Source organism: Bordetella sp. (assembly GCF_051960075.1).
In the GTDB taxonomy this organism is placed as follows: Bacteria; Pseudomonadota; Gammaproteobacteria; order Burkholderiales; family Burkholderiaceae_B; genus Bordetella.
The window spans coordinates 1-57,073 of record NZ_JBQCER010000055.1 but is presented as its reverse complement, the minus strand read 5'-3'; the positions used below and the strand labels follow the sequence as shown (position 1 = coordinate 57,073).

Here is a 57,073-nt window from a genome sequence, read left to right as displayed (position 1 = left end):
CCGTATGTCGGTGGGAATGCGCTGCGCGGCGCCTCAAACCTGGACCACCTTTGTTCAAGCCACAGTAAGCATTGCCGGGCAGTACTATGTGGCAGCCCATCAGTTGGGCATGGGGCAGATTCTGCGAGCGGACGATCTTGTCGCCCATAAGGCCGACCTGGCCGCCCTGCCCGCCAATGCCGTGCTCGATCCAAACCAGGCCATCGGCATGAAACTGGCCTCGGCCATGATGGCTGGGCAGATGCTGCGCACTGACAATTTGCGCAGCGCGATGTACGTGCAGCGCGGCCAATCTGTTCAGCTGGTCGTCAATGGGCGGGGGTTTCAGGTCAGCACCGAAGGCAAAGCTATGACCAGTGCCGGTCCGGGCGAAAGAATCCAGGTGCGTACCGCCAACGGACAGATCATCAGCGGCGTCGTCGGCCACTCGGGCGAGGTGGACGTTCCCCTCTGATATCGTTAAACCGCCCAATTGTAACAAATTGTCGAATTCAAGGGGAGTTGCATAGCGGGGTTGTATGGCGATCGGCTCCGCAGCCTAAAGTTGCCCGAACCGTCGCCGTTACAATAGGCATGAACGGATGGCGGCTGACATTCGCCGCCAGCGCAGTACCCCACCGCGCAGTCCCGGAGAACACCTTGAAAATCACCAACACGACCGTAACCACTCCCGCCGGGGTTGTTGTCCGCACCGACGTTACCCGCACCTATGGCAGCGGTAGCTCGGGCTCGGCCGTGTCCGCGACCAGCAGTTCCCAGGTTGACCTGAGCTCTGCTTCGCAGCAGCTGCTGGCCCTGCAGAACGACCACAACGACATCGACGCCAACCGCGTGCAGGCGATTCGCGATGCCATCGCGTCTGGTCAATACACAGTAGATCCCAGCCGCATCACAGACGGCCTGATCGCCAGCATTCAGGAATTGCTGAAGTAGTCCGCTTGGCCTAGACTGGCGTCATCTCTCTTTTCGCGTCAAACGCCATGATCACATCGCTGCAACAATGCCTCGAGCGCGAAGCCGAACTCATCGAGGCATTCATCGCCGCCCTTGCAGACGAAACCCTGGCCTTGCTCGACCGCAAAGCCAACGAAGCGCTTATCAAGGCTGCTCAGACCAAGGAAGCGCTGGCAAACGATCTCATCGAGCTGAATACGCAAAGAGACGAAATTCTGGCTCAGATGGGGTTGCCTGATGGGCACGCCGGTACCGAGCAGGCTGTCGGCATGTTCCCCGAACTTGGCGGTATCTGGGAAAGACTCTTGCGCTTGACCAGAGTGGCCCGCGACAAGAACGAGCACAATGGCATCCTGGTACGCAGCAGCCTGCAGTACACCGAGAAATCGCTCGATGCCTTGCACAACATTACGCTGAAAGTCAGCCCCTCCCAGACCTACACGGCGCAAGGCCGCAGTGGCCAGCCGGGATACGGCGTGCGAAGCATTGTCGCCCGTTGACACGACACGGCATCAACCACGTCAAGAGATCGACTACGCCCGGATCCGGGCGATGATCTATTCCGCTATCTCCAGCATCGCATAGCACTTCAGCAGCGTCGCAGGAAGCAGCGCCCCAGAAGGTTTGCGTCCACCGCTAACCGCCTGCAGAAGATGTCGGACGCTAGCGGCCTGCGGCGTACTCAGCAGTTGCCAGCAAGCGGCGCCTAACTGGCACGCAAAGAGCGCCTGACGCGATAGAGACTGCGCACCGGCTGGCATCGACAAGGCTGTCCAGGCGTGAACCATATGACGGAATGCGGGCTTGGCCTGCTCGGCCTGCAACAGCCAGCGCGCGATCGTGCCCGCATCGGCCTGAGATGCTTTCACATTGGTCAAACCGTATAGATGCTGCGCAACCTTGCCTGTGCCGGGGTCGACCAATTTGGCACTCACCATGCGCAGCAGCAGCGCATCCTGCCCGCGCGCCGGCAGCTCAACTTCGGTGCCGCCCGCCCAAAGATCGAAAATTGTCTCCCGTGTCTCGGATTGACGCACACTTACCCGATTACATGGGATATACCCCAGGCTCTTGGCTGCCGCTGACAACGTGGTCGATGTGTAATCCTGCATCACGTTCGACGTCGCAGCGCCACGAGCGACCCACGCGGCCCCCTGCTCTGACAGGGTGTGGCAAAGACCCGCTGCGATCGCATCGATCATGTGCACCTGCGGTACGCCTGCCAATTCGTCGCTCAGCGTCTTGACACGCGCCGCCAGAGCCTCGGCCGCATTGTCGGGGATGGATTCTTCTTGCGCGTAGGCCGCGTGCGTGCCGTGCGCCAGCATCAATTGCGGCACAGGCGCAGCCAGCGCCATACCGCGATCGCTCATGAGCAACGTGGTGTGCAGTGTGCCCGTGGGTACGCCGTCACCCTTCATGGCAGCCTTGCCATGCACGGACAACACATAGCGATCGCAGCTGCGCGAATAAACTCCTCGCACCAGTTCCATACCAGCATTGGCGATCGCTTCGGGCGAGAGCAATGCATCCCCGGACTCGGTCTGACGCCAATTGGCGCGCGCCTGCGCGCAGGCCGGGTCGGCATCCAGCCACTCCATGGCCTTTTCTAATTCGACTTCGGCGCCGGCCTGCTGCGGCAGCAAAGCGCTAGCCAGCATTTGCCGGCGACGCGAGGCATCGGCATTGCGGGTCTTGCCGCTGGCGCGCAGCAGCGAAGCCATATCGCCTTCGCTGGGAGCATACAAGGCCGATGATTGACTGGGTGTGGCCAGAGCGCGGTCGACGAGCAGTTGCGCATCGGCGACCTCCATGTCCTCCGGCACTTTCTGCCCGATTGAAACGTAATGAATCGGCAAACGATGACGTATTGCCGTATCCAGCGACGAACCGATGCGCGTAGCCTCATCAAGCTTGGTGATGATGCAGCCAGCCACATCGTCGCCGGCGCCGTTGCGATAAGAGTGCGCTACTTCGTCGAGCGTGTCGCCCTGGCTGGCGGCGTTGAGCACTAGCAGGCGGCGCACAGGCCGGTCGGCCGAGGTCAGAAGCGCGGCCTGCAACGCCACATTGCGATGACGCTGGCTGATGCCCGTCGTGTCGATCAGAATGAACTTGCGGTTGCCCAACTGGCCCAGCGCCTGCTTGAGCTCGTCGGCATCGCTCACCGAATGTGCCGGCACGCCCAGCAGACGGCCGTAAATCTGCAGTTGCTCGACTGCGCCGATACGGAACATATCCGTGGTCAGCATGGCCACCTGATCGCGCCCTGCTCGCGCCACACAACGCGCCGCAAGCTTGGCCAGGGTCGTGGTTTTGCCCACGCCCGTTGGCCCGACCAATGCATAAACGCCGCCATCGCGCAGGAATTCGTCCTCGCTGCGCAGCACCGGCAAATGCGTTACTAATTCATTTCGCGCCCAGACCATCGCCGACTGGCGATCGCAATCGGCCGGCATGCGTTCGATCAAGGTCCGGACGATGGGCATGCTGAACCCCCCTTCGAGCAGGACGCGGAACAGCATGGCATTGACCGGTTCGGCGCCTGGGCCGTTGGCCCCGCCCCACAACAGCCCGTCCATGCGCGACTCGATAGAACCACGCAGAGCGTTGATTGCTGCCTGTACCTGTATGCCCGCCTGATAGCTCGCGTCCAAGGGTGGTGGCGGTAGATTCGCAGCGCCCGGCATCGGGGCGTCGGGCATGCGGGCCATGTCCGAGGCCGGCGCCGTCGTGCTTTTCTTGGTCGCCGGCCGAGGCTTGGCTTTCTTGGGCTCGAGCTTGGGCGCAACGCCCTGCTCGGGCTCCAACGGGCGCATGTGCGGCAGGTCGACTCCCGAGGCAGCTCCCTCAGTTCGACTCCGTTTCGACTTGATTTCTTTAGCGGAATCCAGCGCGGGCAACGTCGTCCGATCGCCGTCTCGCTGCGCAGCGGGTTGCTTCAATTTTTTCTCGGCCGAGCCCCGATCAGCGGCGGGCTGCACAGGCTTCGCGGCCCGCTCCAGCCCGTCGGTGGACTCGTCCTGTGCGGTTAGTTGCTGCTTTGCTGCGGCTGCGGCTGCGGCATAGGCTGCTGCCATGGCCGGCCGCATCATGAGACGCGGTGGCGGTGCAGAAGCAGGCGGCGCCGGTAGCGAGGAGGCACGGTAATCCGGCGTGACAGCGGGTTGAGAGGTTGAAGGCGCAGGTTCTGCCGCTGGCTCGCGGGTAATTTCGTCGCCGTGCAAGCTGCTCGGGGTATCCAGTGTCGCTACGATCTCCACGCTGCCATCGACGATGCGATTGGAGACAATGAGAGCATCTTCTCCTAGCGCATCGCGCACCTGGCGCAATGCGTCTCGCGTCGTAGCGCCTAAAAATCGGCTCAGTTTCATTCGCCCGAACCTCCAATCAGGGCCGTGACGCGAACGACACGCTCATCGGGAATTTCGGCATTGGACAAGACTCCCAGTTGCGGTAAATGATGCCGCAGAAAGCGGGACAACGCCGCGCGCAGCGGCGGGGGCACCAATAGCACCGGCGCGTTGCCTTGCGCTTCCTGGCGCGCCACACAGGCCTCGGTTTCGCGCAGCAAAGTATCGGCCAGACCGGGTTCGAGCCCGCCGCTGGTCGTCATCGCCTGCATCAGCACACGCTCGAGCTTCACGTCCAAGCCGATCACGCGCAAATCGCCGTCGCCCGGGAACCACTGCTGCGTGATGGCACGCCCAAGCGCGCGGCGCGACAACGCGATCAGCTCGCCCACATCGGGTTGCCCGCCTGTATTGGCGGCCAACGCCGTCAGGCGTGGAGCATGCTCGTTAATGGTATCGATAATGGTGCGCATGTCGCGGATGGGCACTTCCTCGGACAGCAGACCCTGCAGCACCTTCTGGAAAGTCGTAAGAGAGATCGTCTTGGGAACGAAGTCCTCAACCAGCTTGGGAGACTCGCGGCCCAGACGTTCAAGCAACTGTTGCACCTCCTGGCGGCCCAGCAGGTTGGCGCCATGGCGATGCATGAGATGGTTCAGATGCGTGGCCACCACCGTGCTGGCGTCGACCACGGTATAGCCGGCCACCTGAGCTTGATCGCGCAAGGCCACGTCGATCCACAATGCCGGCAGACCGAAGGCTGGATCAGTGGTCGGTGTGCCCTTGATCTGCTGGCTTACGCCGCCCGGATCGATGGCGAGCCATTGATTGGGTATCGACATGCCCCGGCCAACCTCCACCCCGGACAGCAAGATACGGTAATCATTGGGCTTTAGCTCAAGATTGTCGCGGATGTGCACCACCGGAGGCAGAAATCCCACGTCTTGCGCGAACTTCTTGCGCAGACTGCGGATGCGATGCAGCAGTTCGCCATTCTGCGCGTGATCGACCAGCGGGATCATGCGATAGCCCACTTCGAGGCCCAGCTGATCGACCATGGACACATCATCCCAGCTGGCTTCGGCGGCGGCTGCCTGAGCCTTGGCTTCCGCCTCCTGCGGCGCCTGGCTCATGGCTGCCTCTTTGGCCAGATCGCGTTTGCGTATCTGCCACCCCAGGCCGCCCAGGATTACCGCCAGCGTCAGGAACGCGATATGCGGCATATTGGGAATCAAACCCATAATGCCGATAATGCCTGCAGTCAGAAACAGTACGCTGGGATTGGAGAACAGTTGACCCAGCAGCTGCTCGCCCACGTCCTCGCCGGTCGACACCCGCGATACCACCACGCCGGCCGCCGTCGATATCACCAATGCAGGAATTTGCGCCACCAGGCCATCACCGATGGTCAGCAGCGTATAGGTCTTGCCCGCCTCGCCGATCGGCATGCCATGCTGGGCCATGCCGACGATCAGGCCGCCCAGGATGTTGATCACCATAATAAGCACGCCGGCAATCGCATCGCCCCGCACGAACTTGCTCGCGCCATCCATGGAGCCGAAAAAATCGGCTTCCTGGGCGATCTCCATACGGCGACGCCGGGCATCGTCCTCGCCGATCATGCCGGCGTTCAAGTCGGCGTCGATGGCCATTTGCTTGCCAGGCATGGCATCCAGAGTGAAGCGCGCGCCAACTTCGGCGATACGCCCCGCGCCTTTGGTGATGACGATGAAGTTGATGATGGTAAGGATGACGAAGACGACGATGCCGACCGCGAAATTGCAGCCCACCAGAAAATGACCGAAGGCCCCGATCACCTTGCCTGCCGCATCCGGACCGGCGTGGCCGTGCAGTAGCACCACGCGGGTCGAGGCCACGTTCAGCGACAGCCGCAACAGCGTGGCAAACAGCAGCACGGTCGGGAAAGCCGCGAAATCCAATGGATTGAGCGTGAACATCGCAACCAGCTGGATCATCACCGACAAAGAGATGTTGAAGGTGAAAAGCAAATCGAGCAGGAAGGTGGGCAGAGGCAGCACCATCATGCCCAACACCAGCAGGATCAGCGCAGGACCGGCCAGGAACCGCAAGTTCGCGGCGCCGCTGGCTCGCAATGCGGCGAGCAATGCGCTCATTCTTACTACACTCCTTCAGGCGCGGCCGCCGAGGCCTGCGCAGTATTCTGCGGATCGAGTTCGGTAGGCACCGCCAGCGATACTGGCGGTTTGGGCTCCAGGCCCATCCCGACGCGCCAACTGCGCAACTGGAAGACCCAGGCCAAAACCTCCGCGACGGCGGAGTATAAGGCGATCGGGATCTCCCGCCCCAAATCGACGTGCTGATACAGGGCGCGCGCCAGGGGCGGCGCCTCCAGGATGGGAATGCGATGCTCGGCGGCCAGCTCGCGGATACGCGCCGCGAGCTGATCGGTGCCCTTGGCAACCACTCGCGGGGCGCCCTCCTGGCCTTCGGAATAACTCAAAGCCACAGCGTAACGCGTCGGGTTGGTCACCACCACGTTCGCCTTAGGCACGGCCGCCATCATGCGTCGACGCGCCACGGCGCGTTGCTGCTGACGTATGCGGCCCTTGATCTGCGGGTCGCCCTCAGCGTCCTTGTTCTCCTGCTTGACCTCATCCTTGGTCATACGCAGCTTCTTGATGTAGCTCCATATTTGCCAAGGCACATCCATTGCCACGATCAATATCAGCGACGCCACCACCAGCACGATGCACAATGCCACGAGCGACATGCTCCTGGTGATCGCCGACGCCGGCGACGCATTGACGAGAACCAGGATGTTGTTCAAATGCAACCACAGAACCCAGGCGCCCACGCCGCCGATCAAGATGGCCTTGAACGAGGCTTTGACCAACTCCACCACGGTCTGCAGGGAGAACATGCGACCGAAACCGCTCGCAATGTTGAAATGCTTGAAATCGAATTCAAGGGGCTTGGTCGTCAGCACCAAGCCGCCAAGGGCGGTCGCGCCCAGAATAGCCGCGACGACCAAAGCGCCAAAAATCGGCAGCATTAGCAATAAAATCTGGTAAATATTGCCCGCCGCCCCGGCAATCATGACGGCCGGATCATGCGCAATCAGAGGGTCGAAGCCCAGGCTATGCCGCAAAATACTCGTCAGGTCGCGGTACAGATCGCCGCCGCTCAGCCAGAGTCCGGCAAGCCCTGTCGCCAGAAGCAGAAACGTCCCCAATTCGCGGGAACGCATAATTTGCCCCTCATCCCGCGCCTGTTGCAGGCGCTTTCCCGAGGGGGCTTCTGTTTTTTCGAGATCGCTATCGTCGGCCATGCTCGCGCTGAGGTCCGCGGCCAGACAAAAAAGTGGCCGTTAGCCGCAATTCTAGGTCTGTGCGCGGGCCGACGATCAGCCAAGAAGGGGGCGGAAAGCGGGGCTATTTACCCGCCGCATTACATCAGGATATCGTCAAAAAGACTTCAAAACCCGAGGCTTGCCAACAGATCGTCGACCTGATCTTGGCTGGTGACCACGTCTGTCTTGCCTTCAGGGCTGACTTGCGGTCCGTTGAGCAGCGAATTGACCTCCTCACGGCGCTCGCTCGAAATGTCGGCGTTGTCCAGCAGCACCTGCAGCAGCTCACGCTCTATGGCGCCCACCACATCCATCATGCGCATGATCACCTGACCCGTCAGGTCCTGAAAATCTTGCGCCATGACGATTTCCATCAAATGCGACTGGGTAGCCTGCGCCTGTGCGGGCACGTCGGCCAAAAAGCTGCGCGTGTCTTTTACGAGCTGCCGCGCGGCATCCATTTCGATAGGCTGGGCGAACCAGGCCCCCCAACGCTCATCCAGACCGCGCGCCGCACGCGTCAGGCCATCTTGGATGGGTCCGGCAGCGTCTGTTGCGTTGAGCACACGATTGGCGGCTTTTTCCGTCATTTGAGCGACGTAGCGCAGACGATCACGCGCATCGGGAATTGCTTCGGCAGCGTTCTTGATCGCTTGATCCAAGCCCAATTCGCGCATGTTTTCCCGCAGCGTGCGCGTGAGCGAGGCGATGCGGTGAATCAGGTCCAGGGCCCCAGCCGATTCGGCGGGCGCCGCCGCGGCAGGTGTCTTTCCAGCTTCGGGCATGCTTTCGGCGCTCATCGATAACCTCAACCGGCCATTTTTTCAAAGATCTTATTCAGCTTTTCTTCCAGCGTAGCAGAAGTAAAAGGCTTGACCACATAGCCGTTGGCGCCGGCCTGGGCCGCTGCGACGATGTTTTCTTTCTTGGCCTCGGCAGTGACCATCAGCACAGGCAGGCTTTTCAAAGCCGGGTCCAGGCGTATCTGCTTGAGCATTTCAAGCCCATCGAGATTGGGCATATTCCAATCAGAGACCACGAACTGGAAACCGCCGGTACGCAGTTTTTCCAGACCCTGCGCGCCGTCTTCTGCTTCGTCCACGTTCTCGAAACCCAGCTCTTTGAGCAGGTTGCGGACAATGCGGCGCATGGTGGGAAAGTCGTCCACCACCAGAATCTTCAAACTCTTGTCTACCATCATGGCTCCAAAAAATAATAAAACGAGGCCCTGTCCGCATGCAGGAACCTCGTGAATCTCAAACCCGGTGACCCCGGTCTTCAAGGCGTTCCAGAAGTCGATCGCTGATGCGCGACAGCGCGATCACTTCGGACGCCCCCCCCAAGGCGATCGCCTCGCGAGGCATGCCGAATACTACGCAGCTGGCCTCGTCCTGGGCGATGGTATAGGCCCCTGCCTTATGCATGGCCAACAGCCCCGCAGCGCCATCCTTGCCCATGCCCGTGAGAATGACCCCGATGGCATTGCGGCCGGCGGCTTCCGCGGCGGAGTTGAATAGTACGTCAACTGACGGACGATGCCGATTGACCGGCTCGCTCGCCAAAAGCTCGATCACGTAGTTGGCACCGCTGCGGCCCAGTTTCATGTGCGTTTCGCCGCCCGGTGCCAGATAGACATGACCAGGCAGGACACGTTCGCCGTGCACGCCTTCGCGCACCGTGACCGAACACATGCCGTCCAGGCGCTGAGCGAAAGACTTGGTGAACCCCGCCGGCATATGCTGCGTAATGAGGATGGCCGGGCTGTCCGGCGGCATCGGCACGAGCACGTCCTTGATGGCCTCGGTACCGCCGGTGGATGCCCCGATGATGACCAGTTTTTCCGAACTTGCCAGTGGACCACGAAGACGCGGCGCCGATACCGTCGCCGGAGCCCTGGCAGCCGAGGGTGGACGCAGCTTGCTGCGGAAGGCCACGCGGATTTTCTCAGCGATCGTCTCGCTGTATTCCATCAATCCGTCACGGATACCCAGCTTGGGCTTGGTCACGAAGTCAATCGCTCCCAGCTCCAGCGCCCGCAGGGTAATTTCGCCGCCGCGCTCGGTCAGCGACGAAACCATAATCACGGGCATGGGGCGCAAACGCATGAGGCGCTCGAGGAAATCCAGGCCATCCATACGGGGCATTTCCACATCCAGCGTCAGCACATCGGGATTGTGCTGCTTGATCAGGTCGCGCGCGACCAAGGGATCGGGAGCCGTCGCCACGACCTCCATATCAGGGTGGCTATTGATGATCTCCGTCATCAGGCCGCGCACCAGAGCCGAGTCGTCCACGCACAGAACTTTGATTTTATTCATAACACGTCTTCTGCCCGCGCACCCTTACGACTGGGACACGCACTCGTATACCGTCTGCCCGCGGAGACGGAAATTTTTGCTGATGTAGGTGAAATTCTCGGAATGGCCCGCAAACAAAAGCCCGCCCGGCTTGAGCAGCGGCACAAAGCGCTGCAGTATCTTCGCCTGAGTAGGCTTGTCGAAGTAGATCATGACATTGCGGCAGAATATGGCGTCGAAGGCACCTTGTATCGCCCACTTGTCGGCAAGCAGGTTCAACGTTTCGAAACTGATCATGTCCTGCAGCACGGGCCTGACCTTTACTTGTCCTTCGTTGTCACCTTTGCCGCGCAAAAAATATTTCTTCAGTTGCTCCTCGGGTAACTTTGACACGCGTTCGAACGGATACATGCCCGTGCGTGCGCGGTTCAGGCAGTTCGTGTCGATGTCAGTGGCCAGGATCTCGCACCCCGTAGCCTTGCCGCCTTTGGCTTCCGCCAATGTGATGGCGATCGAATACGGCTCTTCGCCCGTCGAGGCCGCGCAGCACCAGACCGATACCGGCCCCTGCTTCTTGCGCGCCAGATCGGCCAGAATGGGGAAATGGTGAGCCTCGCGAAAAAACGAGGTCAGGTTCGTGGTCAGCGCGTTGGTGAAATGTTCCCACTCGGGCGAGCCATGTTCGCCCTCGAGCGAATCCAGGTAGCTGGAAAAATCCTGGACGCTCAACGCGCGCAGCCGCCGGGCCAGCCGGCTATAGACCATTTCGCGCTTGTGCTCACCCAGCGATATGCCCGCGCGCGAATAGATCATCTTGCGTACGCGCGCGAAATCACTCTCCCGGAAGTCGAACTGACGTTCCGGAGAAGAACCCACGGCCTGCGAAGATGCCATCGAACCCTCGCCGCAGAATCAAGCCGCTACTTTTTCCACCAGCGCCATTTCGTCGCTGGTCATCATTTTTTCGATGTCGACCAGAATCAACATGCGCTCGTCGATCGTGCCCAGGCCGGTCAGGTATTCGGTCGACAAGGTCTGACCGAATTCCGGGGCGGGACGGATCTGGGCGGTGTTGAGCATGAGCACGTCGGACACGCCATCGACCACGATGCCCACCACCCGATTGCTCAAGTTGAGAATGATCACCACCGTCTGTTCGGTGTACTCGACCTTGCCCAGGTTGAATTTGATGCGCAGGTCGACGATGGGCACGATGATGCCGCGCAGATTGGTCACGCCCTTGATGAAGGGCGGCACGTTGGCGATGCGGGTCACCACGTCGGCGTCGTAGCCGCGGATTTCCTGCACCTTCAGGATGTCGATGCCGTACTCTTCCTCGCCCAGCGCAAAGACCAGAAATTCGTGTCCCGTGTCTTCGGCGCGCGCGGTATCGGTTCGGGGGGAGGCTGCCATGTTGCTGGACTCCTGTCAGTTCAAGACGGTTTCGGCCGCGGACGACCATTTTTCACGGTTGGCCCGAGCCAACGCAAAGACATCGACAATCAGCGCCACGCTGCCGTCGCCCATGATGGTTGCCGCCGAAATGCCCGGCACCTTGCGGTAGTTGGCCTCCAGGTTCTTGACCACGACCTGGTGCTGACCCACGAGATGATCCACCAGCAAAGCAAAGCGCTTGTCCTCGGCCTGCATGATGACGGCAATGGCCTGGGTGGGATCTTGCTGCGCGTCGCCGACGGCGAAGGCCCGATGCATTTCAACCAGAGGCAGGTATTCGCCGCGCACATGCAGCACGCGCTCATCGCCCGCCACCGTGTAGATCTGGTCTTGGGTGGGCTGCATGGATTCGGTGACGTGATTCAGAGGCAGGATGAACGTCTCGGCGCCCACGCGCACCGACATTCCGTCGAGAATGGCCAGTGTCAGCGGCAGCACGATGCGGGTGGTCGTACCCTGCCCCGCGCGGCTGGAAAGTTGCACATGACCGCCCATATCTTGAATGTTACGGCGCACCACATCCATACCCACGCCACGGCCGGATACGTCGGTGATTTTCTCGGCGGTGGAAAAACCCGGCGCGAAGATCAGCTGCCAGACTTCTTCGTCAGGCATGTTCTCGCTGATTTGAATACCCTGCTCCATGGCCTTCTTCAGGATGCGTTCGCGGTTCAGGCCCGCGCCGTCGTCGGTCACCTGAATGACGATATTGCCGCCATGATGCTGGGCCGACAGCGTCAGCTTGCCCACCGGATCCTTGTCGGCGGCAATACGCTTCTCGGGCGTCTCGATGCCATGGTCCAGACTGTTGCGCACCAAATGCGTGAGCGGATCGATGATGCGCTCGATCAGGCTCTTGTCCAGTTCGGTAGCGCGGCCATGCGTCTCAAGCTCGATCTGCTTGCCCATCTTGCCGGCCAGATCGCGCACCACGCGCGGGAAGCGGCTGAACACATAATCCATCGGCATCATGCGGATGGACATCACGGACTCCTGCAGATCGCGGGCGTTGCGCTCGAGTTGCTCCAGACCGTTGAGCAGGCGATCGTGCACCACCGGATCCAGCGTCGAAGCCGTCTGCGTCAGCATGGCCTGGGTAATGACCAGCTCACCCACCAGGTTGATGATCTGATCGACTTTCTCCACGCCGACCCGGATGGAGGTCGACTCCTTGTCGGCGTGCTGTGCCGCCGCCGGCGCCGGCGCTGCCTTCTGCGGCCTGGGCGCTGCGGGACTGGCTGCGGCGGCCCGCGTGGGCGAGGGAGACGTCGCGTCCTGGGGCGCAAAACTCGACGCGGCCGCCTCGAATTGCGACACCACGTCGGCTCCGGCAGATGCCGGCGCAGCTTCGTGCGTAATGCGCAATTGATCGGGGTTGACGATAAAGCAGCACACGGCCTCGATATCGGCCACCGAACAGGTCGTCTGTACCCAGACAGCCAGACCGCCAGCCTTGCTCTCGCTATGCAATACCGTGCCCAGATTGCCCATTTCTTCGAGCAGCGATTGCGCGTCTTTGCCGCTTACGTCGCGAATGCGCACGCAAGTCGGCTTGTCGCTGGTGCCGGTGGCCGATGCAGCGGGCATTTGCATGGTTTCCTCCTGGTGGGCAGCAGGGACAGGCGCAACAGCAGTCGCCGCGCCATGAGCGGGTGCGCCATGCGCAGGCGCGCCGTCTTCCTCGGCCAACTGCCGCAGCACGGCGCAAATACGTTCGTAGACGGCCTCGTCAGGCTCTTCCGAGGCGCGGTAGGCATCGAGCTGGCTCTTCAACACGTCTTTGGTTTCCAGAAAGATATCGACCATGTCGGCACGCAACGCCATGTCTTGGCGACGAATGGCGTCCAGCAGGTTTTCCAGCAAATGCGTGGTCTCGGCCAGTTTTTGGAACGTGCCGAAAGTCGCCGCCCCCCCCTTGATCGAGTGCGCCGCACGAAAGATGGCATTGAGCTGCTCGATGTCCGGCGCCTGGGCATCCAATCCCAGGAGCAGTTGCTCCATTTGAGCCAACAGCTCATCTGCTTCGTCGAAGAAGGTCTCGTAAAACTGACTGAGGTCCAGACCAGACATACGGATCGCCTTTTATTTATTGAGATAGTGAGACGGTTCGGTGCAAGCGCATCAGTTCGGCGGCTCGATGCCCAACAGCTCGGCGACGAACTCGACCAACCCATCAGGGTCGACCGGCTTATTCACCCAGCCGCTTACTTCCAGTTCGCGCGCCGCGGCCTTGCTGACGTCGTCTTCCTCCGTCGTCAGCACCAGGACCGGCGTGTTCTTGTACTTGGGCTGGGCACGCAGGCCCTGAATGAATCCCAGGCCGCCCATAACCGGCATGTTCCAGTCGCTGAGCACCAGATCGAAAGAACCATCCTGGGCCTTCTCCAGCGCTTCCTTGCCGTTGGTGGCGAGCACGACCTTCCAACCGGCGCCCACCATGGCCGCCTGCACGATAAGACGCATCGTCAATGAGTCGTCTACGACCAGGATATTCGGAATCATGTCTTTCCTAATGTTGGGCAGGTACGGTCGGCGCTGCCGCGGGACCTACCGCCGGCTGAGGCGGTAGTGCCCGGTCGAACTGCTGCACACTGTTGGTACCCATCATACCCTTGGCCACATCGGCTGCCGTAGCGTTTTCCTCTTCGATGCGCCGTAATGTCTCGGCATTGAGCACGACCAGACTAATGCGGCGATTGACGGCAGCAAACGGGTCATCCTTAACCAGGCTCATGCTCGAAGCCAGGCCTTGCACGCGGACGATCTTGTTGGGATCCATGCCTGCCGCCACCAGCTCCTGGCGCGAAGCATTGGCCCGGTCTGACGAGAGCTCCCAATTGCTATAGCCAGCCTCGTTTCCGGCATACGGCGTAGCGTCGGTATGACCCGAGATGCTGATCTTATTGGGCACCTCGTTGACCAACGGGGCGAGCTGGCGAAGGATGTCGCGCATATAGGGTTCGACTTCAGCGCTACCCAGCGCGAACATAGGTCGGTTCTTGCTGTCCACGATCTGGATGCGCAAACCTTCCGTGGTCACGTCCACCAATAATTGGGGGCGAAATTTGACCAGCACCGGGTTCGATTCCATAGCGTGAACCAATTGCTTGCGCAGTTTCTCCAGCCGACGTTGGTCGCGGCGATCGGCTTCCGTGGTGATTGGGTTGGGAGGAACCCGGATGTGCGTGCCCTCGCTCCTGCGCACGTCGCCGTCGCTCTTGGTAGGATCCTGGCCCCCGCCCGGGATGGCGCTGGTCTCGGCCGACGAATTGGGGCCGCCCGTCAGGGCCACGCGCAGCGGCATGCGGAAGTATTCGGCAATACCCTTGAGCTCTTCCTTGGGCACGATGCTGATCAGCCACATCACCAGAAAGAACGCCATCATGGCGGTTACGAAGTCGGCGTAGGCGATCTTCCAGCTTCCGCCGTGATGCCCGCCTCCGCCAACCTTCTTGCGGCGAACGACGACCCGGTGTGTATTGGCAGTGCTCATTGCGCCGCTCCGTCAGGCCTTGCCGCCTGCAGCTTTGGCCTGACGCACGTGCTCTTCCAGTTCCGTAAAGGAAGGACGCACCGCTGCGAACAACACCTTGCGGCCGAACTCCACCGCCAGTTGCGGCGGATAGCCGTTCATGCTGGCCAGCAGAGTGACCTTGACGCACTCGAACACCTTGACCGTCTCGGAGACGCAACGCTCGACACGCGACGCGAAAGGCCCGATAAAACCATACGCCAGCAAAATTCCAAGGAAAGTGCCCACCATGGCGTGCGCGATCAGCTCGCCCAGAATTGCGGGAGGCTGGTCGACGGCGGCCAGCGCCTTGATAACGCCCATGACCGCCGCCACGATGCCGAAGGCCGGCATGCCATCCGCCACGTTCTGCAGCGCGTGCACCGGCACCTCGCGCTCGTGGCGGAAGGTCTCGATTTCTTCGTCCATGAGCGTTTCGATTTCGAACGCGCTCATGTTGCCGCTGATCATGATGCGCAGGTAATCGGTGATGAACTCCATCAGGTTCGCGTCGCCGACGATCTTCGGGTAGTCGGCGAAGATCGGGCTGGACGCCGCATCCTCGATATGCGATTCGATGGACATAAGGCCTTCGCGGCGGGCCTTGTTGAGCACGACATAGAGCAAGGACATCAGGTCCATGTAGACGTCTTTGCTGTAGGTGACACCCTTGAGCGCCATGGGTATGGCTTTGCGCACGGACGCCATCGATTTCTTGCTGTTGCCCGCAACGAACGCCCCAACCCCCGCGCCTGCAATCAGCACGAATTCGAGCGGCTGATACAGCGCGCCCAAGTGCCCTCCCCCGAAGGCAAAGCTGCCTACGACCGATAGAAGGACAACGATATAACCAATAGCGATCAGCACGACTTGAGCCCCTTTGCTACGACAGAGATAGATCTTCCAGAAGATCTACGGCACTCAGTAACCCAATTTGAATGATCCCCTGTCGCGCCCCTCATAAAAAGGTGAGTTACAGGGTTTTTTTGGGGTCATTTGGCGCCTTTACAGTTCGGCGTCCGAGCGGCTTTTCAGGAACGCGTCGGCTCCAGCCCGGGCCGGCCCTGGATGCCTCGCGCCTTGGCGGCGCGAGTCTTGCCCGCGCGCGGCGGCGGACGGCAGATGGCGCATACGAAATCCGATTGCGGATCATGGGCGTGCGCAATGAAATGCCCGCCGCATTGGCGGCAGGCGGAAAGCTGCAGCATATCGCTGTCGAAGAAGCGCACCAGCATCCAGGCCCGCGTGAAGCTGAGCACCGGTTCGCTGGCCTCGCCGCTGTCGGCCGCCGCATGTTCCAGATAAAGCCGGTACGCGTCAATAATGGCGCGTATGCCCTTGCGCTCGGTACGCCCGTTCAGAAACGAATACACGTTATAGAACAGGGACGAGTGGATATTCGGCAACCAAGTCATGAACCAGTCGACCGAGAATGGCAACATCCCCTTGGGCGGCGAGCAGCCGCGGATTTCGCGATACAGGCGCGCCAGGCGATCATGGCTGAGACTGGTCTCAGCTTCGAGAACCTGCAGGCGAGCGCCAAGCGTGATCATGGCGCTGGCCAACAGAATCTCGTCGGCTTCCTGAGATACGCTTTTGCTTCCCATGCTGAACAGACCGCTAAAAAGGAATCAGGCGATTTCTTCGACAGGCTGCCTGGCCAGCAGGATCGTCGCATGGGCCTGCTGCAAAGCGCCGCCCAGCACGTCCTGCGTCAGAGCCGACAGCAAGTTGTAGTCGTCGAAACGGAAACGGCACAGCAAAGAACTTGAGCTGGCCAATTTGATGAGTTGTGCCGGAGTCAGGTGGAGCAACAGGTCTGCGACCTCGTTGCTGAAGCCCAGGCGGAAGGTGGAAGCCGCGTAGTCGTCACGCAGCATGCGTTGAGCCAAAAGCAAGTAAGACAGATTGACTTCGCGAATGTCGGTAAGCAAGGAAGCATCTGCTGTCGTATTCATGTTTGACTCCTCTACTGCGAAAAGTGTCGCGGGGGGAAAAGCAACCTTGTTCCGCGCCTCGCAATTTGTATCTAAAGAGTAACTTATTGGAATGAAAATGTATCATTCTTCGGTAAGTTAAACGCAATTTAACACGGGAGTCCATAAGGGTTTATTACATCCGCAATACTTTACAATGTTTAAGCTTTACATTTACATTTCCTTATCTCGCATACAACACTCTGGCACGTCTGTGTGTGTGCACCTCATGCGGACAAACTCCCAAGCAAGCCGTCAAAACGAAGGGTGATTGCCGGAATGAATGCCCCTATGCAGGATCACAATGGCCGCCAGGGCCCATAGTGGGTTCATCGTCCGATCTCATGCCTTCCGCCGACGACAATCTACTTGAATATACGCCGCTAGTACGCAAGCTTGCCCTGCAAATGCTGGCCCGACTGCCCGCGAGCGTTCAATTGGACGACCTCATGCAGGCTGGCATGATCGGGCTCCTGGATGCCATGCGGCGCTATCAGGAGAATCCGGAAGCCCAGTTCGAGACCTATGCCACCGCACGCATACGCGGCGCCATGCTCGACGAGTTGCGCGCTCAGGACTGGCTGCCACGAAGCGTGCGCAGCAAGAGCCGCAAAATAGAAAGCGCCATCCATAAGCAGGAACAGGCACTTATGCGCCCGCCCAGCGAATCGGAAGTCGCCGCGGAACTGGGCGTATCGCTGGCCGAGTACCGCGACATGCTCAAAGACGCCCACGGCGTGCAAATTCTCCATTACGAGGATTTCAGCCGGGACGGCGAAGACGGCTGGCACGACGTCTCCGCCAGTGGCGAGACGTCCCCTCTGGACGCTTTGCTGGCCAGCGACCTGCGCCAGGTTCTTATCGATGCCATCGACGCTCTGCCGGAACGAGAAAAGCTGTTGATGTCGCTTTGCTACGAACAAGGCCTCAACCTGAAGGAAATCGGGGCCGTATTAGGCGTGACAGAAGCCCGCGTCTGCCAGTTGCGTAGCCAAGCCATCGCTCGCATCCGCACCCACCTGCGCGATCATGCCTGGCAGGACCTGCCGCCGGAGAGCCTGTTGGCCTGGGTCGCATGACTTTGCATTTCTTATCAATGACGAACGTAAATTGTCCGCTTAAGTTTGGACATACTCAGTCGTAACCCAGGACAACGGCAGACCTTCTGCTGTTAGTTGGGTGGCACAGCTACCCAGTTTGAAAGAAGTTTTTCTCTCTTGGGAGCCCTTTCATCATGTCGATGATCATCAACACCAACTACCTGTCGCTGGTTGCTCAGAACAACCTGAACAAATCCCAGTCGGCCCTGAACACCGCCATCACCCGCCTGTCCTCGGGTCTGCGTATTAATAGCGCGGCCGACGACGCCGCCGGTTCGGGCATCGCCAACCGCATGACCGCCCAGGTCAACGGTCTGGATCAAGCCGCACGCAATGCCAACGACGGCATCTCCGTCGTTCAGACCGCGCAAGGCGCCCTGAACGAGATCAACGACAACCTGCAGCGCGTCCGCGAACTGACCGTTCAAGCCGCCAACGGCACCAACACCTCGGCCGACCTGAGCTCGATTCAAAACGAGATCAACCAGGACATGTCCGAAATCAACCGCGTCGCGGCTCAGACCCAGTTCAACGGTCTGACCATCCTGGCGACGGGTGGCAGCATGGGCTTGCAAGTCGGCGCCAACGACGGCCAGGTCATCAACATCACGCTGCAAAAGATGAACGCCAGCGCCCTGGGCGTTGCCAGCTCGACCGCTTCGGTCACCACGCTCGCGACCTCGAACGTCGTCATCGACGTCACGAAGTTCAAGACCATCGGCAACACCGCCGGCACGATCTCGGTCACCGGCACCAGCAACACCTACCTGGCCTCCATCGACGCCGCCATCAAGTCGGTCGACTCGCTGCGCGGCCAGATGGGCGCCGTTCAGAACCGTCTGGATGCCACCATCACCAACCTGAACAACACGGACACCAACCTGTCCAACGCCCGTTCGCGCATCCAGGACGCCAACTACGCCGTGGAAGTCTCGGCCATGACGCAGTCCCAGATCCTGCAACAAGCCGGTACCTCGGTGCTGGCCCAGGCCAACTCCAGCTCGCAAAACGTGCTGTCGCTGCTGCGTTAATCGCGGCTCGATCCGGGCGCCAACGCCCGGCACAGGCAAGCTACAAACACCCCGCCCGTTTCGACGCGCGGGGTGTTTTTTCGTCCATAGCGCGCCGCCCCTGTCGCCGACCCGCGAAAAGCGTAAGCTTTCCCCCGCTTAACCGGCAATTTCCACCATGAAGCCCTGGGTAGACTGCAACATCGTGGTCTTTCCGCTAATTTTCGATTTTCATGGCCAAAAACGACATTCGCCGGCCCGTTACGCGTGCCGGCAAGAAAGCGGCCCCAGCGGCTCCCGCCGGCATGACCGTGGAGCAAGCACGGGAGCGCGCGCGCCGCTTTCCCGACGATCCGCGCGTCTGGCTGGAGCTGGCTCAGTTGACCATCGACACGGATACGGATCAGGCACGCGCCGCTGCGCAAAAGCTCGCGCAACTACTGCCTGACGACTTTAACGTCAGGGTCATTCTGGGAAAGCTCGAATCGATGGCCGAGCAGTATGACCAAGCCCGCGAGCACTATGAGCACGCGCTTGCGCTGCAACCCGACGATTTCGACATGCTATGCCAGGTCGCCTCGCTGCAACTGCAAGTCAACAAAGGTACCGATCAACCTCTGGAACTGATAGCACGCGCGTTGGCGCAGCAGCCTCAAAACATCCACGCGCTCTATCTGAAAGCCTATGGCCTGATCCAGGCCCACCGCTACGACGAGGCCATCGATCTGCTGCAAAACGAGCTGATCCCGCTCGATCGAGACAACGCGTATTACTGGAACCTCCTCGGCCAGTCTTACCGTGATACCGGTGCCCTGAAGCAGGCCGAGTCCGCCTACCTCAAATCGATCGCATTGGCCGAAGCGGCCGGAAATCAAGCCGCAAGCATCGACGCCGTGTCGAACCGCCTGACGCTAATGCACTATATGCCCGAGCACGGGGCCGAAGAGATCCTGCGGGCTTGCAAGCAATGGGGCGCGCTGTTCACGCCCGACCACGCCATCACTCGTCCGCAACCGGCCAACCTGGCACCTGCCCGCAGAATTCGCGTGGGCCTGTATGCCAACGGCTTTAGCGCAGGCCCGGTCAGCCTCATGATCACGCCGTCGCTGGAGCACCTGCGCCGGTTCGGTTTCGATATCTATCTGTACGCCAATAATCCGGCTTACGACCATGTAGCCCAGCGCCTGATCGCCGCGGCCGACAGCCATGCAATCGTCCTGCAGCTATCCAACGAGCAGTTCGCGCAGCGCATTCGCGACGACGGCATCGACATTTTGGTGGACCTGGCCGGCTACAACACCAGCACCCGCATGAGCGCCATGGCGATGGAGCCGGCGCCGCTTCTGGTCAAGTGGGTCGGGGGCCTGATCAACACCACGGGCCTGCCGGCCATGGACTATCTCATCACCGACAGGGTCGAGTCGCCCCTGGGCAGTGACGCTTTCTATACGGAAAAGCTGATCCGCATGCCCGACGACTACATCTGTTACCTGCCGCCGCCCGACATGCCGGATGTCGGGCCGCTTCCGGCAAGAAAAAACGGCTACATCACCCTGGGCTGCTTCAACAACCCCACCAAGATCAACGAGACCGTGCTGGAAAAATGGGCCGGCATCATGCAGGCATTGCCCAATTCACGGCTTTTCCTGAAAGGCGGCGCCTACGATAGCGCCGCCCTGCGCCGGCGCGTGCAGGAATTCATGCAAGGCTACGGTATCGCCGCCGAGCGCCTGCGGCTGGAAGGCCAGTCCAAGCACTATCAGTTGCTCGCTTGTTATAACGACGTCGACGTGGCGCTGGACCCCTGGCCCTATTCTGGCGGCCTGACTACCTGCGAAGCCCTGCTCATGGGCGTGCCCGTGGTCACGCTGCCCGGCCCCACGTTTGCCGGCCGCCACTCGGCCACCCACGTGGCCAACGCCGGCCTCCCCGAGCTGGTGGCCGAAGATTGGGATCAATATCAGTCTTGCGTGCTGGCGCTGGCATCCGATCTGGACAATATGTCCACGCTGCGCAGCAGCCTGCGCAAAATCCTGCTCGACTCGCCCGTATGCGACGGTCCGCGCTATGCCAGGCACCTGGCCACCGCCCTGAGGGCCATCTGGCAGCGCTATTGCGAAGGCATGCCGCGCGCATCCCTGGTGTTCACGGCTGACGGCAAGCCCTGGTTCGAAGACGGCGACGCGCCCATGGACGTGGTCGAACCGAGCTCGGCCGCGCAGATGCCTGCTGCCGGCGGCAAGGATTTTCAGTTCCAGCTGCGCGGCAAGATCGTCACGCTGGACCATGGCGGCGCCTTCGTCGGCACCGAGATATCGCGCAATCTGAGCAATCTGGGCGGCCTGATCACTGTCGCCATCGACCCGGCCCACGCGCTGCATGGGCGCGAACAAACGCTGTGGGGCCGGCTGATACAGCACCATTACCACCATGTGGCCCTGGGCGACGGCACGCCCGCCACGCTGCATCTGTGCGAGGACAACGCCTATAGCGGTACCCTCGCCCCGCTGCCCGCGTCCCGGCAGCTGCCAGCCCTGCGGCAAGCCACCGGCGTGCGCAGCACGCAGGTCATTCCTACGACACGCCTGGACGACCTCACCGGTCTGGAAAAGCTCGACTGGATGATCCTGGATGGCGCCAACGACAACGCGGCCATCTTGCGGCATGCGCAAAGATTGTTGCCTCACGTCCTGGTCGTCCAGGCGCAGACGCTGCTGGTCGAGGTGTTCGAGAACCAGACAGACGCAGCCGGCTTGAGCACGCTGCTGGCGCCTCACGGATTCGAATTGCTACGCGCCAACCGGCCCCATCAAGTAGGCCGGCCGCAGGAGATGACCAAAAACGCCGTCTTCGTGCCGAATGCGGCGCGCATTGCAGGCATGAACGACGACCAGCGCTGGAAGCTGGCCTTTTTGCTGCACTCGGCCTATCAGGCGACGGAGTTGGCGTACCAGGTCTTGCTGCAGACGGACCGGAACGTGGCCGAGCGGTATCTGGCCGCCAACGGCGCCGAGCCCCCTCTCAGCGGCGGCTCCGCCCTGGCGCAGACCGCCGACCGTCGCGTAGCCCCAGGACCGCTGATCTCAGTCATCGTCACCACCTACAACATCGAGAAATACATCGCACGCTGCCTGGACAGCGTCGTCGGCCAGACCTATCAGAACCTGGAGATCATCGTCGTGGACGATGCCTCGTCAGACTCGACCCGAAGCATCATTGCCCAATACGCAGCCCGCGACAACCGGATCGTCGTCGTCCAATTCGAGCAGAATTCTCCGGGCGGCGTAGGCACTCCGGCCAATGCCGGCATGCAAATCGCCAAGGGCGATTACATCGGCTTCGTGGATGGAGACGACTGGTGCGAACCCGACATGTTCGAGAGCCTTTACACGGCTGCGGCCCAGGCGGATGCGCAGGTGGCGATAGGCGACTTCCAGCTTTATGAAGACGAGCAAGGGCAATACCAGGAGGCCTATGACAAACGCGCCTGGCGGAACCCGGCAATACGGCTCGGCGAACGCCTGACGGAACCGGCGGCGCGAATGACGCTGCTGGACTTCAGTCCCGTTCCGTGGCGCAAGCTGTACAGAAAAGACCTGATCGCCGACCCGGACATGAGATTTCCCGAGGGTGACTATTTTTTCGAGGACAACCCGTTTCACTGGTTCTGCATACTGAAGGCCCAGTCTTTCGTCTGCATCGACAAGGTGCTTTGCTACCACAGGACGAACCGTGCAGGGCAGACCACGGCCTCGAGTGCCATGCGTTGGCTGGCCATGTTCCGGCACCATGAAACCATGCTGGCTTTTCTCAAGCGCAATCATCTCTACGACGCATACGGCGGCAAGCTCATCAGCTGGATCATGAGCTACAGCCTCTCGTTCTTCGACTGGCTCGAAGCCCCTCACCACGGACTGCTGAGTTCGGAAATTCACAGCATGCTCTCCTCTCATGATCCGGCCCGCGTCAAGATGCTGGCCGGCGCAGTTCCGCCCGACTCGAAAATCGCCCTGATTGCGCAGCAGGTGCTTCATGCATGAAGCCGTGCGATTTCATCAAACCGAAGCACGGAGCCTGACGCCTTGAGCAAAACCGTTCTCATCGTCGGCGCCGGGCTATCCGGCGCCGTCATCGCGCGCCAGCTTGTCCAGGCCGGGCATCGCTCGGTCATCGTCGAACAGCGCGACCATATCGCGGGCAACTGCCACACCCGCCGGGACGACGCGACCGGTGTGATGGTGCACGTATACGGCCCGCACATCTTTCACACCGACGATGAGGAAGTCTGGCGCTACGTCAACGGGTTCGAGCGCTTCATGCCCTACGTCAACCGGGTCAAGACGACCTCGGGCGGCAAGGTCTATCTGCTGCCCATCAACCTGCACACGATCAATCAGTTTTTCGGCAAGACCCTGCGCCCCGACGAGGCCCGCGCGTTCATTGCCTCGCTGTCGGAAGGCACCGCGGACGAACCTCGCACTTTCGAGGAGCAGGCGCTCAAATTCGTAGGGCGCGACCTCTACGAGGCTTTTCTCAAGGGATATACCGTCAAGCAATGGGGCTGCGCGCCCGACCAGCTACCGGCCAGCATCCTCAAGCGCCTGCCGGTACGCTTTACCTACGACGACAATTATTTCTTCCACCGCTTTCAGGGCATGCCCGAAAACGGCTACAGCGCCATGATCGGCAAGATACTGGATCACCCCGCCATCGACGTGCGCCTGAACACGCGCTTCGACAAGCAGGCGGCCGCGGCGTCAGGCTATGACCACGTGTTCTATTCCGGACCGCTCGACGAATACTACGGCCATGAGCTCGGACGGCTGGGCTATCGGACGCTGGACTTCGAGGCCTTCCAGTACGACGGCGATTATCAGGGCTGTGCGGTGATGAACTATGCCGACACCGACGTACCCTACACCCGAATCACCGAACACAAGCATTTCTCGCCGTGGGAACAGCATGAGAAAAGCCTTTGCTATCGCGAGTATTCCCGCGCCTGCGAACCTGCCGATATTCCTTATTATCCGATCCGGCTCAGCCAGGAACAGGCCATGCTGAGCCGCTATGTCGAGCGCGCCCGGCAGGAAAAGAACCTGACCTTCGTCGGCCGCCTGGGCACCTATCGCTATCTGGACATGGACGTGACGATACGCGAGGCGCTGGATACCGCGAAGCAGTATCTGTCGGGGGCGCCGATGCCCGCCTTCTGCGTTGCCATGTAAATCGAATCGGAGTACTCCTGATGAAAGCGGTCATTCTCGCCGGCGGTCTGGGAACGCGGATCATGGAAGAGTCGGTGCTCAAGCCCAAACCGATGATAGAGATCGGCGGCAAGCCCATTCTCTGGCACATCATGAAAATGTATTCGGCCCACCAGATCAATGATTTCGTGATCTGCTGCGGCTACAAGGGCTATCTCATCAAGGAATACTTCGCCAACTACTTCCTGCACATGTCGGACATCACCATCGACATGCAGAACAACAAGATGGAAGTGCACCGGCACTATGCGGAGCCGTGGCGCGTGACGCTCGTCGATACCGGCGAGCACACCATGACGGGAGGCCGCCTCAAACGGGTGGCGCGCCACCTGGAGGGCGACGAGGCGTTCTGCATGACCTACGGCGACGGCGTCAGCGACGTCGATATCACCGAGCTGGTCGCCTTTCACCGCAGCCACGGCCTGCAAGCCACCGTCACGGCCACCTACCCGCCCGGACGCTTCGGCGCGATCGACATCCAGGACGACCAGCGGGTGCGTTCGTTCAAGGAAAAGCCGCGCGGGGACGGCGGCTTGATCAACGGCGGCTTTTTCGTGCTGTCGCCCAAAGTGCTCGATTTGATCGCCGGCGACGAAACCACCTGGGAAAACGAGCCGATCGAGCAGTTGGCGGCTGCAGGCCAGCTCAAAGCCTATTCGCATGGCGGGTTCTGGCAGTGCATGGACACCTTGCGCGACAAGACGCTGCTCGAGAACCATTGGAACAACGGCACGGCGCCTTGGAAAACCTGGGACTGAAATGCTGACGGAAACCTACAAGGGCAAGAAAGTCTTTATCACAGGACACACGGGTTTCAAGGGGTCCTGGCTAAGCACTTGGCTGCTCAAAACGGGCGCGATCGTCTGCGGCTTTTCCGATCGCATTCCGACCCAACCCTCGGCTTTCGAAGTACTGGATCTCGAATCGCGCATCGACCACCGTGTCGGCGATATCCGCGACATCGCCGCCCTGAGGCAGGCGCTCGAAGCGTTCGAACCCGATTTCGTATTTCATCTCGCGGCGCAGTCGCTGGTGTCGGTGTCGTACCAGAACCCTGTAGACACGATCACGACCAACGTCGTGGGAACCGTCAACGTACTCGAAGCCCTGCGCCAGTGGAATGGCCCCTGCACCGCAGTGCTCATCACCTCGGACAAATGCTACGAGAACGTCGAATGGGTCTGGGGCTACAAAGAAACCGACCATCTGGGCGGGCGCGATATCTACAGCGGCAGCAAAGGCGCTGCGGAGGTGGTGATTCACGCCTACTATCACTCGTTCTTTACCCGCCCCGACAACCGCGTGCGGCTGGCGACGGCACGCGCGGGCAACGTGATCGGCGGCGGCGACTGGGCGGCGGACAGAATCGTGGCCGATTGCGTCAGGAGCTGGTCTCGCGGCGAGCCGGTGGAGATTCGCAGCCCGTCTGCCACGCGCCCCTGGCAGCACGTGCTGGAGCCGCTGAGCGGCTATCTGGCGCTGGCCGCGGCGCTCGCGCACAGAGACGATCTGCGCGGCGAATCGTTCAACTTCGGCCCGCGCGCCGAACAGAACCACACCGTGCTGCAGCTGCTCGGCGATTTGAGCAAGCACTGGAACTTTGCATCCCCGGACCAGGCCTACAAGGTCACGGACCAGATTCCCTTTCATGAAGCGGGCCTGCTCAAGCTTAACTGCGACAAGGCGCTGTTTCATCTGCGCTGGGAGGCAAGCCTGGACTATAGGGAATGCGTGGACATGGTCGGACAGTGGTATCACGCCTACTATCGGGAAGGCATCGATATGTACGCGCTGACATTGAAGCAGATCGGCGCGTATGAAGAAAAAGCGCGCGCGCGAGGGGTGCCATGGTCGCGCTGAAAGAACCCGTGCTGCTGACCCCGCTGCGGCGCATCTCTCATCCCAAGGGCGACGTGCTGCATGCCATGAAGCGCAGCGATCCCGGCTTCGCCGATTTTGGCGAGGCCTACTTCAGCACCGTGCTGCCCGGTGAAACCAAGGGTTGGAAGTGCCATCGGATCATGCAATTGAACCTCGTCGTGCCGATCGGCATGGTGCGCTTTCACGTGCATGATGCCGAAACAGGAAAGACCGTACGCTACGACATCGGCAGCGATCACTATGCACGCCTGACCGTGCCCGCGGGCTATTGGGTGGCCTTCGGCGGCATCAGCGACGCGCCCAGCCTGCTGCTGAATCTGGCCAGCATCGAGCACGATCCCGACGAAGCGCAGTCCGTGTCGCTCGAAACTTATCCCCTGGAATGACGATGGAACAGATCGACGTCCTCATACTCGGCGCCGGCGTCGCGGGCCTGGGCGCCGCCTTGCGCTGCCGCGAAATGAACCGCCGCGCCGTGATCCTAGAAGCCCGCGATTCCGCGGGGGGATTGCTGGACAATTTCGTGATCGATGGCTTTCGCTTCGACCATGCAGTCCATCTCAGTTTTGCGAAAGAACCCAAGGTCAGGGAAATCTTCGATCGCACCCCCTACCTGACCCACCCTGCCGACTCCACCTGCTTCGACCAGGGAACCTGGTTCAAGCATCCGGTCCAGAACAATCTGGTCCCGCTGCCGGCGCAGGAAAAGGTGGCGTTGATCGAGTCCTTCCTCGGACGCCGCGACACCATGGACGAGGACAATTACGAAAACTGGCTGCGCCATCAGTACGGTGATGCGATCGCAGAACGCTATCCCCTGCGCTACACGCGCAAGTACTGGGCCAGCGAAGCGGCCCGCTTGTCCACCACGTGGATCGGCGATCGCATGCGCCGCGCGCAGTTGGACGAGATCCTGTACGGCGCCTTCACCGACGACACGCCCAACCACTACTACACCAAGGAAATGCGTTATCCGGTAGAGGGCGGCTACAAGGCTTTCATCCAACCCTTGATCGCCGAAGCCGAGATTCGCCTGGGCCGCAAGGTCGTGCGCATCGACCCACGCCAGCGCGTCGTGCGCTGCGCCAACGGCGACGAAATCCAATACGGCCAACTGGTCAGCACCCTACCCTTGCCCGTCATCACGACCTTGCTCGAAGACGTGCCGGCCGCCGTGAGCGAAGCGGCCCGGAATCTGGTCGCCAGCTCGATCGACCTGGTCTCTGTGGGCTTTCGCAGGAACGTCGTGCGCGATCTGTGGTTCTACATCTATGACGAGGACATTCTGGCGAGCCGAGCCTACGCGCCGTCGATCAAGTCGCCAAACAATGCTCCCCCAGGCTGCAGCTCGCTGCAATTCGAGGCCTACAGCCGTGGCCCTCAGTCTCAATTCGATGCCGATACGCTGAAAGAAAACACCGCCTATGCCCTGCAAAAAATGGGCATAGGCACGGCCGACGACATCCTGTTCATCGACCATCGCCACGTGCCCTACGGCAACGTCATTTTCGACATCGGCATGGAAGACCATCGCGAGATCGTGCGCCGGCATCTGCTCGAGCTGGGCATCGCAAGCCGGGGCCGCTTTGGCGAATGGGATTATCTCTGGAGCAATCAGAGCCTGTTGAGCGGCTATCACTGGCCGGAAGCGCTGTAAGGAATCAACAATGAGTCACCGCATCGATCCCGATTTTCTGATGAGCCACGCCTGGCGGTTTTCGCGCGGTGACGGAAGCCTGGTTGCGCCCATCCTGCGCCTGCTGCCGCGCGGCATCGTCGGCGGCTACATCCATCCTTCGGAAAGATCGTGGGAGATGCGCGGCGACCACGTCGCCCTGCTCAATGCCAACGACGTGGCCACGACACTGTTTTCCCAGGCACAATACGATGAATCGGGCCTGGTCAAATTGACGGGCACGTTTCTCGGCGATGGAAAAACCGTGCATGTGCTCGACCGCGTCAAGATGCCTTCCGGCGCGGACCTGGGCCAGCAGTCGCAACTGGAACCCGTCGAATTTCTCCGAGCTCCGGCGGGCGGTTCCTCCAGGCGCAACCTGATCGTGCTGCGCGCCAATGAAAACTCGGTGCACACAGAATGGCCGCAAGACATCCCCAGCACCGAAAGAAACTGGGATCTTTGCATCAGCTGGTACGGCAAGAGCGCGCCGCCGGCCGACCTGGCTTGTGAGTATCTGACCTGGCAGCCTGAGGACCGGAAATTCGGCGCCATTCATGCGCTCTTCCTGCACGACGGCCCGTTGTGGCAATACGACCGGTTCTGGTTGGCGGACGACGATTTGCTGCTGTCTTGGGCCGTCATCAATCGGATGTTCGCCATATTCCGCCGGCACGATTTCGATCTGGCGCAGCCCTCGCTCGCCGCGTCGGGACACATCACCCATCCCGTCACGCGCCAGCATCCCGACTATTCGCTGCGCTATACCAACTTCGTCGAAGGCATGTGCCCGATTCTCTCGCGCGAAACCCTGAGGCTGTGCCTGCCCATGATGTACGGATCGATCTCGGGCTGGGGGCTCGACAATATCTGGCCCCAGCTGCTGGGCTGCATCGCCACCAAGATGGCCATCATCGACGAAGTCGCTGCGATCCATACCCGGCCTTTCGGAACGGGGACCAACTACAACATGAGCAAGGCCCAGCTCGAGTGCGATCAATTGCGCGCGCTTTATGGGGCGCCGCTGAATTTCGAGGCTTGCGGAGTCCTGATCAAGGGGCTTACGCCGGTTTGATCCGGCGTATCGGGAAACTCTACTGTTCGAACATCGATGAAACCCTCCGTGCTCCTCACCGGCGGACTCGGCTACGTAGGCGGCCGGGTGGCGTTGGCGCTCGTGCAAGCCGGATACGAAGTGCGCTGCGGCTCGCGCCGGCAGGGAACGACGGCCCCTGCGTGGCTGCCTGCCCTGCAGATGGCGCACCTGGAATGGGACTCGGACGATACGCTGGCGCAGGCATGCCAGGGCGTTGATGCCGTCATTCATCTCGCGGCCGCGAACGAGATCGAATCGGCACGAGACCCCATCGAGGCCTTGCGGATGAATGGCCTGGCCAGCCTGCGTCTGCTCGAAGCGGCGAGGCGCTCGAACGTGCGGCGCTTTATCTATTTCTCGACGGCCCATGTCTATGGGTCTCCGCTGCAAGGGGAAATCACCGAGGCCAGCCTGCCCCGTCCTGTCCATCCCTATGCGATCACGCACAAGGTCGCGGAAGACTTCGTGCTGGCCGCGCACGACCAGGCGCAGATAGAAGGCATCGTTGTGCGCCTCTCCAATGGTTTCGGCGCGCCGGCCACGCCCGACGTCGACCGTTGGACGCTGCTGGTCAACGATCTGTGCAGGCAGGCCGTCGTCACCGGGGCGCTCAAGCTCAATAGCGCAGGGACTCAGCTGCGGGACTTCATCACGCTGGGCGACGTCGCCGACGCGGTCGTGCACCTGATGCGGCTCGACGCGCCGCGGATAGGCAATGGCTTGTTCAACTTGGGAAGCGGGAACTCGGTTTCGATTCTTGCGATGACCGAACGCGTCGCTGCACGCTGGCGCGCGCTGACCCATGGCGATATTTCAATCACCTGCCCTTCGAACGATCGCAGCCCCGCGCCGTCGTTGATCTACCGCTGCGACAAACTGGCCGGGACGGGATACGCGCCGACCAACCAAATCGATCTCGAAATAGACAATACTTTGCGGCTGTGCCTGGATGCATTCCGGAAATAACGCCGACCATTAAGGGAAAAAGATGGAAGCACTGCTTGAGAAAAAATACAAGGACATCCTGGCACAGGTCCGTCATCCGAATCAGCGTTCGTGGATACTCTTCGGCGGCGCGTCGGCGTACGGCGACATGGCGCTGCTCTGCTCGCTTGCGCAAGCCTTCGTCAAAACCCACGGACACGCGATCACGATCGTCCTCTCTCCCGACCAAGTTCCCCTCGTGCAGATGTATCCCCACCGATTTCTGGCGGCGCATACGGCGGAACGCCACGTCATGCTCGACATGGTCCATCATTATGTGGATCCCCTGGCTTTCGATCTCGACATGCCAATCTGCACGCACTCGTTCGATATCGGCGATGGCCGCAGCGACAGCCTGATGTATCTCTACAAGTATCCCGGGCGCGGCGGCCTGAATCTGACGGACCTCTACCGCTACTTCCTGCGCTTGCCGTGGGACGCGCGGATCGAGCGCCCCATCGTGCCCGCCGAATGGAATGCCGAAGCGGCGCAGATCGCCCAGCAGATCGGCATGCCCAAGGGCAAATCGGCCATCCTGTTTCCGTCCAACAACTCGGAACATCCCCAGTTTCCCGATATTTTCTGGGAGACGGTCGCCGCGCGCTTGACTCGACGCGGGCTAAAGGTGTTCACCAACATGAAAAGCGGCAAGTTCCAGCCCAAGACCATGCCCATCGCCGGTACGACTCCCATCGATGTGCCCAGGCATCTGGCCATACCGCTAGTGGACTACGCAGGCCGCACGGTGTGCAGCACAAACGGCATGCAATTCTCCATCATGCTGGGCGCACGGTTCAGGCAGATGACCGTGGTCATGCCGATAGCGAAGAACTTCACCGTTCATATGCAAAACGGCCGGCCGTACGACCAGACCGGATTCATGGCCCAGTATATGTACCCGGAACTCGTCTGCGACGTGCCGTTCGAGGAATTCAGCGTGCCGCATGACGGAACCGACCAGGAATTGATCGATGTGGCGATCGCCATCGCAGACGACGCCTTCGATCATCCCAATTGCGTCAAACGCCTGGGCGACAGCGGACGGCTGTATATCGAAGAACAGGGGGCCTGGCTGCGCGAGCTGATCGAGCCGCCGCCAGCGATTCAATAATCGCCGGCAGCGAGCACAGTCATTCAGCACTCATCACTATTCAACGGAAAGTCTCCATGAACGTCATTCTGGAAAAAGAATATAAGCACCTTCTGGAACAAATACGGGACCCGGATCGCCGCTCTTGGATTTTTCTGAACGCCGCGTCGATCGGTGACACGGCGGCTGTTTGCGCGATTGCACAAGCCTTCCTAAAACAACATGGTCATAGCATAACGATAGTAGTTCCGCCTGATCATGTTGCCATCACGCAGATGTATCCGAACCGCTTTCGAAGAGTTCACACAGCCGAGCGCAGCCTGGTGAATATGGTCGCCAACAAATATTTGGATCCTGTGCGCTTTGAAATAGACGTGCCGATCTACCCGCATCCCTATGTTCAGGGCGATTGTCGTTTGCATGAGCTGCTCAACCTCTGCAAATACCCTGGCCGCGGCGGCATGTCGCAAACCGATATGATCCGCCACCTGCTCCGACTGCCGTGGGACGCTCAGTTCGAGCGTCCAACCGTGCCCGCGCAATGGGACGCCGAGGCCGAGCAAATAGCGCGCCAAATAGGCTTGGTCAAAGACGAGTCAGTCATCTTATTTCCCGCCAATAATTCGCCACATCCGCAATTTCCAGATGTATTCTGGGAGACTGTCGCAGCACGCCTGACACAGCGTGGCCTCAAGGTATTTTGCAATATGCGTGGGGGAACCTATCGCCCCGATACCATGCCCATTGCCGGCACCACTCCGATCGACGTTCAAATGCATCAAGCCTTGTCGCTCGTGAATTACGCGGGTCGCATTGTCTCCAGCGCGACGGGCATGCAGCTGCTTGTACTCATGGGGGGACGCTTCAAGCAAATGACCGTGACCATGCCTATTTCGAAGACGGTCGAATTTCGCATGAATCAGCGCCAATATCACTCGACCGCCTTTATGGCTCAGTACATATATCCGGAATTCCTACCCGGAGTGCCATTCGCGGAGTTCAGCGTTCCCTACGACGGAACCCCGCAGGAATTGAAGGAAATAGCAATCGCTATCGCTGACGACGCGTTCGATCATCAAAGCTGCGTCAAGCGTATGGGCACCAACGGACGAACCTTTCTCGAGGAACAGGACATCTGGCTGCGTCAACTGATGGCGCCGCTGCCGGAGAATACTTGAAACCCAAACTCGCCATGCTCTTTCCTGCTGACCAACTACTGTCCAATCATGACTGACACTTCCACTCAATATTCGAAAGTATCCTTCTCGCTTGAGGGTGAGGACTTGATTCTCGCGTCCCTGCTGCGCAATGTCGAGCGTGGCGTCTATATTGAGGTGGGTGCGAATCATCCCACGCGAATCAGCAATACTTATCGCTTTTATCAGATGGGGTGGACAGGTCTTGCCATTGATGGCAACGATGTCTTTGCACCGATGTGGGCTGCGCAGCGTCCCAACGACGTGTTCGTACAGGCACTAGTGTCGGATGCCGTCAAGGAAGCCGAGTTTCTTGTGTTTCCTGACGACACGATAAGTACGATGGACACACAAACCAGCAAACGCTACGCGAGCCGGTTCGAGAGCAAAGATATCGAGGTCCGGCACGTTAAGACCACTACGCTCGAAGCCCTGCGCGCATCCTACCTACCCGAAGGCGAGATTCATCTGCTTTCCGTCGATGTCGAAGGCGAGGATCTCAACGTACTAAAAGGCGGCAATCTCGGCTTAATGAGGCCCGGCGTCGTGGTCGTTGAAACCAAGAACTGCTCACTTTATCAGGTGCTCGAAAGCGATATTGTTCGCTATATGACCGGAATCGGCTATCGCCTGGTTGCCAAGACTCCACTCGATGCGTTCTTCGTGTGGCCAGACAAACCTTTTCTGAGCTGGATACCGAAATCGCTGCTAGCGGGAGGATAACTCCTGGTGTCCAAGTCACTGAAGCACGGCCAATGCCGACCTAAGGTGCCTTAAAAGATATTATTTTCTCGCTGGATTTTTTCTGCTTGTGATTACTATCAGCTAAGCGAACATAAATCTCGGGAGTTTCGACCTATTCAACGACGACCATCGCAGGCGATGGCTGCAGCGTTACCCGACTGCCGAAATGGCGCGCCCGCCTCAAAAGATACGAGTGGGTTGACCGTCAATACATCAGAGTCCACGAAAAAATGACAGACACATCCATTCCCGTAAGCGACGATCTGATCCAACTACTGGAGTCCGGAAATCGCCAGAACATTCTGGAAGCCGGACATAGGTTCATCAGAGAGAGCCGGCGCGCCGAAGCGATAGCCTGCTTCGGCAAGCTCGCACAAGATAGAGACGATCCGAATTCGCGTTTCATTTATGCCCAACTGATCGACGACGGCACTCACAAGCAACTGGCAGCATCGCGCGACCTGGTGTTGTCCATTCTCGACGACTACCCGGTGCTATTCGAAAATCCTAGTGAAACCAACTGTTATCTGGTTCGTTACGCTGCCCAACGCTGCGGCTGGGTAGGACCACAGGAGAAGGCCGCTGAGCTGTTTCGCAAACTTGCCGCCATGTCGAACAATGCCGGCGACTATTATTCTCTTAGCGAAAGTCTGTCGCACATCACCAATGCGCCCAATTCCTTGCCTGATTCAATCGCTGCGTTGGAAAAAGCCATCGAGCTAGACCCCGCAACCTACGACACCGACATCAATCGCGACAGCATTCGAATAGGGCGGGCAGCGCTGGCCCAAGCCGCCACCGAAGCCGCATCACAGCGGCGCAAGAAGATCGGGCGGTATCCACTGACCGAGGATTTCCGCGGCGATTTGTCGGAACTGATTACGAAGCACATCGCATTTGATCTTCGCAGTGAAGCCAAATTCATTAGCAAGTCGACGCGCTTTTTCACCATGGGCTCGTGCTTTGCCCGCAATATCTCCGCGGCACTCAATAAGAATGGCTTCAACAGCACGCATATGGAGATCTCTGAATATATCAATACGACGTATGCGAACAGGGCTTTTGTCGACTGGCTCTCCACGGGAAAGACCGATGTCGCCATCAGCGAACGAATTCAGGAACTGCTACCGCCGGGATGGAGCGCCGAAAGCACGCTGGAGAAAATTCGCAACACTGACGTTTTTATTCTCACACTCGGCGTAGCCCCAGCCTTCTTTGACAAAATCACTGGTGCCTTTGTGTTGCCTCGACCAACGTCGCTAAACTCGCGGGTACTGGGCGAGAAATACGAATACCGCACCACTACAGTCCAGGAAAATGTCGATAACGTACTTTATCTGATCGATTTCGTGCGCCGTCAGGCACCGAATGCGAAGGTGGTGGTCACGGTGTCGCCGGTGCCACTGATAGCCTCCTTTGAATTCGAATCATGCGTGGTAGCCGACTGTCTCTCCAAGAGCACCATGCGTCTGGTGGCTCACCAGGTGGTGAACCAATCGAACCTCAAAAATATCATTTACTGGCCCTCATTCGAAGTTTTCCGCTGGGGCGGTTCCAATGCCAGCGATTTCTATGCAGCCGACGACGGCGCCGCCTGGCATGTGTCGGAAGAGAAAGTCAACGCCACCATTGGTGCCTTTATCGACATGTTCAACGCCTGAATTTTGCTCCCGCGAACTTGGCCCGTTGCCGCAAAAAAAGGCCGAGGTCACCGGCCCGGTATTCAATGCCCGATGCCCGAGGCTATCAGACTGGTGTGGATCTGTCGTTCATCCAACAACTCTCAGTTCAGGCAGAGGAATGACAAATTTTCCTCCTTCATCGAGGAAGCGCTGGTGCCGCTTCATAATCGGCTCGGCATAATTCCATGCCAGAATCACGACATAGTCAGGCCTGCGCGAATAGAGCACGTCGGATGCGAGCACAGGAACATGGCAGTACGGAGCAAACAGTCCGTCCTTGGCCGGATTGTCGTCTGCGATGAATGCAAGGTGACCCGGCAGGTCAAATTGCCATATCAGCGTTGTAACGGTCGTCGATGCGCCATAGCCGGCAACAGTCTTCCCTTGAGCGCGAGCATCGGCAAGTAATGCATCCAGTGCAATCTTGCGTTGTTCGATTTGATCAGAGTAATTTTTATATAGCTCGAGTCGATTGAATCCGCGTCGAAGCTCATCTTCAATCATTGACGGAATGATATCCGCCACGGGGTGTATGCCTTCGTTTTTCCGCTGCGCGAACGCGCGAATCGAACCGCCCTTCGAATCAACACGTTCAACGTTGAACAGTTGCATACCAAGTTGATCGAAAAAGCGCGCTAGCGGCGCTATCGAATGATAGGAAACATGCTCGTGATACACCGTGTCGAACAGAAACCGATCCACGATATCTGGCAAGTAAGAGACTTCAAAAACAAACACACCGTTGGGCGCAAGCATGGTATGAATCCCACGCACAATATCTGCCAGATCGTCGGCATGGGCGAACATGTTATTGGCCGAAACGATCGAAGCCTGGCCATGCTCTTCACGCAATCGTGCCGCTAGTTGAGAACCAAAGAATTCTGGAATGGTCGGAATCCCGCGTGCGGTTGCTGCTTTCGCAATATCACGCGCGGGATCAACGCCGAGCACGTTCATTCCAAGCGCTTTGAAAAAACTCAGCAGTGAACCGTCGTTGCTGCCGATATCGAGCACAAATGCACCGGCCGGGACCTCGAAGGCATGAACTACGTCTTGCGCATACTTCCTGTAGTGCTCAACCAATCCCAGTGAGCTTGATGTTTTGTACGTGTACTCACGAAACAAGACGGTAGGATCCACGACATCGATGTTCTGTACATGCCCACAATCCATGCAGAGATAGAGATCGAGTGGATAGAGTTCCTGCTTTTCGGCGAGACGATCAGCGGGAACGTAGTGGTCTCCAATTGGCGACGCCTGCATGGGCACCGCCAGTTCAAGCTTCGAGTTGTTACACAGACGGCAATGCGTCCGACGAGTGATATTTTTGAGCGTGTTTTGCATCGAAATCTCCTGCCCGATTTAAATATTCTTGAGCCTACGTGCCAGCGTTTCGGGCCATACGAGCGAAAGTCCACCGTCGACATAGATATTTTGCCCATTCACGAACGAAGCGGCAGGACTGCACAGAAAGGTAATGACATTGGCGCTGTCTTCGGCCGTCGCCATGCGGCGCAGCGGCACGATATCTTCGTACAGGGCAAGCACATCCTCATTTTTCAAGTAGAAATCTTTTGATTCTTCCTTGAGATAGGTAAATGGCGTCACGGTATTGAATCGGATTCCTTTTCGACCCAAATTGACCGCATAGTATCGAGCCATATGGTTCATGCCCGCCTTGCCCAAGTAGTAGCCGATATCCTGGCCATCGCCGATTCGCTCGCTGAAGACCGAACCAACAAATGCGACCGCGCAGTCTTCCTGCACTGCAAACGCATCCTGCAATTGTTCGATCACCCGCTTGGACGCGGTGAGGCTCACTTCGATTTCTCCGACCCATGTGTCACCGCCGCCGCGATGGCGTTGACAAAATACAAGATACGATGGCGCACCATGCTGATTGACCGCAGCGGCAAGCGCCTTGCAAGTTGCGTCGCCGTCGGTAATATCCACCGAAAAATGAGCGATCTTTTCGCCGAGATCACCCGAGGGCGGCACTGTCCTGCTTAAAATCGAAACCGTGTCGCCACGCGCGGCGAACTGCCGGGCCACAACGCGGCCGAGTCCTTTACTGCCGCCGAATACGATGGAGTGAGTCATCTTCCTTCATGTTCCTTGGCGGCTTGCCAGTATTGCACGACACGGCGCTCGAGTTCTTTGTTCCAGATTTCTACCGCAGTATCGTCCTCCTCATTCGGCGCAAATTCTGCCAATACCGTAGCACCGGGAACGAAAGGCCCATTCGTGACCTCTTGGAAAACCAGAAATTCACTGCGAATGTACAAGGTATGGAAACGTTCGTCGGACAGGCGATAGAAAAAGGGCTTTTTACTGGAAATGTCACCGAGCTCGATGATGTCGGTCACGTCGCCTTCGCCGTCGAACATCACGATATCGACCTCACCTTCAATGATATGAAACGACTCGCTCTTGTCATGGTGCCGATGCGGGTGAATGTAGCTATCGGATGCGGCGACGATAACCATTTCATGCAACGGATTTTCATTAGAGGGATGCGCGCAAATGCGCGCGCGGCGCCGATTGCTCGTCGTGGCTTGATTTTTGAGAAATGCGATTTCAGCCGGGCCGATTCGTGAAAACGCGTCGGTCGAGAAAAACACCTCGTGGCTGACTTGTCGCAGTCTGAGTGACATGCTTCAAGCTCCTATGTACGCAATGGAACTTTGGGTAAAAATCGAACGGAATATGCCGCCACGCACCAGATAATCATGCTTTGCCGCGATGATCCCCTTCTCGCTCTCCGGGCTCAAAGACAGCAGGCACAGATCGATTTTCTCGTCGAGCAGGATGGAAGACGAGCGAATAATCAGGCCGGAACCGGGCATACGCATGCCCAACTTGTTCGGATTGTCATCGATCACGCATTCAACGAGATCGGCGAGTTCGAAGAAATTGAGAAACTTCGCGGCGAGATGACCGGCACCAAACACAACTACCCTCTTCCCTTCTTGCCGCAATTTTTCGAGATCGCCTCGTACTCTCGCACGTATTTGCGCAAATTTCGCCGCGAACTGGGATCCAAGGTCGAGATCCGGATAGAGCGGTTGGTATTCGGCTGTGTTTCCCGCTATTGGTCGTGTGATTGCAACCAACGAATCCTCCAGCTGAGAGGGGTAGGCGAACGATTCAACGGGCGATAATGATGCTGAGGTCAACAGGCGGTTCAGCGTTGCAAGGGTAAAGTACGAAATGTGCTCTTCCCAGATGAACGTATAGTCGCACGCACCAAGAAATTTCGTACATCCCGGGGTTTCAAGCACGATGAAACCATTGGGGCTGACGAGTTTCTTGAGCGCCTCCAAAAACTCACGCGGCGCATGCGCATGATCGAGCACGCGGCGGACGAACAGCACGTCGGCAAGCCCCCGGCGCTGGGCTAACTGCGCCGCGAGCGCCGGTGTCATCACGCTCTGAATCGTTTCCAAACCTGCCATCGGGTCGGTGATCCCGAGGTCCGACGTGGTTTCATAGCGATAAATATTCTCGAAACCTAGTCGTTTAAAGCGAAAGAGCGTCGAGTCGTCTTGATAGGTCAATCCGACGATCCGGCTGTTCGCATCCAGATCGAGGGTCTTGATCAACCGATCGACCATAGTGTCGAGATGATTTTCCGGTTCGTTGTAGCTGATCCATGAGTAGTGAGATCGAACCATATCGATCGGCATGGGATCGACGAGTTGCACCAATCCGCACGATGCACATTGACCCAGTGTAAGTTTATGCGCGTCGCACTGCTGGTCGGCATCGGTGTAGAAGCGATTGCTTGGCGGTTGACTGCCGAGTTCAAGCAAATTTCTAACGGCTTTTCTTTGGCAACCTATACAGGCCTCGGAAAGCGCATTCGCGCGCGCATAGGTTTCCGGCGTACCAATATCGATCAGCGTGCCGTGATTTTCCCACGCGCATATCTTGCCGATCAGCGCCGGCAGCACTTGCATACTGAAATCGGTGATTTCAGATTCCTTGCCGCGCAGCTGCGCAAGCAATTCGGCGGAAAGAATATAAACGGCGCCATTGGCGAGATTGCCGCTCGGGTTAGGCTGCTTTTCCTCGAAACGCATGACGACGTTGTCCGCGCCGAGCGTCACGATGCCGCACGACGAGGGATTGTCCGTGCGAAACGTCATCATGCTCATCAGACAATGCGGCGGCCGGTTCCGGTGCGCCTGGATAAACGCCTCAAAATCGGCGAGACAATAGTTGTCGGCGTGGATCAACAGACCATCTTCATCGCCGAAAAAATCCAAATTAGAAATCAATGTTCCCGCCGTGCCCAACAGCACCGGCTCATGGACAACCTCGATCTGCTCCCGATAGGGATTTTGCTCGATGAATGATTCGACCTGTTCCGACAAATAGTGCGTATTAACCAGAAATGGGCCACAACCCGCGGCAGCCAGGCTGCGTAACCAAATGCCCAGTAGAGGTTCGCCATGGATCGGCACGAGGCACTTGGGCGTGGTGTCGGTCAAAGGCCGCAGACGCGTGCCGAACCCGGCCGCAAGCAATAACGCCTTCATTCGTGAAACTCTTCAAGCAGTTCTGCCAGCTCCTCGGTGCGGATCGGCGTATTTCCGACACGGCCGACCTGAATCGCCGCCGCGAGCGACCCCAGATATGCCGCTTCCCATATGCTGCCTCCGCTCGCCAGCGTCAGCGCGCTGGCGATCAGCAGGCTGTCACCCGCGCCTGCGACATCGCTCGGCGCGGAATTCAGCGCGCCCAATCGGTCGGTAAGCTCTTCACCCGTGGAAACGGCCTCAGGTTGAACAAGCAGCCCTTCCTCACCGAGCTTGAGCAGGACATTGCGCGCGCTCGCGCCCTGCCTGAGCTGTTCGGCAAGAATGATCAGACCATCCTGATGGTTGCGCGTACTGATCCGAGCTTCGTGCTCGGTCGGAGTCAGCAGGTCCATGCCTCGGAAGCGACCGATATCGCCAATCTGCGATGACGATTGGCTGTCTGCCGCGAGCAGCACATTGCGCGAGCGCGCGAGCAGCACGATCCGATCCACGAGCGGCTGCGGCAAGCAACCATAATTGAAGTCCGAAAAAACGAACAGATCGACATTGTCGATCAGCGCTTCGATCCGCTCGTACATCGCGTCCTGCAGTGCGGGAGAAATCGCCGCCTGCTGCAGATAGCTCACGCGCAGCAGCGTCTTGCCCTTGCTGCGAAAGCGCTGCTTGCGCGTCGTCGGGCGCACTTCGTCGACCAGCATGTCCGCCTCGACTCCGGCAGCCTCAAGGTATTTGAGCGCGAAATTGCGAGCGGTGTCTGCGCCGGTTACTGAAAGGAATTTGACCTGCGCGCCAAGCCCGGCCGCGTGAGCCGCGACGATGCCCGCGCCGCCTATGAACTGCGTTGCATCGATCGGCGTCACGACGATGGTTGGATCTTCCTGCGACATACCCAATGGCTGGCATGTAATGTATTCATCGACAATCAGGTCGCCGATGACGCAGACTCTAACGTTCGAGAATCCACGCACTATATCGAGCGCTCGGGCCGCCGCGATGTCGTGGCGCGCCAGATAATCGTTCGGCGCGGAAATAGAGCGCAAATCGGATTCGTAGAACGTCTTACGAATGAGATCCACCGACGAAAACATCGTCGCACCCGAGCTGAATATCAACTTGCCGCCATACGTATCCAGCACGGCTAGTTCGGGATTCACTCGCTGCTCGTGCTCCTTGCCTTTGACGACCACGTCCGGACGGAGTCGTGCGATCAAGTCGGCAACCGGCTCGTCGAACAGGAAGGCTTCGTCGACCCAGACGTTGCTCTGCACGCCTTCGAGACGCAGTTGTTCCGGCACGTGCGCCGCGTTCTTGGCAAGGCGGTCGCTTTCAACCGCCACGACCAGCTTGTCGCCGCACTCTTTCGCAAAGCGCAAAAGACGCACGTGCCCCGGGTGAAGAACGTTGAAGTGTCCCGAGACGAGAACTATTTTCGGCTTTTTGGATGCGGATTTCATTGTGGCAAGGCCGAGCGTTTCAGGACAAAGGTAATTTCGACGCTGACACGCGTGGTCGAACCAGCATTGACCGCGCCGCCATGTAGCAGATTCTCATTGAATAGGATCGCTTGGCCAGGTTGAACCGGGACGAGATACTTTTCGTCGTCGGCAAGCGGCTCATCGAGCGAGGGCCGGGGAAAGCCATCGGATCCTGGCGTATATTTGACGCGCCAATTCTTCAGATGCGATCCAGGAACGATGTAAAGGCCATTTCGCCCAGGTTCCGTGAAGATCGAAAGCCACATCTTGATCGTTATTTCATCGCTGCCGTATAACGGCTCCCCGTCGCTTAAAATGTCGTGAAACCATCGGTCCGTATGCATGCTGCCGACGTCGGTCGTAACACCGGGGCGGACCAGACGCCAATAGATTTCGGGATAGTCAGGAATCGACTTGGAAAAAAATACCACGCCCGATATTCGAAAATCGATGCCAAATAGCGCGCGCAGGCGCTGGATAAAATCTAGCTGAACCAATTGCGCAACGGCCTCGCGCGCCAGCACGCGCTGTTCTTTGGGCCAAAGATCCGAGTGCGATATAAGGTGCGACAGCTCGTGATAGCGTTCGAGTCCGGCTTCGCGAAAGCGTGCAGCGTGTTCCGGATGCATCGCTTCTATGTGCGCGATCCATTGCTTGCTTATCAAGTCGCGGAAATACGCCAACTCAAGATCAGTGATTGCAAAGGCGGTGCTGTAACCTAGCTCACCGAACACATCGGCGAGAATCGGCGATTCGACAATATCTGCGTTCATGAATCTGCCTCCGAATCGGTCCTCAAGACATAGGATTTACCTGAGGAAGCTCTCGCCCCAGGTAATCGAATGCGGCTTCGGGCATGGGCGCGCTCAGCCCCAATGCCTCAAGGCTGGTCGTATCGAGCGCCGCGTAGCGCGGCACTGCCACATGCGGTGAAAACTTGCCCGCTATCGGTGCTACTGACGGGTCATGCACACCGATGCGTCGCGCGATGATATCGGCGGCGGTCGCATAGCTGATGTCGCGTGACGCCGTCGCGTGAACAATGCCACCAAGACGCGCCGCCGCAACACGACAGAGAACGTCGACCGTAAAATCCAGCGAAATCGGCGCCATCACGAGATTATTGAAAGGATGTATTGTCTCGCCCGCGCGCAAAGCCTCGATCCACCGATTGAAGAGCGGCATGTCGGGCACAATGACCTTGCCCATACGAATAATGGCGACACGATCGCCAAGCGCGAGCAAATCCCGTTCGGCTTGCGCCTTCTGCATGACATACGCAACGCTCGGCTTGTACGGATCGTCGACCCGCGCATATGGCGTATCGCCGCCCAGCACCAAGGCCGTCGAGAGGAACACGACAAACGCGCCGCGTGCAATAAACCGCTTGGCGAGTTCCACAGTATGGGTCACGTTGACGCGGTGCGTGGATTCAGGCTCCTGGCCGCAGCGGTCCATCGGACTTACCGCCGCGCAAAGAAACACGATATCGACGTTATCGGACGGTAGCGACCAATCGACCAAATCGTCGTCAAGATCTAGATATAGACAACGGGGTCCGACATGCTCAGGGCGGCGCGTCGTGCTCCAGAGCCTATTGCCATGCCCGGCGAGCGCGCCGAGCAATCCGCGTGCAATATGCCCCTCGGCTCCGGTGACGAGCACGGAGCCGAGCGTGGGAACGGAGAAAGGCGTGTTCACCTCAAGCTCCAACCTTCTTTCCGCAGCAAAGAGCCATCAGGTAATGCGCCATCGGATAAAAACCGGTATGGACGATTTCGTCGTTCATCGAGAACACGAAGACATTATGGAAATACCGTTCCAGCAAAGCCTTGAGATCCTTGCCGGACTTGCAATTGACGTGCCCCAGCCTGCTTTGCGGTCCCGCGTAGGTTTGCGACTCGAGGGACGGCATACCGACGATCATCGCGCCGTGTTCGTCCAGCGAAGCCAAGGCATTTTTGAGAAAAACGTCTTCGTTCTCGGGCTGGATATGCTCCAGCACGTCCAGGCTGTATATCGCATCGTAGCGGCCCGGAACCGGGCCTTCGAGCATGTCGTGCACGAAGGCCTCCATCGGCCACGACGGATTCATGCGGGCATGGACGTCCTCGATGAACACTGGGTCCATGTCGACCGCGGTCACATGCTCGACAGTCTGCTGGACAAGACGAGTGCCAAAAGCATCGGCGCAGCCGATCTCGAGGACCTTGCTTCGGCCGGTGAGCATCTTGGCGACGAACTTGTAGCGCGCGAGCGTGAACACCGTGCGCCGCGGATCTTCGTTCCAGGACTCGTTGATCATCACCCCGAATTTGGTGATCCCATGCTTTTCGATGGTGTCGTAAAGCAGGCCGTATTGCGGTTCCTTGGTTTTCGGTGGAGTGCTCATCGTCGGTGCTCAATAAGTTGGAAGAACAAATTCCAGCGGCTTCTAGCTGGCCATCCGCACCAGGCAACGTCCGCGGACCTTGCCGCTGCGCATCGCCGCGATGGCTTCGTTGATCTGATCCAGGCCGAAGTAATCGGTGATCAGCTCGCGCAAGATGATGCGGCCCGCGCGGTACATATTGTGATAGCGCGGAATGTCGACATTGGGTACGGCTTCGCCGCCGTGAGACCCGCTCAGCGTCTTGCCAAAATGCAGAGGCAGAGAAAACAGGCTCACGTTGTTGCCCTTGCGCGGCACGCCGACGAGCGTGACCTTGCCTTGCGGTTTGGTCATCGCATAGCCCATCTCGATCACGGCCGGCACGCCCGTGTTGTCGATGAAGACATCGGCACCCGCGCCCGACCCTGTTTCGTCGAGCACGCGTTGAATCTCGGCCCGCACATCATCCAGGCCGCGGCCGCTTGCGTTGATCACGTGCGTCGCGCCCATGCGCTTGGCCAGCTCGAGCTTGCCATCGTGCAAATCCACCGCGATGACCGGATAGGCCGACACCAGGGCGGCCGCCTGGACAATGTTCAAGCCGACGCCACCCGAACCGTAGACGACGACGGATTGGCCGATGCGCACGTCGGCGTTGTTCTCGACAATGCCGAACCCGGTAGTGACTGCGCAGCCGAACAGCGCCGCGACTTCGAGATCGCTGTCGGCGGGAATCGCGGTCACGCGGTTCTCGGAAACGATCGCATACTCGTTGAAGGTGGTGATCCAGCCCGCATTGACCTTGCGGCCGTCCCAGTTGTAGTGCGGCGTTTCGGATTCGATGCCCAGGCCCTTGCGCCAGTGCAGCACGACCTTGTCGCCGATCTTGACGTGACGCACGCCCACGCCGACATCAAGCACGGTGCCGGAAGCTTCATGCCCCAGCAAATGGGGCAGGAACTTGTCTTCGCCCTTGGCGCCGTCGATCTCGCCGAGCTGCGAGCCGCAAATACCGCTGAAGTGAATCTTGACCAGCACCTGCCCCGCCGCAAGCGCTTCCGGCATCGCAAGCTCGACGACTTGAAGCGGCGCACGCAACTCGGTCAGCACGGCCGCCTTCATGGTTTTCGGAATCGTCGTCATCGTGCTTACTCGAAGTAGATGAAGGAATGATCGCCGGTGTAACCGGTCTGGCGGAACCACCAGTCCCATTCTTCGGGCGTGCAAAAAGCTTCGCACGTCACCTGCCAATACAGCAGGTTCGCCTTTTCTGTTTCGTTGCGGTAGGACTCGACGCAGACGTATTTGTTTTTCTTGCCGACGCGCTCCATTTCGCGAAGCGCCTTGTCCAGGTCGTAGTTGTGCAGGTTGTGCAGCGTCGTGATGGAAAACACGAGATCAAAATGGTGATCGGGAAACGGCAGCTGGGTCGCATTGGCTACCTGCAGTCGGTCCTTGATTTCTTCCTTCGCGTGTTCGATGGCATAGGGAGAAATGTCGATGCCGTGGATCTCCAGGCCGGGCTCCAGCAGCGACATTTCATAAAGCAGGAAGCCTTTGCCGCAGCCGATGTCGAGCACCTTGTCGCCGGCCTTCAGGCCGTAATGGTCGATCATGGCCTGCGCCACCGGCGCCCAGCGCCCGGGCATGTAGCGATAGCCGCCGTAGCAGATGCGGCGGTCGCCGTCCCAGTAGTCGAAGTCCCAGCGCTTGGCCAGCTCCGCGGCCTTGGGCTTGGGAAATTCGGGATCGTTCACGCGGGCCAGATAGTCGCGTTGGGTGCTCTTGTGCACCGAGCTGAGAAAGTCAATGTAGGCCATGTTGAGTCGACAGCTGTTCGTGGATATTTTCTAGATGGTCCGCATAGTAGCGGCGTGCCTTGGCGTACTGCGCCTCGAGTATGTCTTGCGTGGCGACGCCCGCATGTTCGCGGCGGGCGCGATGTTCGGCGCGGAATTCGTTGAGCAGAATGCAGCACCATTTGAGGCGATGGATCGGCAGCAGCAAAGCGACGCGTTCCGTCCATGCCTTGTCCAGCCCGAGATGCTGTGCGACCAGGTCGACGAACAGTGCGCCTTGCGCGGGGTCGACCGGAATTTCCGGCTGGCACAGGAAATCGCACGCGAGCTTCGCGGGATCGTCCCAGCCCGCATATTCGAAATCGACGAACGACAGGGCGCCGCCGTCGTCGAGCGTGTTGTGAAACCCGAAGTCGGACGGCGAGAGGATCGGCGTCGCATCGGCAGAGGCCGATGCATGCGCGTGCAACGAGGTATCGATGGCGCGCCATGTCGGCGCGAGCCGCTCCGCGATCCACCGATGAGCGCTACGCTCGATGTCGGACTTGGGCGACAGGCTCTTGAACTGGGCCATGCGCGCACGTGCCAGCCGCAGGTGATCGTCCCAGGTGGCGCAGGCGTCGGCGGCGCTCGGCAGCGCGCGGGCTTGCTCGGACGAGGCATTCGCATTGATCGCGCCGATAAAAGCGGCCGCCTGCCGGATGTGATCGTCGGTCGCACGAGTCATGCGCCGGCCATCGAGTTTGGTATAGAGCGCGAGATGCGCTGAACGATCGAGCCCGACGGGTCGCGCCACGCGCGCGATGCCCTGGGCATTCAGGTATTCGAGAAAGCCGTACTCGGCTCCGAGTCTGTCGTGCGACTGAGGGCCGGCCGCATGATAGTGCTTGAGTATCCACTCGCCTTCGTCGTTGGCGATACGTTCGACGCGGCTGTTGCGGCCATGACCGATTGCCTCGATGCGCATCGGACCGTGGATGCCCAGTTTTTCGAGAAACGCGGCGCGCGCGTCGACGCAGGCGTCGATCATGACAAGCCTACGATCGCCGGCAGCGCGTCCCATTCGCGCATGATATGCCAGTCTTGCGCAACGCCGGACGCGCCATTTGGCGCAAAAAGAATCTTTGTCACGTGCGCAGGCAGCATGTCGAGAATTTCGGGCAGATCGTCGACATAGTGCGTGCACCCGAGCGCGACGATACGCGCGATCTTGTCGTGCTTGGTCAGCTCGAAGTGGATCTGATCTTCGGACCAGCCCAGGCCGCCGCTGCGATGAAACCCCTGCTTGGACAGCCAGGCGCGCGCGGCAGCGTGCAGATCGCAGGGTTCACCCAGATACGGCGTGCGCGTCTTGTGGCTGACGATGCGCATGGGGACATTGCTATCGCGCAGCCTCCCGAGCGTATCCAGCACGCCTTCGAAGGGCTCGGCGTCGAGAATGCGCGTACCGTAGACGACGCCTTGCAGCAGCGTCCAGTCGTCTTCGCGGCCGACCGATCGCAAGTAGTCGCGCACGGCGACCTTGTCTTGCGGTGTATCCGCCGGAATCCAGGCGCGCTCGAGCGCGACCTGGTGAAACAGCGAGTCGTAGCGGATCAACGTATTGTCGAAATCCAGGCCGAGCAACATGATCAGTTCAATCGGCTGGTGACGCGCGCGACCACATCGGCCGCCGTCAGGCCGATTTCGATGCGGGCCTGCGTCTGGCCGCCGCACGCGCTCAGAAAACGGTCCGGGCCCGCGACGCAGACGAGCTTACGCAGATCGACGCCGCGCGCATTGCCCCATTCGAGCAGCGCACTGCCCGCGCCTCCGGCGAGCGCATGCTCTTCGAGCACGACGACCAGCTTTTTATCGGCAAACGCTTGCTCCAGCAGCGCTTCGTCCAGCGGTTTTACCGTATGCATGCTGACGACTTCGGTCGAGCACCCCTGCCCCTCGAGCACATCGGCAGCCTGCATGGCGACCGCGAGCATATTGCCGACGCTCAGGATCGCGACGTCGCGGCCCGCGCGCATCGGAATGCCGCGGCCGATCGTGAACGCGGGCGCAGTCTCGTGAACATGCGGTTCGCCCTTCTTGCCCAGGCGGATATAGGTGGGACGGCCGATGCGCAGCGCGTCGGCGACTGCGAGCTTGACCTCGGTTTGATCGGCCGGGCAGACCACGTGCATGTTCGGCAGCGTGCGCAGGATCGCGATGTCTTCCATCGAGTGATGCGTCGCGCCCAGGCCCGCGTAAGACAGGCCCGAACCCGTGCCGACGATGATGACGGGCAGGTTCGGATAGCAGACGTCCAGGCGTATCTGCTCGAGGCACCGGACGGTGTTGAACGGGGTGATCGTGTAGGTGATCGGCCGCAGTCCCGATGCGGCCAGCCCCGCGGCCACGCCGGTCATGTTCGCCTCGGCGACGCCGCAGTTGTAGAAACGCGACGGGTGACGATCTTTGAAGCTGTCGAAAAGCCGGTTGCCGATGTCGCCGGCAAGCATCACGAGTTCGGGGTGGATTTCGCCGAGCTCGGTCACGGCGGCTGCGAATGCGTTTCTCATGCCTGGACTCCGAGCTCGATGCGCGCGCGTTCGACCTCTTCTTCGGTCGGTATGCGGTAATGCCAGTTGTTGTCGTCTTCCATGAACGATATGCCGCGCCCCTTGACCGTGTGTGCGACGACCATCGTCGGCTGCTGCTGCGCGGGCGAGACGTGCGCGACGGCATCGAAGATCTGCGCATGGTCGTGGCCGTCGATCTCGTGCACGTTCCAGCCGAAGCTGCGGAATTTGTCGACGAGCGGATCGAGGGCGAGCACCTCGCGACTGCGGCCCGTGGCCTGCCATTTATTGAAGTCGACGAAAGCGCAGAGATTGCCGAGCTTGTTCGCCGCCGCGAACATGCAGGCCTCCCAGACCGAACCTTCGTTGCATTCGCCGTCGCTCATCAGAACGAAGGTGCGGTAGTCGCGCTGCTGGATGCGCGCGGCCAGCGCCATGCCCGAGCCGACGGGCAGGCCATGGCCCAGGCTGCCCGTCGCGGCTTCGACGCCGGGCACTTTAGGCGACGGATGCTCTTCGAGCATCGACCCGGCCTTGCCGTAGCGATCGAGATCACCGGCCGGGAAAAAGCCCTTGTATGCCAGCACGGCATAGAGCGCGGCGGCCGCATGCCCTTTGCTCAGGATGAACCGGTCGCGGTCTTCCCACCTGGGCCGCGCGGGATCGATATTGAGCACGGACTCGTACAGCACCGTCAGAATATCCAGGCACGACAGCGCGGATGCCAGGTGAGCCGCCTTGGCCGCATGCGACATGGCGACCACGCGCGCACGAAATTGCGCGGCAAGCCGGATCGAGTCGCTTGGTCGGATATCGTTCATGTCGTTCTCTAGGCGGCAAGGCTCAGGTGTTTCATCCAGCGCACGGTGTAGCACTGATCGGTCTCGACGAGCTCGCCTGAGGCATGACGCTCGATGACTTCGTCGATCGCGTCGCTGACGTAGTGCTTTTGAACGAAGCCGGTCGCGAGCAGCTTGTCGGAATTCTGGCGATAGGAGCGCGGGTCGTTCGACTCCGAGACGACAAGTTCAGCCGAGACTTTTTCGCTGACGCGCCTGGCGATGTCGAGGATCGAAATATTTTCGAAGCCGGCGTTGTAGCAACCCGATGCGATAGCGGGATTGCCGAGGAAATGGCGGTAGACGTCGACCATGTCCTGGATGTGAATATTGGGGCGCGTCTGCGTGCCGCCAAACACGGTGATGCGGCCGTTCTTGACGGCCTGCCAGGCGAACATGTTGACGCTGACGTCCAGGCGCATGCGCGGCGAATAGCCGCATACCGTCGCCGGGCGGATGCAATGCACCTGCATCTGATCGGCATAGCTGAGCACGACGCGCTCGGCGACCATCTTGGTTTTGTTGTACGCCGAGATCGGCACGAGCGTCAGGTCTTCGGTGACCTGCGGTTCGTCCTTGACGCCGTACACGCTGCCCGAGCTGGCGAACAGGAACTGGCGCACGCCGGCGCGCACGGCACGGTCGGCGAGCTGCTGCGTCGCCAGCACGTTGACTTCCCACGACAACGTGGGGTTGAGCTCGACGCCCGGGTCGTTCGCGATGTTCGCCAGGTGGATCACCGCTTCGACACCGTCGAGCGGAATCGCATCGACGTCGCGCGTGTCCTGCTTGAGGACGGTGAGTTGCGGATGCGGTTTGAGGTGATTGCCGAACCATTGCGTGTCGACGACGGTCACCGTGTGGCCGTCGTCGAGCAGTTTGCCGGTCAGAACGGTGCCGATGTAGCCGCAGCCGCCGGTGACGAGAATCTTCATGAAAATACCTTAGGGTTTATGGATGTAATCGGCCGGCAGCGACTTGAGCGTGTCGAGGTTCGCGTCGACCCAGGAAAGGGTGTCGCGCAAACCGTCGGCGAGCGCAATGCGGTCTTGCCAGCCGAGTTCCGAGCGCAATTTGCCGCTGTCGAGCAGATAGGCCTGATCCTTGCCTAGGCGCTCTCCGACGACTTCGGCGAGATCGTCGAAGCGCACGTCGACGAGTTCGCAGACCGTCTCGACCAATTCGCGGATCGACACGGTATGGTTCGTCGAAATGTGATAGCTGCTGCCGACCGTGCCAGACGTCGCGATGCGCCAGGTTGCGTCCGCAACGTCGTCGATATGGATGAACGAGCGGATCGAATGGCCGCCGCCGTGCAGCTGCAGCTTGCGCCCGAGGCGGGCGAACAGCAGCGTGCGCGGGATGATCCGGTAAAGCTGCTGGCCGGGGCCGTAGACATTGGCCGCGCGCGTGAACACGACGGGAAACTGATAGGCCTTGAAAAAGCTCATCAGATGCAGGTCGCATGCTGCGCGCGACACCGCGTAGGGCGTGCTGGGCGCGAACTCGAAGCGCTCCTTGATCCAGCCGTCCGTGCTGCCGTAGACCTCGGGGGTCGTCACATGCACGTAGCGCCGGATGAACGGTAGCTTGCGCAACTGGTCGTGGAGCTTGACCTGGCCCACTACGTTGGTCTGGTACCAATGCTCGGGGGTTTCCCAGCTTTGCGCGACCATGCCCTGGGCCGCAAAATTGACCACGTATTCGGGCTGGAATTCCTTGACCAGCGCGATCAGCTCGTCGAGCTGGTGATTGATGTCGATCTGCACGAAGCGAAAGCTATCGGCGCATGCAGGCTCCGCACGATAGGGAAGGTAGACTTCGTGCGGCTCGGCAGAACGACTGACACCGAGCACCTGGTGCCCGTGGCGCAGCAGATATTTGACGAACTGCGAACCGGAAAAGCAGTTGCTGGCAATGACCAGAAAGCGTTGCTTGCTCGCTGCCTCGCTCATTTAGCGGCCTCGCTCGACACGCTGGCCACGACGCTCTGCACCGGGTTCGCATGCAGCCATTGCATGCAGAGGTGGCCGATCATCAATTGCAGGTCTTCGGCGATCTGCATGTCGTCCATCTCGAAGTGAATCGGATGCTGGGCCAGCGACCGGCACAGGCCGCCGGTGAAACCGAGAATGGCGAATGTCTTCATGCCGATCTGGTTGCCCACCTCCAGCGCCTTGACGACGTTGGCCGAGTTGCCGCTGCCGGACAGCACGACCAGCACGTCGTCGGCCTGCGCCTTGACCCGCAACTGTTCGCTGTAGATGTGGTCGTAGCCCAGATCGTTGGCCAGGCAGGTCAGCACGGCGGGGTTGGCGCTCAAGGCCTCGACCCTGAGCCCGCCGCTGCGGTTGTTCAGGCCCACGCCATAGAGCAGGTCGTTGGCCAGATGCACGGCGTTGCCCGCGCTGCCGCCGTTGCCGCAGAGAAATACAGAACGCTTCGTGCGCCAGGCGTCGCGCAAGGCGGCAGCCAGCACCGGCACTTGGCGCATTGCCGCCATGCTCAGCGCCTGCTGCAGCTTGTTTGTGTAATCAAGTATGAGTTGTTCCATACGAAGGCAGGGCGGTTTTTGGGTGAGTAAACCAGTCTATTTCTCCGCTTCTGAATCAATAAGGCCCAATACCGGAAGGTTTTGGCACTTAATCCGGCCTATTGGCCGGGCGTATGGAAGGCCTCGCATCGCCCTGTGGATCAAGTGATATTCTGTCACAATTGATAGGTTTCACTTGAATAAAGCGGCCCTTCTCGCTCGCGGATGCACATAATGTGCGTTCCGCCACGATGAGGGTTCAAGGAAGGACTGAATGACAACGACGCAGCACGGCGCCAATCAAGCCGATCAAGCCGAACTCAACGCCATCCTGGCCAGCTACGCCGAGGCCCCGGCGCTGGACGCGGAGCAGCTCGAGGGCAGTTTCTGGCGGCTTTTCGACCTGAACGGGCGACAGCTGTCGCCTTTCGCGGTGCTGGCGCCGCAGGGGCTGCTCGGAAATCCGGGGACGGACGCCGTGGACCTCTGGCAGATCGTCAACGGAAAGCTCTGCCTGCTGACCTCGGTCGGCGGCACGCCTGCGGTCGTATTTACGCTCGCCCGCAAGGACGAGACGGGCCGCATCATCAGCTTTGCGGGTCAGGGCACGATCGACGGCGTTCGGGCGTTTTACTTCCTACGCGCAACCGGGCATCCTGCGCATCCACTCCATGCCACGCCCGCCGAGCAGCCGCGCCGCGCTGCTTTCATCAAGCAGCCGGCGCCGGGAGTGCGCCGGCCCAACCTGGTGATCGTGCCTGCGGGTTCGGCATCGCTGCACCCGGAGTGGCTCAACAGCGTCGCCGATGACGCCCGCAACTGGGATCTATGCCTGGGCTGGTATGGCGCCGAGACGCCGGACGCGGACATGCCGTGCGAGTACCTCGCCCACGTCCCAAAAACCAAGAAATTCCGGCTGCTTTACGATCTTTTGCATGAGGGCAGCCCACTCTGGGGCTACGAGTCAATCTGGCTGCCCGACGACGACCTGCTGGCCAGCGGCGCGAGCATCAACATCATGTTCCATCTGTTCCGCAAGTTCGGGATGGATCTGGCGCAGCCCTCGCTGCTGGCCGGGGAGGGCTGTTACCCCAATCATGAAATCACCGTCCAGCGCCCTGACAGCGACGTACGCCACGAGCCTTTCGTCGAGATCATGTGCCCGCTCTTCAGCCGCCGGGCGCTGAAAATCTGCGTCGGGTCGATGCGGGACACCGAGTCGGGCTACGGGCTGGATCATCTCTGGCCGGCCCTGCTCGGCCATCCGCGTGGGCGCATGGGCATCATCGACGCGACGCCCGTGGTCCATACGCGCCCCATGGCGCACTCCTATGATGTCTGGCAGGCGATGAGCGAGCAGAAGGCCGTTCTGGCCTCGTATAACCATACGAGGCGCCAGATGGCAGGAGTGAATCACTCCACTGGGCAATGAGGCCCGAGCCGTTATGACCGCCCTAACCGCCTCCCCTCTGGGCATCACGATGGGCGATGCCGCCGGTATCGGGCCCGAGATCATCGTCCGGTGTTTCGCGCAGGGCCTGCCTGCACCCGCCGTGGTTTACGGCGATGCGGGCACGATGCGCCGCGCCGCCGCCCTGCTGGGCCGGAACATCGAGATCATCGAGATCGCCGGCCCCGAGCAAGCGCGATGCGCTCCCGGCACCATCGACGTGGTGACCTGTTCGCCCGCCCTGCCCGCCTCCCTCGCGCCAGGCAAAGTCGATGCACATGCGGGCCGAGGCGCTTACGACTATCTTTGCGCCGCCATCGACGACGCCATGGCGGGCCGGCTGCGCGCGATCGTGACGGCGCCGCTGAACAAGCACTCGATGCACCTGGCGGGCATCGACCAGCCGGGGCACACCGAAATTCTGGCCGAACGCTCGGGCACCGCCGACTACGCCATGATGCTGGCCAACGACGAACTGCGCGTGCTGCTGGTGACCATTCACGTCGCGCTGTCGCAAGTGCCGCCCCTGATCACGCCCGAGGCCGAGCTGCGCGCGATACGCCTGGCCGATCGGGCCTGCCGGCAGATGGGCATGACGCAGCCGCGCATCGCCGTGGCCGGCCTGAACCCGCATGCGGGCGAAGACGGCAAGTTCGGCCGCGAGGACATCGACGTGATCGCGCCGGCCATTGCCCAGGCTCGGGCCGACGGCCTGGACGCTTCCGGGCCATGGCCCGGCGACACGATCTTCATGCGGGCGCGGCGCGGCGAGTTCGACATCGTCGTGGCCCAATACCACGACCAGGGGCTCATCCCCGTCAAGTATCTGGGCGTGGATCACGGCGTGAACGTCACCGTGGGCCTGCCTTTCGTCCGCACCAGCGTCGATCACGGCACCGCCTTCGACATCGCCTGGCAAGGTAAAGCAGACGCCGAATCGCTGATGCACGCTTTCAATTTCGCTCTACAAATGGTGTAAAGAACTCATGCAACGTTTTGTCCGTTTTCTGCCAGACAGATTCATCTGCCTTCTGCTTCTTACCGTCCTGATCGCCAGCGTGCTGCCAGCGCACGGCGTGGGCATCAAGATATCCGGGGCGGCCGCGAACCTGGCGGTCGCACTGCTCTTCTTTCTGCACGGCGCGCGCCTGTCGCGCGAGTCCATCGTGGCGGGCTTCACGCATTGGCGGCTGCACCTGACGATTTTCTCGGCCACCTTCATCATGTTTCCCATTCTGGGACTGCTGCTCAAGCCCGTGCTCGAGCCGCTGGTGACGCCCGAGCTTTACGCGGGCGTGCTGTTCCTGTGCTGCCTGCCGTCCACCGTGCAGTCGTCGATCGCGTTTACGTCGGTGGCGCGCGGCAACGTGCCGGCCGCAGTATGCAGCGCGTCGGGCTCGAGCCTGCTGGGCATCTTCCTCACGCCGCTGCTGGTCGGGATCGTGATCGTGAGCGGATCGAACGCGCCTATTTCCTTCGGCGTCGTCGAGACCATCATGCTGCAGTTGCTGCTGCCTTTCATCCTGGGGCAGATTCTGCGCAACTGGATCGGCGCCTGGGTGCACAAACGCAAGGCCTTGCTCAAGTGGGTCGACCAGGGGTCCATTCTCCTGGTGGTCTACACTGCGTTCTCCGAAGCCGTGAGCGAGGGACTGTGGCACAACACGCCCGTGCTGTCCCTGCTGGGGCTGGTAGTGTGCAGCACCGTCATTTTGATATTGGCCTTGCTGATTTCCAACGCCGCCGGCAAAGCGCTGGGATTCTCGACGCCCGATCGCATCACCCTGCTTTTTTGCGGCTCCAAGAAAAGCCTGGCCACAGGCGTGCCGATGGCGCAGGTGATCTTTGCCGGCCAGGCCGTCGGCGCCATCGTGCTGCCGCTGATGGTCTTTCACCAGATCCAGCTCATGGTCTGCGCCGCGCTGGCCGGCCGTTATGCCAAACGGCCGGAGGTTGCTCACGAGCATCGGCATCACTGATGCGGTGACGCTTGGGTAGAAACCCGCATAAAAATCCACGCTGGGCGCGCCCGTTTTACACAATTCTTAATTCAGGCTTTCCATAAGCTGAATACGGCTTAAAACCTAGGGTTGTTTTTTGCAAAACAGATATTGATCGCGTAAATTTCGCGCGGATACATGCCAGCCGGAAGAGATGCTTGCATACCGAGCGAGGCAGCGAATTCGGCATTGCAAATTCAAGCGGAAAATTCCGGAAAATCGGACGAAAAAGGCCCGGCCTTTCCGGAATGCCGGACTTCTACCCCGCTTATAAGAATTCAAATGCTTTTTGAATCAGCAAGTTAAAAATCTACAAAAGCTGGCATCGATCTTGCGATAAGGAAACGCGGGGTTCCAGAAATCCGCCATGGATGGAGCCTTACCCATGTTGCTTTCATGGCTAGAAGAACCAGGCCTCCCGCGCTGCTAGCCAGCGCGCGGCACGAGCCGGTCAACGTCATAACGACCTACAGGAGATAACAATGCAAGCAAAGCGCACCCGCAAGACTTTCACGACCACGCTCAAGACCGTCGCAGCGGGCTTGGCCTGCGCCACCGCCAGCTTCGCCGCGCACGCCGCGGCGGCTCCCAGCGAAATAAAGATCGGCACGCTGTACGCAAGTTCGGGCCCGTTCGCCGTCGCATCGCAAGGCCAATTCGAGGGCGTCAAATTCTGGGCCGATCAGGTCAACAAGAACGGCGGGCTTTTAGTCAAAGACTATAACAAGAAGATCCACGTCAAGATCATCTCGTACGACGATCAAAGCTCGACCGCGACCGCGACGACACTCTACAACCAGCTGATCACGCAAGACAAAGTCGACGTGCTGGTGGCCGACTTCGGTTCGGTGCTGACCTCGGTTGCCGTGCCGCTCGCCGCTGAACACCATATGCTGCTGATCGACCCGACGGGCTCGGGCGCGAACTTTTTCACGCAGAAAACCAACTACTTGGCCGACGTGAGCATCCCGTCGTCGACCGTGTGGCCGATCCCGCTTGCGAACTTCCTGATCAAACAGGGCATCAAGCGCGTGGCGATCGTCTATGACGCCAACGACTTCGACGCATCGCAGGCCGAAACGATGAAGGCCCAGCTGACCAAGGGCGGCGTCGCTCCCGTGTTCTACAAGAGCGTTCCGACTACCGAATCGAACTACAACGTACTGCTGCACACCGCCAAGGCGGCCAATCCGCAGGCGCTGCTCGAATTCGGCTACCCGCCCAACGACATCGCTTTCCTGCGTTCGCTGTCGCAAAGCGGTCTGCACTTCGACATGACCTTCACGATCTTCCCGGGCCAGTTGCTGACCCTGCTCAAGAAGAACGTCGGCGTCAAGTCGCTTGCCTACACCTATACGTATCCGACCCCCCCGCTGGTCAAGTACGACAAGGTCACCTATGGCATGAACACGGCAGATTTCGTCAGCGCATTCAACGCGGCGGAAAAGAAGGATCCCAACTTCCTGGACGCCTCGGGCTACAACACGGGCATCGTGGTGCAGAAGATGCTTGAAGACGCGCCCAAGTTCACTCAGCTCGACTTCCATCAGGCCCTGATGGATATGTCCGACAAGACGACGACGCTGCTGGGTCTCTTCAAGATCAACGAGAACGGCGCCCAGCTCGGCCAACCGTTCCCGGTCGCCCAACTGGTGCCCAACGCCAAGGGCGACGACCTGAACGTCAACGTCGTCTACCCGGACGACCACGCCACGGCCAAGCCGGTATACCCCGCGCCGAAGCAGTAACGGAACGCGCGTCTTTCTATACCTGGAACCGGCTGGCGCGCATGGCGTGCCAGCCGCGGCATCCTCGCTTTCTGTAAGGACGAACGTGGAACTTCTTGCTTATGCCGTCATCGGCGGCATCCTCTACGGTATTTTCTTCACGCTGGTCGGACTGGGTTTGAACCTGTTGTTCGGCGTGATGCGCATCATCAACCTGGCCCACGGACAGTTCATCGTATTGGGCGGCTATCTTGCATGGACAGTCACCAACCGTCTGGGACTGAATCCGCTGTGGTCGCTTCCGCTCTCGATTCTGTGCGCCATTATCATCGGCTGGCCGCTGTACCGTGCCGTCGTGCCAAGACTGCAGCGCAGCGACGACCCCGAAATGCTGTCGTTCATTCTCTTTTTCGGCATCGGCCAGATGCTGACGGCAGTCACGATGCTGATGTTCGGCGCGGACCAGCGATCGCTGCCTGAAGACGCGCTCGGCAGCGGCAGCCTGGGCCTGTTCGGGCAGGAGTTTCCCGATAGCTGGTGGTGGGCCGCAGGCGTGAGCCTCTTCGCACTCGCCCTGCTGTGGTTGTACTTCTCGCGTACGCGTCTGGGTTATGCGACGCGTGCCGTGATGGCCGAACGCGACGAAGCCGTCGCGACCGGCATCGACGTGCGCCGCGTATCGACGATCGCGTTCGTTGCAGGCCTCGCCCTGGCGGGCATCGCAGGCGCATTCGTGCCGTATCTGCTCGGCTCGGTATCGCCCGACCTGGGCGACGGCCTGACGACCACCGCCTTCGCCATTGTGATCATCGGCTCGCTCGGGAACCCGCTGGGCACCATCGTGGGCGGCCTGGTGTTCGGCCTGGGCACAATGCTGATGCAAACCTACTATTCGTCGTGGTCCAACGTAGTGCCTTACGCGCTGCTTATGATCATCGTGCTCATTCGTCCTTCGGGCCTGCTCGGAAAGGCGGTGCGTCTTGCTTAATTCAACTTCGACTCAAAACGGTTCGGCCAAGCCGAACCGCCTGCGCACGAGCGTCATTCTGCTCGTGGTGCTGACCGCGGTCTTTCTTGTCGCGCCGCATCTCTACGCCAATCAGTCCCTGGTGTTCACGATCATGACGTTCATCGTGCTCGCGCAAGGACTCAACCTGCTGTACGGCTTTACCGGATATTTGCCC

The 57,073-nt window shown here is 60.0% G+C and carries 53 protein-coding genes and 1 pseudogene (1 of these 54 cut by a window edge); 23 read left to right on the top strand and 31 right to left on the bottom strand.

Going from position 1 to position 57,073, the window contains the following annotated elements; genetic code table 11:
- The 3 genes from flgA to ACTHJ1_RS08585 all read left to right on the top strand — a co-directional run.
- Positions 1-454, top strand: the 3' portion of a protein-coding gene (flgA, locus tag ACTHJ1_RS08595; protein WP_440190645.1) for a flagellar basal body P-ring formation chaperone FlgA. Its footprint begins 221 nt before the window's first position; 454 of the gene's 675 nt are visible here — the last part of the coding sequence; the start codon falls outside the window, past its left edge; it ends in the stop codon at positions 452-454.
- Positions 455-639: 185 nt separating this feature from the next.
- Positions 640-933 (top strand): flagellar biosynthesis anti-sigma factor FlgM, encoded by a 294-nt coding sequence (gene flgM, locus ACTHJ1_RS08590; protein WP_440190642.1) that lies wholly within the window; start codon positions 640-642, stop codon positions 931-933.
- Positions 934-980: 47 nt separating this feature from the next.
- Positions 981-1,454: a flagella synthesis protein FlgN gene (locus ACTHJ1_RS08585; RefSeq protein WP_440190639.1), complete on the top strand. Its 474-nt coding sequence runs from the start codon at positions 981-983 to the stop codon at positions 1,452-1,454.
- A gap of 57 nt (positions 1,455-1,511) precedes the next feature.
- On the opposite strand, the gene flhF is transcribed toward ACTHJ1_RS08585, so the two are convergent.
- From flhF to flhD, 14 genes are all read right to left on the bottom strand, one after another.
- The gene (gene flhF, locus ACTHJ1_RS08580) at positions 1,512-4,328 is read right to left on the bottom strand and encodes a flagellar biosynthesis protein FlhF (RefSeq protein ID WP_440190636.1); all 2,817 of its coding nucleotides are present in this window, start codon (positions 4,326-4,328) and stop codon (positions 1,512-1,514) included.
- On the bottom strand, positions 4,325-6,442 hold the full coding sequence (gene flhA, locus ACTHJ1_RS08575; RefSeq protein WP_440190633.1) for a flagellar biosynthesis protein FlhA: 2,118 nt from the start codon (positions 6,440-6,442) through the stop codon (positions 4,325-4,327). Before flhA ends, flhF begins: the two co-directional genes overlap by 4 nt.
- Positions 6,443-6,447: 5 nt before the next feature.
- Positions 6,448-7,617 (bottom strand): flagellar biosynthesis protein FlhB, encoded by a 1,170-nt coding sequence (flhB, locus tag ACTHJ1_RS08570; protein ID WP_440190630.1) that lies wholly within the window; start codon positions 7,615-7,617, stop codon positions 6,448-6,450.
- Between the two features lie 146 nt (positions 7,618-7,763).
- On the bottom strand, positions 7,764-8,423 hold the full coding sequence (gene cheZ, locus ACTHJ1_RS08565; RefSeq protein ID WP_440190681.1) for a protein phosphatase CheZ: 660 nt from the start codon (positions 8,421-8,423) through the stop codon (positions 7,764-7,766).
- Between the two features lie 23 nt (positions 8,424-8,446).
- Positions 8,447-8,836, bottom strand: coding sequence for a chemotaxis response regulator CheY (gene cheY / locus ACTHJ1_RS08560; RefSeq protein ID WP_440190678.1), 390 nt, complete (start codon positions 8,834-8,836; stop codon positions 8,447-8,449).
- Between the two features lie 58 nt (positions 8,837-8,894).
- Positions 8,895-9,956, bottom strand: coding sequence for a protein-glutamate methylesterase/protein-glutamine glutaminase (locus ACTHJ1_RS08555; protein ID WP_440190627.1), 1,062 nt, complete (start codon positions 9,954-9,956; stop codon positions 8,895-8,897).
- A gap of 24 nt (positions 9,957-9,980) precedes the next feature.
- On the bottom strand, positions 9,981-10,829 hold the full coding sequence (locus ACTHJ1_RS08550) for a CheR family methyltransferase (RefSeq protein ID WP_440190624.1): 849 nt from the start codon (positions 10,827-10,829) through the stop codon (positions 9,981-9,983).
- An 18-nt stretch (positions 10,830-10,847) separates the two neighbouring features.
- Complete coding sequence (gene cheW, locus ACTHJ1_RS08545; protein WP_440190621.1) at positions 10,848-11,348, bottom strand: chemotaxis protein CheW; 501 nt, start codon at positions 11,346-11,348, stop codon at positions 10,848-10,850.
- Positions 11,349-11,363: 15 nt separating this feature from the next.
- On the bottom strand, positions 11,364-13,460 hold the full coding sequence (cheA, locus tag ACTHJ1_RS08540) for a chemotaxis protein CheA (protein WP_440190618.1): 2,097 nt from the start codon (positions 13,458-13,460) through the stop codon (positions 11,364-11,366).
- A 51-nt stretch (positions 13,461-13,511) separates the two neighbouring features.
- Positions 13,512-13,892, bottom strand: coding sequence for a response regulator (locus ACTHJ1_RS08535; RefSeq protein WP_440190615.1), 381 nt, complete (start codon positions 13,890-13,892; stop codon positions 13,512-13,514).
- Positions 13,893-13,899: 7 nt separating this feature from the next.
- Positions 13,900-14,883, bottom strand: a complete 984-nt coding sequence (gene motB / locus ACTHJ1_RS08530) for a flagellar motor protein MotB (RefSeq protein ID WP_440190612.1) — start codon at positions 14,881-14,883, stop codon at positions 13,900-13,902.
- A gap of 12 nt (positions 14,884-14,895) precedes the next feature.
- Positions 14,896-15,768 carry a flagellar motor stator protein MotA gene (gene motA, locus ACTHJ1_RS08525; RefSeq protein ID WP_440190609.1) on the bottom strand — a complete coding sequence of 291 codons (873 nt, stop codon included), beginning with the start codon at positions 15,766-15,768 and terminating at the stop codon, positions 14,896-14,898.
- A 164-nt stretch (positions 15,769-15,932) separates the two neighbouring features.
- Positions 15,933-16,508 carry a flagellar transcriptional regulator FlhC gene (gene flhC, locus ACTHJ1_RS08520; RefSeq protein WP_440190606.1) on the bottom strand — a complete coding sequence of 192 codons (576 nt, stop codon included), beginning with the start codon at positions 16,506-16,508 and terminating at the stop codon, positions 15,933-15,935.
- Positions 16,509-16,532: 24 nt separating this feature from the next.
- Positions 16,533-16,859: a flagellar transcriptional regulator FlhD gene (gene flhD, locus ACTHJ1_RS08515; RefSeq protein ID WP_440190603.1), complete on the bottom strand. Its 327-nt coding sequence runs from the start codon at positions 16,857-16,859 to the stop codon at positions 16,533-16,535.
- A gap of 362 nt (positions 16,860-17,221) precedes the next feature.
- On the opposite strand from flhD, the gene ACTHJ1_RS08510 reads away from it, so the two are divergent.
- The 14 genes from ACTHJ1_RS08510 (at position 17,222) to ACTHJ1_RS08445 (ending at position 34,578) form a co-directional block, all read left to right on the top strand.
- A complete protein-coding gene (locus ACTHJ1_RS08510; protein WP_440190600.1) occupies positions 17,222-17,956 on the top strand; it encodes an RNA polymerase sigma factor FliA in 735 nt (244 codons plus the stop codon).
- Positions 17,957-18,111: 155 nt separating this feature from the next.
- Positions 18,112-19,008, top strand: a complete 897-nt coding sequence (locus ACTHJ1_RS08505) for a flagellin N-terminal helical domain-containing protein (protein WP_440190597.1) — start codon at positions 18,112-18,114, stop codon at positions 19,006-19,008.
- A gap of 212 nt (positions 19,009-19,220) precedes the next feature.
- Positions 19,221-23,027, top strand: coding sequence for an O-linked N-acetylglucosamine transferase family protein (locus tag ACTHJ1_RS08500; protein ID WP_440190594.1), 3,807 nt, complete (start codon positions 19,221-19,223; stop codon positions 23,025-23,027).
- A 42-nt stretch (positions 23,028-23,069) separates the two neighbouring features.
- On the top strand, positions 23,070-24,212 hold the full coding sequence (gene glf, locus ACTHJ1_RS08495; RefSeq protein ID WP_440190591.1) for a UDP-galactopyranose mutase: 1,143 nt from the start codon (positions 23,070-23,072) through the stop codon (positions 24,210-24,212).
- Between the two features lie 20 nt (positions 24,213-24,232).
- The gene (gene rfbF, locus ACTHJ1_RS08490) at positions 24,233-25,009 is read left to right on the top strand and encodes a glucose-1-phosphate cytidylyltransferase (RefSeq protein ID WP_440190588.1); all 777 of its coding nucleotides are present in this window, start codon (positions 24,233-24,235) and stop codon (positions 25,007-25,009) included.
- 1 nt (position 25,010) lies between these two features.
- Positions 25,011-26,111: a CDP-glucose 4,6-dehydratase gene (gene rfbG / locus ACTHJ1_RS08485; protein WP_440190585.1), complete on the top strand. Its 1,101-nt coding sequence runs from the start codon at positions 25,011-25,013 to the stop codon at positions 26,109-26,111.
- Complete coding sequence (locus ACTHJ1_RS08480; RefSeq protein WP_440190582.1) at positions 26,099-26,518, top strand: dTDP-4-dehydrorhamnose 3,5-epimerase; 420 nt, start codon at positions 26,099-26,101, stop codon at positions 26,516-26,518. Before rfbG ends, ACTHJ1_RS08480 begins: the two co-directional genes overlap by 13 nt.
- A 2-nt stretch (positions 26,519-26,520) precedes the next feature.
- Complete coding sequence (locus tag ACTHJ1_RS08475; RefSeq protein ID WP_440190579.1) at positions 26,521-27,789, top strand: protoporphyrinogen/coproporphyrinogen oxidase; 1,269 nt, start codon at positions 26,521-26,523, stop codon at positions 27,787-27,789.
- A gap of 10 nt (positions 27,790-27,799) precedes the next feature.
- A complete protein-coding gene (locus ACTHJ1_RS08470) occupies positions 27,800-28,882 on the top strand; it encodes a DUF707 domain-containing protein (RefSeq protein WP_440190577.1) in 1,083 nt (360 codons plus the stop codon).
- A 36-nt stretch (positions 28,883-28,918) separates the two neighbouring features.
- A complete protein-coding gene (locus ACTHJ1_RS08465) occupies positions 28,919-29,869 on the top strand; it encodes an NAD-dependent epimerase/dehydratase family protein (protein ID WP_440190574.1) in 951 nt (316 codons plus the stop codon).
- 22 nt (positions 29,870-29,891) lie between these two features.
- Positions 29,892-30,998 (top strand): hypothetical protein, encoded by a 1,107-nt coding sequence (locus ACTHJ1_RS08460; RefSeq protein WP_440190571.1) that lies wholly within the window; start codon positions 29,892-29,894, stop codon positions 30,996-30,998.
- Between the two features lie 56 nt (positions 30,999-31,054).
- Complete coding sequence (locus ACTHJ1_RS08455) at positions 31,055-32,155, top strand: hypothetical protein (RefSeq protein WP_440190568.1); 1,101 nt, start codon at positions 31,055-31,057, stop codon at positions 32,153-32,155.
- A gap of 48 nt (positions 32,156-32,203) precedes the next feature.
- A complete protein-coding gene (locus ACTHJ1_RS08450) occupies positions 32,204-32,896 on the top strand; it encodes an FkbM family methyltransferase (RefSeq protein WP_440190565.1) in 693 nt (230 codons plus the stop codon).
- A gap of 251 nt (positions 32,897-33,147) precedes the next feature.
- Positions 33,148-34,578, top strand: a complete 1,431-nt coding sequence (locus tag ACTHJ1_RS08445; RefSeq protein ID WP_440190562.1) for a GSCFA domain-containing protein — start codon at positions 33,148-33,150, stop codon at positions 34,576-34,578.
- A 108-nt stretch (positions 34,579-34,686) separates the two neighbouring features.
- On the opposite strand, the gene ACTHJ1_RS08440 is transcribed toward ACTHJ1_RS08445, so the two are convergent.
- From ACTHJ1_RS08440 to ACTHJ1_RS08360, 17 genes are read right to left on the bottom strand one after another with little or no spacing between them, the layout of a single operon-like run.
- Positions 34,687-35,943 carry a methyltransferase domain-containing protein gene (locus tag ACTHJ1_RS08440; protein ID WP_440190559.1) on the bottom strand — a complete coding sequence of 419 codons (1,257 nt, stop codon included), beginning with the start codon at positions 35,941-35,943 and terminating at the stop codon, positions 34,687-34,689.
- An 18-nt stretch (positions 35,944-35,961) separates the two neighbouring features.
- Positions 35,962-36,699, bottom strand: a complete 738-nt coding sequence (locus ACTHJ1_RS08435) for an SDR family NAD(P)-dependent oxidoreductase (RefSeq protein ID WP_440190556.1) — start codon at positions 36,697-36,699, stop codon at positions 35,962-35,964.
- The gene (locus ACTHJ1_RS08430; RefSeq protein ID WP_440190553.1) at positions 36,696-37,253 is read right to left on the bottom strand and encodes a WbuC family cupin fold metalloprotein; all 558 of its coding nucleotides are present in this window, start codon (positions 37,251-37,253) and stop codon (positions 36,696-36,698) included. The genes ACTHJ1_RS08435 and ACTHJ1_RS08430 overlap by 4 nt, the downstream gene beginning before the upstream one ends.
- A gap of 3 nt (positions 37,254-37,256) precedes the next feature.
- Positions 37,257-39,140 carry a sugar phosphate nucleotidyltransferase gene (locus tag ACTHJ1_RS08425; protein ID WP_440190550.1) on the bottom strand — a complete coding sequence of 628 codons (1,884 nt, stop codon included), beginning with the start codon at positions 39,138-39,140 and terminating at the stop codon, positions 37,257-37,259.
- Positions 39,137-40,597, bottom strand: coding sequence for a PfkB family carbohydrate kinase (locus tag ACTHJ1_RS08420; RefSeq protein WP_440190547.1), 1,461 nt, complete (start codon positions 40,595-40,597; stop codon positions 39,137-39,139). Before ACTHJ1_RS08420 ends, ACTHJ1_RS08425 begins: the two co-directional genes overlap by 4 nt.
- Positions 40,594-41,391: a phytanoyl-CoA dioxygenase family protein gene (locus ACTHJ1_RS08415; protein WP_440190544.1), complete on the bottom strand. Its 798-nt coding sequence runs from the start codon at positions 41,389-41,391 to the stop codon at positions 40,594-40,596. Before ACTHJ1_RS08415 ends, ACTHJ1_RS08420 begins: the two co-directional genes overlap by 4 nt.
- A 22-nt stretch (positions 41,392-41,413) precedes the next feature.
- Positions 41,414-42,319, bottom strand: a complete 906-nt coding sequence (locus ACTHJ1_RS08410; protein ID WP_440190541.1) for a sugar nucleotide-binding protein — start codon at positions 42,317-42,319, stop codon at positions 41,414-41,416.
- Between the two features lies 1 nt (position 42,320).
- Complete coding sequence (locus ACTHJ1_RS08405; RefSeq protein WP_440190538.1) at positions 42,321-43,010, bottom strand: class I SAM-dependent methyltransferase; 690 nt, start codon at positions 43,008-43,010, stop codon at positions 42,321-42,323.
- Between the two features lie 42 nt (positions 43,011-43,052).
- Positions 43,053-44,132, bottom strand: a complete 1,080-nt coding sequence (locus ACTHJ1_RS08400) for a zinc-binding dehydrogenase (protein WP_440190535.1) — start codon at positions 44,130-44,132, stop codon at positions 43,053-43,055.
- 5 nt (positions 44,133-44,137) lie between these two features.
- On the bottom strand, positions 44,138-44,809 hold the full coding sequence (locus ACTHJ1_RS08395; RefSeq protein WP_440190532.1) for a class I SAM-dependent methyltransferase: 672 nt from the start codon (positions 44,807-44,809) through the stop codon (positions 44,138-44,140).
- Complete coding sequence (locus tag ACTHJ1_RS08390) at positions 44,796-45,818, bottom strand: phosphotransferase (protein ID WP_440190529.1); 1,023 nt, start codon at positions 45,816-45,818, stop codon at positions 44,796-44,798. The genes ACTHJ1_RS08395 and ACTHJ1_RS08390 overlap by 14 nt, the downstream gene beginning before the upstream one ends.
- Complete coding sequence (locus ACTHJ1_RS08385; RefSeq protein ID WP_440190526.1) at positions 45,815-46,417, bottom strand: haloacid dehalogenase-like hydrolase; 603 nt, start codon at positions 46,415-46,417, stop codon at positions 45,815-45,817. Before ACTHJ1_RS08385 ends, ACTHJ1_RS08390 begins: the two co-directional genes overlap by 4 nt.
- Positions 46,418-46,419: 2 nt before the next feature.
- Positions 46,420-47,340: a transketolase family protein gene (locus ACTHJ1_RS08380; RefSeq protein ID WP_440190523.1), complete on the bottom strand. Its 921-nt coding sequence runs from the start codon at positions 47,338-47,340 to the stop codon at positions 46,420-46,422.
- Positions 47,337-48,161: a transketolase gene (locus tag ACTHJ1_RS08375; protein WP_440190520.1), complete on the bottom strand. Its 825-nt coding sequence runs from the start codon at positions 48,159-48,161 to the stop codon at positions 47,337-47,339. The genes ACTHJ1_RS08380 and ACTHJ1_RS08375 overlap by 4 nt, the downstream gene beginning before the upstream one ends.
- A gap of 8 nt (positions 48,162-48,169) precedes the next feature.
- A complete protein-coding gene (locus ACTHJ1_RS08370; RefSeq protein ID WP_440190517.1) occupies positions 48,170-49,114 on the bottom strand; it encodes an NAD-dependent epimerase/dehydratase family protein in 945 nt (314 codons plus the stop codon).
- Positions 49,115-49,123: 9 nt separating this feature from the next.
- Positions 49,124-50,134 (bottom strand): GDP-mannose 4,6-dehydratase, encoded by a 1,011-nt coding sequence (locus ACTHJ1_RS08365; RefSeq protein ID WP_440190514.1) that lies wholly within the window; start codon positions 50,132-50,134, stop codon positions 49,124-49,126.
- Complete coding sequence (locus tag ACTHJ1_RS08360; protein WP_440190511.1) at positions 50,131-50,733, bottom strand: SIS domain-containing protein; 603 nt, start codon at positions 50,731-50,733, stop codon at positions 50,131-50,133. The genes ACTHJ1_RS08365 and ACTHJ1_RS08360 overlap by 4 nt, the downstream gene beginning before the upstream one ends.
- Positions 50,734-50,986: 253 nt before the next feature.
- On the opposite strand from ACTHJ1_RS08360, the gene ACTHJ1_RS08355 reads away from it, so the two are divergent.
- The 6 genes and pseudogenes from ACTHJ1_RS08355 to ACTHJ1_RS08330 form a co-directional block, all read left to right on the top strand.
- The gene (locus ACTHJ1_RS08355; RefSeq protein WP_440190508.1) at positions 50,987-52,144 is read left to right on the top strand and encodes a DUF707 domain-containing protein; all 1,158 of its coding nucleotides are present in this window, start codon (positions 50,987-50,989) and stop codon (positions 52,142-52,144) included.
- 13 nt (positions 52,145-52,157) lie between these two features.
- Entirely contained in the window at positions 52,158-53,141 is a 984-nt protein-coding gene (gene pdxA, locus ACTHJ1_RS08350) for a 4-hydroxythreonine-4-phosphate dehydrogenase PdxA (RefSeq protein ID WP_440190506.1), read from the top strand.
- Between the two features lie 7 nt (positions 53,142-53,148).
- Entirely contained in the window at positions 53,149-54,141 is a 993-nt protein-coding gene (locus ACTHJ1_RS08345) for a bile acid:sodium symporter family protein (RefSeq protein WP_440190504.1), read from the top strand.
- Positions 54,142-54,644: 503 nt separating this feature from the next.
- Positions 54,645-55,910 carry an amino acid ABC transporter substrate-binding protein gene (locus ACTHJ1_RS08340; protein WP_440190501.1) on the top strand — a complete coding sequence of 422 codons (1,266 nt, stop codon included), beginning with the start codon at positions 54,645-54,647 and terminating at the stop codon, positions 55,908-55,910.
- An 85-nt stretch (positions 55,911-55,995) separates the two neighbouring features.
- Positions 55,996-56,877 (top strand): branched-chain amino acid ABC transporter permease, encoded by an 882-nt coding sequence (locus ACTHJ1_RS08335; protein ID WP_440190498.1) that lies wholly within the window; start codon positions 55,996-55,998, stop codon positions 56,875-56,877.
- Positions 56,870-57,073, top strand: a pseudogene (locus ACTHJ1_RS08330) (branched-chain amino acid ABC transporter permease); the annotation flags it as partial. The gene ACTHJ1_RS08335 and the pseudogene ACTHJ1_RS08330, both read left to right, overlap by 8 nt.

What these genes read in the sequence shown, in the direction of transcription:
- flhC (WP_440190606.1), bottom strand. Translation starts at nt 16,508, where the DNA reads ATGGGAAGCAAAAGCGTATCTCAGGAAGCCGACGAGATTCTGTTGGCC.
- flhF (WP_440190636.1), bottom strand. Translation starts at nt 4,328, where the DNA reads ATGAAACTGAGCCGATTTTTAGGCGCTACGACGCGAGACGCATTGCGC.
- ACTHJ1_RS08360 (WP_440190511.1), bottom strand. Translation starts at nt 50,733, where the DNA reads ATGGAACAACTCATACTTGATTACACAAACAAGCTGCAGCAGGCGCTG.
- ACTHJ1_RS08480 (WP_440190582.1), top strand. Translation starts at nt 26,099, where the DNA reads ATGGTCGCGCTGAAAGAACCCGTGCTGCTGACCCCGCTGCGGCGCATC.
- rfbG (WP_440190585.1), top strand. Translation starts at nt 25,011, where the DNA reads ATGCTGACGGAAACCTACAAGGGCAAGAAAGTCTTTATCACAGGACAC.
- ACTHJ1_RS08500 (WP_440190594.1), top strand. Translation starts at nt 19,221, where the DNA reads ATGGCCAAAAACGACATTCGCCGGCCCGTTACGCGTGCCGGCAAGAAA.
- ACTHJ1_RS08550 (WP_440190624.1), bottom strand. Translation starts at nt 10,829, where the DNA reads ATGGCATCTTCGCAGGCCGTGGGTTCTTCTCCGGAACGTCAGTTCGAC.
- ACTHJ1_RS08505 (WP_440190597.1), top strand. Translation starts at nt 18,112, where the DNA reads ATGTCGATGATCATCAACACCAACTACCTGTCGCTGGTTGCTCAGAAC.
- ACTHJ1_RS08465 (WP_440190574.1), top strand. Translation starts at nt 28,919, where the DNA reads ATGAAACCCTCCGTGCTCCTCACCGGCGGACTCGGCTACGTAGGCGGC.
- flhD (WP_440190603.1), bottom strand. Translation starts at nt 16,859, where the DNA reads ATGAATACGACAGCAGATGCTTCCTTGCTTACCGACATTCGCGAAGTC.
- ACTHJ1_RS08425 (WP_440190550.1), bottom strand. Translation starts at nt 39,140, where the DNA reads ATGAAGGCGTTATTGCTTGCGGCCGGGTTCGGCACGCGTCTGCGGCCT.
- flhA (WP_440190633.1), bottom strand. Translation starts at nt 6,442, where the DNA reads ATGAGCGCATTGCTCGCCGCATTGCGAGCCAGCGGCGCCGCGAACTTG.
- ACTHJ1_RS08475 (WP_440190579.1), top strand. Translation starts at nt 26,521, where the DNA reads ATGGAACAGATCGACGTCCTCATACTCGGCGCCGGCGTCGCGGGCCTG.
- ACTHJ1_RS08435 (WP_440190556.1), bottom strand. Translation starts at nt 36,699, where the DNA reads ATGACTCACTCCATCGTATTCGGCGGCAGTAAAGGACTCGGCCGCGTT.
- cheW (WP_440190621.1), bottom strand. Translation starts at nt 11,348, where the DNA reads ATGGCAGCCTCCCCCCGAACCGATACCGCGCGCGCCGAAGACACGGGA.
- ACTHJ1_RS08340 (WP_440190501.1), top strand. Translation starts at nt 54,645, where the DNA reads ATGCAAGCAAAGCGCACCCGCAAGACTTTCACGACCACGCTCAAGACC.
- ACTHJ1_RS08395 (WP_440190532.1), bottom strand. Translation starts at nt 44,809, where the DNA reads ATGGCCTACATTGACTTTCTCAGCTCGGTGCACAAGAGCACCCAACGC.
- motB (WP_440190612.1), bottom strand. Translation starts at nt 14,883, where the DNA reads ATGAGCACTGCCAATACACACCGGGTCGTCGTTCGCCGCAAGAAGGTT.
- ACTHJ1_RS08370 (WP_440190517.1), bottom strand. Translation starts at nt 49,114, where the DNA reads ATGAAGATTCTCGTCACCGGCGGCTGCGGCTACATCGGCACCGTTCTG.
- ACTHJ1_RS08445 (WP_440190562.1), top strand. Translation starts at nt 33,148, where the DNA reads ATGACAGACACATCCATTCCCGTAAGCGACGATCTGATCCAACTACTG.
- ACTHJ1_RS08440 (WP_440190559.1), bottom strand. Translation starts at nt 35,943, where the DNA reads ATGCAAAACACGCTCAAAAATATCACTCGTCGGACGCATTGCCGTCTG.
- ACTHJ1_RS08375 (WP_440190520.1), bottom strand. Translation starts at nt 48,161, where the DNA reads ATGAACGATATCCGACCAAGCGACTCGATCCGGCTTGCCGCGCAATTT.
- ACTHJ1_RS08400 (WP_440190535.1), bottom strand. Translation starts at nt 44,132, where the DNA reads ATGACGACGATTCCGAAAACCATGAAGGCGGCCGTGCTGACCGAGTTG.
- ACTHJ1_RS08535 (WP_440190615.1), bottom strand. Translation starts at nt 13,892, where the DNA reads ATGATTCCGAATATCCTGGTCGTAGACGACTCATTGACGATGCGTCTT.
- rfbF (WP_440190588.1), top strand. Translation starts at nt 24,233, where the DNA reads ATGAAAGCGGTCATTCTCGCCGGCGGTCTGGGAACGCGGATCATGGAA.
- ACTHJ1_RS08390 (WP_440190529.1), bottom strand. Translation starts at nt 45,818, where the DNA reads ATGATCGACGCCTGCGTCGACGCGCGCGCCGCGTTTCTCGAAAAACTG.
- ACTHJ1_RS08380 (WP_440190523.1), bottom strand. Translation starts at nt 47,340, where the DNA reads ATGAGAAACGCATTCGCAGCCGCCGTGACCGAGCTCGGCGAAATCCAC.
- ACTHJ1_RS08415 (WP_440190544.1), bottom strand. Translation starts at nt 41,391, where the DNA reads ATGAACGCAGATATTGTCGAATCGCCGATTCTCGCCGATGTGTTCGGT.
- ACTHJ1_RS08345 (WP_440190504.1), top strand. Translation starts at nt 53,149, where the DNA reads ATGCAACGTTTTGTCCGTTTTCTGCCAGACAGATTCATCTGCCTTCTG.
- cheA (WP_440190618.1), bottom strand. Translation starts at nt 13,460, where the DNA reads ATGTCTGGTCTGGACCTCAGTCAGTTTTACGAGACCTTCTTCGACGAA.
- ACTHJ1_RS08555 (WP_440190627.1), bottom strand. Translation starts at nt 9,956, where the DNA reads ATGAATAAAATCAAAGTTCTGTGCGTGGACGACTCGGCTCTGGTGCGC.
- cheY (WP_440190678.1), bottom strand. Translation starts at nt 8,836, where the DNA reads ATGGTAGACAAGAGTTTGAAGATTCTGGTGGTGGACGACTTTCCCACC.
- ACTHJ1_RS08510 (WP_440190600.1), top strand. Translation starts at nt 17,222, where the DNA reads ATGCCTTCCGCCGACGACAATCTACTTGAATATACGCCGCTAGTACGC.
- ACTHJ1_RS08430 (WP_440190553.1), bottom strand. Translation starts at nt 37,253, where the DNA reads ATGTCACTCAGACTGCGACAAGTCAGCCACGAGGTGTTTTTCTCGACC.
- ACTHJ1_RS08405 (WP_440190538.1), bottom strand. Translation starts at nt 43,010, where the DNA reads ATGAGCACTCCACCGAAAACCAAGGAACCGCAATACGGCCTGCTTTAC.
- ACTHJ1_RS08355 (WP_440190508.1), top strand. Translation starts at nt 50,987, where the DNA reads ATGACAACGACGCAGCACGGCGCCAATCAAGCCGATCAAGCCGAACTC.
- cheZ (WP_440190681.1), bottom strand. Translation starts at nt 8,423, where the DNA reads ATGCCCGAAGCTGGAAAGACACCTGCCGCGGCGGCGCCCGCCGAATCG.
- pdxA (WP_440190506.1), top strand. Translation starts at nt 52,158, where the DNA reads ATGACCGCCCTAACCGCCTCCCCTCTGGGCATCACGATGGGCGATGCC.
- ACTHJ1_RS08365 (WP_440190514.1), bottom strand. Translation starts at nt 50,134, where the DNA reads ATGAGCGAGGCAGCGAGCAAGCAACGCTTTCTGGTCATTGCCAGCAAC.
- ACTHJ1_RS08455 (WP_440190568.1), top strand. Translation starts at nt 31,055, where the DNA reads ATGAACGTCATTCTGGAAAAAGAATATAAGCACCTTCTGGAACAAATA.
- ACTHJ1_RS08450 (WP_440190565.1), top strand. Translation starts at nt 32,204, where the DNA reads ATGACTGACACTTCCACTCAATATTCGAAAGTATCCTTCTCGCTTGAG.
- flhB (WP_440190630.1), bottom strand. Translation starts at nt 7,617, where the DNA reads ATGGCCGACGATAGCGATCTCGAAAAAACAGAAGCCCCCTCGGGAAAG.
- ACTHJ1_RS08385 (WP_440190526.1), bottom strand. Translation starts at nt 46,417, where the DNA reads ATGTTGCTCGGCCTGGATTTCGACAATACGTTGATCCGCTACGACTCG.
- ACTHJ1_RS08585 (WP_440190639.1), top strand. Translation starts at nt 981, where the DNA reads ATGATCACATCGCTGCAACAATGCCTCGAGCGCGAAGCCGAACTCATC.
- ACTHJ1_RS08420 (WP_440190547.1), bottom strand. Translation starts at nt 40,597, where the DNA reads ATGAAATCCGCATCCAAAAAGCCGAAAATAGTTCTCGTCTCGGGACAC.
- ACTHJ1_RS08470 (WP_440190577.1), top strand. Translation starts at nt 27,800, where the DNA reads ATGAGTCACCGCATCGATCCCGATTTTCTGATGAGCCACGCCTGGCGG.
- ACTHJ1_RS08460 (WP_440190571.1), top strand. Translation starts at nt 29,892, where the DNA reads ATGGAAGCACTGCTTGAGAAAAAATACAAGGACATCCTGGCACAGGTC.